This window comes from uncultured Thiohalocapsa sp. (assembly GCF_913063425.1).
Taxonomy (GTDB): domain Bacteria; phylum Pseudomonadota; class Gammaproteobacteria; order Chromatiales; family Chromatiaceae; genus Thiohalocapsa.
On the sequence record NZ_CAJXYK010000024.1, the window covers coordinates 1 to 57,671 of the forward strand.

The following is a 57,671-nucleotide window of genomic DNA, read 5'->3' on the forward strand; positions in this document are numbered from 1 at the left end:
TCCACGACCATGATCTACACCCATGTGATGAATCGCCCGGGGGTGCTGCCGGTGCGCAGCCCGGTGGATGGGTTGGGATGACGGGAGCGTTGGTCTTGGTGCGCCGGTGCCCTGATGCCAATCAGAGCAGCTCACCACGAAGACACGAAGAGCACGAAGCAGAAGACGCGGAAGGACAGCTGCTTGCCGGCAAGCTGCGCCGGGACTTCGCTCGCGCTGTGGGTCGAAGGCGCGAGTGTGCTTCGCCTGCGGAGTCCTCCTTGGTTCATCGTCGCGAAGCTCCTGCTTCGCGACGGCGGCCGGGAAGCTGTGCTTCCCGAGAACGGCCTTAGGCATCGGCGACCCCGGGAATCCGTTCCGCTCGCTTGCTCCATGGCCGCACGCGCCCCGCCACCCCTGCCTGCGCAGCACATCCGCAAGCACAGCTTCCGCGCTCGGGTCGCGAAGCTGGAGCTTCGCGACCAGGGAATCACCACGTAGCCAGGGCGACGCGGCGCAGAGCGTCCGCCCCAGCTCCGACGCTGGAACGTGGGAGCCAGCGCCCGGCCCGTGCTCGGACTCATGATCGACGCCCGGCGGCTCGGGCTGCGCTGGCGCAAGCGCGGCCCGGCACAGGCTCACAGGCTGAGCCTGTGCTGCGGTAGGCTCCGGGAAACGCACCCGGAGCCTGCCATGTCTGCTGTCCTTGACGCTTCGTCCGCCCGGCCCAGTCCCTCTGGGCTCGATCCGGCGCTGCCCGCTGGACCGGCAGTGGTCGGTGAGGGCACATCCAAGCCGCACGATGACCGCGTCCACCGCCTGCTCGGCGGCCTCAAGCGCAAGTATGCCGGGCGCATCACCGGTGAGCTGGCGATGCCGGCGCAGGCGGCGCGCTTTGCCGAGCTGCCGGAGGGGCTGCATCCGCGGCTGCGGGCGGCGCTGGCGGCGCGGGGGCTGACCCGGCTCTATGCCCACCAGCGCGCCGCCTGGGAGCGGGTGCAGGCGGGGGAGCATCTGGTGGTGGCGACGCCGACGGCGTCCGGCAAGACGCTCTGCTACAACCTGCCGGTGCTGGATGCGGTCTTGAGTCGGCAGGCGAAGGCGCTGTATCTGTTCCCCACCAAGGCGCTGGCGCAGGATCAGGTGGCGGAGCTGTCGGAGCTGAATCAGGCGTTGGTGGGCGGGGCGGGTGGTGCGGTCCGCACAGCGGAGCCTACGGGGGAAGGTGCCGGTAAAGGGGAGGGTGCTGCTGCGGCGCAGGTCCGCGCAGATGACGGCGTCGCGGCCCGCGCGCCGGACCCGGCGGGGTCCGTGCCCAGGGGCCGCTCTGCGGACCGGGGATCTGAGCGTGGCACCGGCGGCGGGTCCCTGGGCATCAAGGCCTTCACCTTCGACGGCGACACCCCGGGGGATGCCCGCAAGGCGGTGCGCACCCGCGGCGACATCGTGCTGTCCAACCCGGACATGCTGCATCAGGCCATCCTGCCGCATCACACCAAGTGGGCGCAGTTCTTCGAGTCGCTGCAATTCGTGGTGGTGGATGAGCTGCACGGCTATCGCGGCGTCTTCGGCAGCCATGTGGCCAATGTCTTCCGGCGGCTCTTGCGCATCTGCCGGTTCTACGGGGCCAGTCCGGTGTTCATCTTCGCGTCCGCCACCATCGCCAATCCGGCGGAGCTGGCGGGGCGGCTCATCGGTGCGCCCGTGCACGCGATCACCGACAGCGGTGCGCCGCGGGGGGAGCGGCAGCTTTTGCTCTGGAACCCGCCGGTCATCGACCCGGACCTCGGTATCCGGGCGTCGGCCCGCTCGCAGACCACGCGCATCGCCCGCGCGGCCACGAAGCAGGGGCTCAAGAACATCGTCTTCGCCCGCTCGCGGCTGATGGTGGAGGTCATCACCAAGTACCTGAAGGACGTCTTCGACCGCGACCCGCGCCGCCCGCCGCGGGTGCTCGCCTACCGCGGCGGCTATCTGCCGAGCGAGCGGCGCAGCGGTGAGCGGGCGCTGCGGGCGGGCCGCGTGGACTGCGTGGTAAGCACCTCGGCGCTGGAGCTCGGCGTGGACATCGGCGCCCTGGATGTCGCCGTGCTGAACGGCTACCCGGGCACCATCGCCGCCACCTGGCAGCGCCTCGGCCGCGCCGGGCGTCGCAACCGCCCTTGCCTGGGCGTGCTGGTGGCCACCAGCGACCCGCTGGATCAGTACATGGTGCGGCATCCGGAATTCTTCTTGGGCAGCTCGCCGGAGCATGCGCGCATCCATCCCGATCAGCTTCTGATCCTGATGGACCATGTGCGCTGCGCCGCCTTCGAGCTGCCCTTCCGCGACGGCGAGGGCTTCGGCGACTGCGCGGAGGACCTCGCCGAGATGCTCGCCTATCTGCGCGACGAGGGGCTGCTGCAGCGCCAGGGGCCGCAATGGTTCTGGGTGGCGGACAGCTATCCGGCCAATGCCGTGTCCCTGCGCTCGGTGGCGGAGGGCAACTTCGTGGTCATCGACACCACCGGCGGCGGGCAGACCATCATCGCCGAGGTGGACTACACCGGCGCCCCCGGCACCGTCTACGAGGGCGCCATCTACATGGTGCAGTCTCAGCCCTACCAGGTGGAGAAGCTGGACTGGACCGGCCGCAAGGCCTATGTCACCAGAACCCGGGCGGACTACTACACCGACGCCATCGATTACACCAAGCTCAAGATCCTGGCGGAATTCGACCGGGGCGGGATGGTGGCGGCGCTGCGCGGGGCGGGCGGGGTGGCTGCCGAGCGTCCTTATGCCGACAGCGACACCGATCCCGACAGCGATACCGAGACCGGCTCCGGCGCCGAGGCCACCGCGGCCGCCGCCCACGGCGAGGTGCACCTGGTGCGCCGTTATCCGGGCTACAAGAAGATCCGCTACTACAGCCACGACAACATCGGCTACGGCAACATCGACCTGCCGGACCAGGAGATGCACACCACCGCCGTCTGGTGGCAGCTGCACCCGCGGGTGCTGGCACGGGCGGTGGCGGAGACCTTCGGCAGCCGCGAGCGGCTGGTGGAGGGCTTCCTCGGCGCCGCCTACGCCCTGCACCACGTGGCGGCGCTGCGCGCCATGGCGGAGGTGCAGGACCTGGGCCGCGCCGTGGGCGACGGGCAGGGGCGCTGGTTCGCCGTGGTGGGTGCCGACGGCCGCGGCCAGCTGCGCGGGCCGGACAACCAGCCCCTGGACGCGCCGCCGCCCGGCGGCTTCGAGCCGACGCTCTTCCTGTACGACAACTACCCGGGCGGTGTCGGGCTTTCGGCGCCGCTGTTCGAGGCGGCGACGACGCTGCTCGCGGACGCCCTGGCGCTGGTGCAGGGCTGTGCCTGCACCGGCGGCTGCCCGGCCTGCATCGGGCCCATCCTGCCGGGCGACGAGCAGCGGGCGCAGCCGCCGAAGGCGCTGGCCGCCGCCGTGCTGGCGCTGCTCGGCGGGCGCTCGCCGGGAACCCTCACCGCGGGGACGTCGGGCACCGGCCAAGCCGCGGCGAAGCCCGGGCACGGCACCCGCCGGAGCGATGCATGAAGAGCCTGCGCGAGCGCCTGCGGCGGGTGCAGGGGGAGGCGGCGCCGGAGCCGACCCCGCCGGCGCCGGCGCAGCCGAGCCTTGCTGACCGCCTGAAGCGCCTGGGTGGGGCCAGAGCTGGTGCCGCCGGGGCAGCGACGCCGGCAGCCCCCGCAGCCCCCGCAGCAGCGGCGCCGCCGCCGACCCCTTCGCCCGCCCGCTCGGCTGCCCCTTCGGCGGCGGACGAGGCAGCCCTCGCCGCCCGGCTCGGTGCCGAGCAGCTCGCCCCCGGCGTGCTGCGGGTGGAGCGAAGCCGCCCCCTCGCCCTGGCGCACGGCCGCTGCACGGCGCAGCCGGACCCGGCCGCCGTGACGCTGCTGGAGCCGGATGCTCCGACGGACCCAGCCGGCTGGGTCGCCCTGGACACGGAGACCAGCGGCCTCGCCGGCGGCACCGGCACCTGGGCCTTTGTGGTGGGGCTCGCGCGCTGGCGGGCGGACCGGCTGGTGCTGACCCAGTACCTGCTGACCCGCCTGGATGCCGAAGCCGAGCTGCTGGCAATGCTGGGCGCGGACCTCGCCGACGCCGCGCTCCTGCTCAGCTACAACGGTAAGGCCTTCGATGTACCGCTGCTCGCGGCAAGGCTGCGCCTGGCGCGGCTGCCGGATGCGACGGCCGGCCTCGCGCATCTGGACCTGCTGCATCCGGTGCGCCGGGCCTTCAGCGGGGTCTGGCCCGATTGCCGCCTCGCCAGCGTCGAGGCACGCCTGCTGGGCCACAGGCGTGCGGATGACCTGCCCGGTGCCGAGGCGCCGGCGGCCTGGCTCTCCTGGCTGCGCCGGGGCGACGGCCGCCGGCTGGGTGCCGTGCTGGCGCACAACCGCGACGATCTGATCTCCGTCGCAGCCCTGCCGGCGCGGCTCGCGGCGGCGCATCACGCACCGGCGGCGCTCGGGGCCGATGTGCTGCGCATCGCCCGCTGGCGTCTCGCGGCGGGCGATCCCGCCGGCGCTCGGCGGCTGCTGGCCGCGGACGCGTCCGCCCTCGACGACGCCGCCCGGCAGCTGCTGGCCCGGCTCCACGCCCGCGCCGGCGACTGGCCGGCGGCGCTGGCCCTGTGGGAGCGCCTCGCCGCCGCCGGCGACCCGGCCGCGCTGGAGGCCCTGGCCAAGCACTACGAGCACCGCGCAAAGGACCCGGTCCAGGCCCTTGCCCACGCCCGGCGGCTGCCGCCGGGGCCGGCGACGGAGCGCCGCTGTCAGCGATTGGCGTACAAGGCGCGGGCGACCTGCCTGAGCAAGCATCTGCTGATCGAGCCGCCCGATGAGTGTCATTGACCGGGGCTCTGTGCTCGGCGATATAAGAGGCCGCCTTCTTCAGGCTCCACGGCAACCAACGGAGCGGCCCATGAGCATCAAAGTCGTCCTCGCCGACGATCACAAAATGATTCGCGAAGCCCTCGGCGCCTTGCTGTCCCGGGAGCCGGACATCCAGGTGGTGGCCTTCGCCGGCGACGGCGCCGAGGCGCTCACCCTCGCCCAGGCCTGGAAGCCGGACATCGTGCTGATGGACGTCTGCATGCCCGGCGTGGACGGCATCGAGGCCGCCATGCGCATCGTCAAGCTCCTGCCGCGCACCCGCGTCATCGCCCTGTCGGCCCAGGGCGAGCGGCCCTTCGTGTCACAGATGGTGGAGGCGGGCGTGCAGGGCTATGTGCTGAAGGACGAGTCCGTCGGCACGCTCGCGAGCGCGGTGCGGTCCGTGGCCGGCGGTCAGACCTGGCTGCCGGACAGCTCGCAGATCCTGAGCGGGCCGGAGAAACGGCTGCTGTCGCGCCGCGAGCGCCTGGTGCTGAAGGAGCTCGCCGAAGGCAAGCGGGCGCGGGAGGTGGCCGAGACCATGGGCATCAGCACCAAGACCGTGGATACCTATCGGCGGCGCATGATGTCCAAGCTCGGGCTGGAGTCCCAGGCCGAGCTGGTGAAGTACGCCGTCGCCCTGCACAGCGGCGCCGGCGAGCGCGTCCGCGGTGCGGCGGAGACGGCTTGAGGTCCGCGTTGCCCGTGCACCGGGCGCGGGATCGGGACTGATCGCCCGCACCGGGCTCGGCAGTGGCAGGGCATCGGCGCCGGTTCCGGCGCCCGAGCGCCGCAACCGGGGCCGCGTGCGCTGCTGCCGCCGACATCCATCGGCGGCCGTCTGCCGGTTTAACGCTCCACCAGCGTCCCCTGCACCGGCATGCGCAGCTGCGGGCGTGCGTCGGAGAGCCACAGCGTCAGCGCGGAATCCCCGGGCGGCCATTGGCCCTTCAGCTGGTTGTCCGGCGCGTCGCCGGTGAAGGTCAGATAGCCGTACTTGCCGTAGTGCGGCAGCTTGCGGGCGAGTCCGGGCACCGCCGCCGGCGTCTCTGCCGCGACCCAGCCGAGCGCGCGCGTCGCATCCCCGGCCGCCAGGGCCACACTCACGCCACGCTGCTCGGTGCCGGCCAGGGCCAGGCTCCGGGCAGCGGGATCGAGGTCCAGCCCGCCGGCGGTCCCGGCGAATGCGTCGAGAAAGGCGTTCTCCCAGCCGAAGAGCCAGACGGCGCCCGCGTCCGGCAGTTCATCCAGCGCCTTGTCCTCAGCGATCTCCCAGCCCGGGTGACCCCGCTGCCAGGCCTCCGCCAGGCGGCGGTAGGCGGCTTTGAGTGGCCCGGGTGCCGCCGCCGGCAGCACCATCAGCCCGGCCTCGGCGCCGAACAGGTTGCTGAGGGAGGCCGGCGATTCCTCCGGCAGCAGCCGGCGGAAGGTGTCGAACTGGGGGTCCACCGCCACGCGCACCGGCGCCGTCGCCAGCCGCGCCTCGAAGCGGGCACCGCGCTGCTTGAAGGGTGCCAGCACCCGCCGCGGCGTGCCGCGCTCGGAGTGCACCACCACCGGCACCGTCATCGGGAAGGGGGGCTCATCCTGCACCTGATAGACGCTGCCGGAGACCAGGAAACCGCCGCCCTCGGCCTGGGCCACCTCGACATTGCCGAGCTTGAGGCGGGCGGCGCCGGTACGAGTGGTCCAGGCGCTGAAGAAATCGTCCAGATCGCGGTTGCTGGCGAGCTCGAAGGCGAGCTTCAGGTCGTCGAAGTCGGCGGTGCGGAAGCGGTTCTGGCGATAGAAGGCCTTGAGCCCGCTCTTGAAAGTGTCCTCGCCCAGCATGACCCGCAGCATGTGCATGGTCATCAGCGTCTTGCCGTAACCGATGGCCTGGGAGGCGCTGCCGTGGCGACCGCGGAAGGCGGTGAGCGGGAAGTCCTCGCCGCTCTGCACGTAATCGGCGTAGGCCTTGAGCTGGTCGCGGCGGTAGTCGGCGCCGGCGCCCGCCAGGGCCTTGTTCAGATGGTCGGACAGGTAGGCCGTGAGCCCCTCGGACCAGTTGCCGCCGGCATAGTCCACGTAGACGCCGTTGCCCCACCAGTTGTGCAGGATCTCGTGGGGATAGGAGCTGTGCAGGATGAACGGCAGGCGCATCACCCGGGAGCCGAGCAGCGTGAAGGAGGGCATGCCGTAGCCCGTCTCCCAGAAATTCTCCACCAGCGCGAACTTGGCGTAGGGATAGGCGCCGATGAGCGCGCTGTAGCGGGCGAGGTAGGCGGCGGTGGCGTCCAGGTAGCGCGCGGCCAGGTCTGCGTCGGGCAGGCGCAGGTAGGCCTGGGCCTCGCCATGCGGCGTCTGCTGCCGATACAGCTTGAAGCGCGCGGCGCTGAGATAGAGCTCGTCCTGGGGCTGCTCCTCGGTCCAGCGGATCCGGGTGGCGTCGCCGTCCACCAGCTCGGGCCCCGCACCCTGGGAGACGGCGAGCCAGCCGGGCGGCAGAGTCACGGTGAGCCGCATGCGGTTCAGCGCGCCGGGACTGGTGGGATACCAGCCGGTATAGCCGGTGAGAAAGACGCCGTCCGCGGCGATGGTGCCCACCAGCTGCTGGCGCTCGCGGCCCATGCCCTCGCGCACCGTGGTCAGGGGGTGGCGGATGCGCCCGCCGTAGCCCAGCGTCAGGGTGCTGCCGGGGGCCTTGGGCGTGAGCCGGAAGCGCTCCAGATGGCCCTCACGGCCGATGCGCTCCAGCACGGCGTCGCCCGCCACCACCCGGGGGGCGAGCCCGTGGTGCAGCAGGAACACGAGCTGGCCGATGTCGGCGGGCAGTGTCAGTTTGTCCGTGGTGGTGAGGCGGCCCGCCTCCGGGTCCAGCGCCACCTCGATGTCATGACCGACGACGGGCTGCGCCAGGGCGGCCCCTGCCGGCGGTGCCGCCCACAGCAGCGCCCACAGCAGCGCCCACAGCAGCATTGGCAGCACCGCCACGGCGGGCAGCAGCGCGCGCAGTGTGAGCGCGCGGCGGGCCGGCGCCGGGCGCAGGGCAGGCGTATCGGCTCGGGGGCGAATGGGCGCGGCAAGGCTCGGCATGGGGAACTTCGGGGGTCGGCGCATGGTCGCTCCGTGGTCGGTTCGCGGCGGGCTCGCTGAGGAGCCGCGGCGGGCTGCACCGGGAGAATCCCGGGACGCGGCGCCGTCGCGCCCCCATAATGGAGATGTCCGCCAGACAATCACAGCAGGTGCCATGATCCAACGCCCCTTCACAACCCTTTCCGCCGCCGCCTGCGCCGCCGGCCTGCTCACGCAGGTCGCGGTCGCGGAGGCCACCGCCGCCGCCGCGGCCGACATGCTGCCCGGTCAGGACGAGATCCACGACACCGCCACCGCCGTGGTGGAAACGGCGAGCGTGGCCGGCATCGATGCGCTGCTGCCGCGCTTGCGCGACAAGCGCGTGGTCTTTGTCGGGGAGTCCCACGACCGCTACGAGGACCACCTGAACCAGCTGCGTATCATTCGCGGCCTGCACGAGCAGGGGCACGACCTCGCCATCGGCATGGAGTTCTTCCAGCGGCCCTTCCAGCCCGTGCTGGATGCCTTCATCGCCGGCGAGATCAGCGAGGCGGCACTGCTGCGGCAGACCGAGTACTTCACGCGCTGGCGCTTCGACTACCGGCTGTACCGGCCCATTCTGCGCTTCGCCCGCGAGCACGGCATCCCGCTGATCGCGCTGAACCTGCCGAAGGAGATCACCGACCAGGTGGGCGACGGCGGCATCGACTCCCTGAGTCCGGAGCAGGCGGCCCTGATCCCGGCGGACATCGACCGCGACGACGCCGTGTATCGGGAGCGGGTGGAGGCGGTGTTCGCCCTGCACCCGAAGGACGACGATGCCGACTTCGAGCACTTCATGGAGGTGCAGCTGCTCTGGGACGAGGGCATGGCGGAGCGCGCCGCGGACTATCTGCAAGCGCACCCGGACAAGACCCTGGTGGTGCTGGCGGGCACCGGTCACGTGGAGTACGGTCACGGCATCCCCCAGCGGGTGGCCCGGCGCATCGACGTGCCGGCGGCGACGGTGGTGAGCGGCAACATGCGGCCCTTCGACCCCGGGCTCGCGGACTACATCCTGTATCCGCAGCGGGTGGAGCTGCCGGCCACCGGGCTGCTCGGCGTCATGCTGGACACGGACTCCGAGGGCGAAGGCCTGGGTGTGCAGGGCTTCAGCGAGGACAGCGGCGCCAAGGCCGCCGGCGTGGAGGAGGGGGACCGCATCGTCAGCGTCGGCGACAGCCCCATCGACAGCTATGCCGACATCCGCATCGCACTCATGGACAGCCGCCCGGGGGAGGTGCTGCCGGTGGAGGTATTGCGGGAGAAGCTCATCGGCGGCAAGGAGCGGCTCAGCTTCGAGGTGGAGCTGCACTAGACGGCGCGGCCGCCGTCGATGTTTGCTCGGGTGACGCTGCGCTGACCCGACCTGCACGGAATTCCTGCCCGGTCCCCATGAGCGCGACCACGCCGCAAAAACCCGAGCTGCTTGCCCCCGCCGGCACGCTGAAGGGCCTCGAATACGCCCTCGCCTACGGCGCCGATGCGGTCTATGCGGGCGTGCCGCGCTACAGCCTGCGGGTGCGCAACAACGACTTCGATCTCGCCAACCTCGCCGCCGGCATCGAGCGGGCCCATGCCCGGGGCCGGCGTTTCTACCTCGCCGCCAACGTGCTGCCCCACGGCGCCAAGGTCCGCACCTTTCTGGACGACATGGCGCCGGTGGTGGCGCTGGGGCCGGATGCCCTCATCATGGCCGATCCCGGGCTCATCCTGCTGGTGCGCGAGCGCTGGCCGGACCTGCCCGTGCACCTGTCGGTGCAGGCCAATACCACCAATGCCGCGGCGGTGCGCTTCTGGCAGCAACAGGGCATCAGCCGCGTGATCCTGTCCCGGGAGCTGTCACTCGCGGAGATCGCCGACATCCGCACCGCCTGCCCGGATGTGGAGCTGGAGGTCTTTGTCCACGGCGCCGTCTGCATCGCCTATTCCGGGCGCTGCCTGCTGTCCGGCTATTTCAACCACCGCGACGCCAACCAGGGCAGCTGCACCAACGCCTGCCGCTGGGAATACCGGCTCGCGCGGCCGGCTGCGCCTGCTGGGGCAGGAGCGGCCGGCACCGACGGTACGCCGGCCGCCGCACCCGCCGCCGCCAGCGCGCGCCATCCCGCTGCGGACGAGGTCTGGCTGCTGGAGGAGGCGAAGCGGCCCGGCGAGTACATGCCGGTGCTCGAGGACGCAGCGGGCACCTACATCCTGAACGCCAAGGATCTGCGTGCCGTGCAGCACGTGGCCGCGCTTGCGGCCATGGGTATCGATTGTCTCAAGATCGAGGGCCGCACCAAGTCCCACTACTATGCCGCGCGCACCACCCGGGTCTATCGGCAGGCCATCGACGACGCCGTCGCCGGGCGCGCGTTCCGGCCGGCGCTGCTGGACGAGCTGGAGGGGCTGGCGAACCGCGGCTACACAGAGGGCTTCTACCGCCGCCATGCCCCGGAGGCGACCCAAAACTACGCCGACGGCGCCTCGCGCAACCACCGGCGCATCTTCGTCGGTGAGGTGCTGGACCTGGATCCGGGGACGGGGCTGGTGGAGGTGGCGGTGAAGAACCGCTTCGCCGTCGGTGACGAGCTGGAGCTGCTCACGCCCGCGGGCCGGAGCCTGCTGCGGGTCACGACCCTGCTCGGCCCGGACGGCCGGCCCCTGGACGCGGCACCGGGTGACGGCTGGCGGGTGCGCCTGCCCCTGCCCTGGCCCCAAGCCGGTTACGGGCTCCTGACGGCGGCAGCCTAAGAGAAACCCTGAGCGCGGCATAGGCCGATCGGCCCGCTTGTTGCAAAGGGCGGAAAAACGGCTACTGTCGTCGCTCAGTGGACGCTGCCGGCAGGGGGGCTTTGCTAATCTGGCCGCAGTTTCGGCAACCCTAGGGCACATCGGCCTCGCTGCCATGACCGTCAACCTGCTGCACGCCGCCGTGGCCGCAGCGCGCGAAGTCGCGAACCTGATCCTGCTCGGCGGTCTGTTCTTCCTGTTGTACGTGCAATTGCCGGCCATCGCCCGGCTGCGCTCCGCGCGCGCCCGGCTCGCACTGCGCAAGGCGAGCTTCGGGCGTGTCTTCCTCTGGGGCTGGCTCGGGCTCGGGGTGCTCTGGCTCACGGCCGTGTACGACCTGCTGCGGGCAGACGGGCAGCTGCCGGCCTACTCCGGCGCCGCCGCGGCGCTCGCGGCGGTATTCACCTTCATCTTCCTGATCGCCCAGTTCGGACTCTATACGCAGTCCATCATCGCCCTGGAGGAGGGCAACGCCGAGCGCGCTGCCTGGCTCAACCACCACCTGCGCTGGGTGCTGCGGGTCGCCTTCCTGCTGGCGCTGTCGGTGCTGCTGCTCCAACAGGTGGGGCCGGCGCTGATCCCACCGGAGGGCTTCTCGGTGCAGGCGCTGCTGCCGTCGCGCTGATCCCCTGGCTCCAGCCGCTCCCGGCCGCCGGGCGCGCCGCTGGCGGCTGGCTTCGCGTATCCTCTGCCGGGAGTCAGGGGAGCAACCACAATGAACCGAACGAGCCCGCCGTGGCACCCTGGTGCGGTGCTGCGCCAACTCCGTGCGCTCTGCTTGGGCGCTGTCGCACTGGTCGCCACGGCAGCGGTGGCGTCCGAGGCCGTGGACAGCGGGGAGGACGCGGCATTCGAGCTCCTGGAAGCCGACATCCCGGCCGTGCAGGCCGCTTTCGCTTCCGGCAGCCTCACCGCCGAGGCACTGACCCGCGCTTATCTGGCGCGCATCGAGGCGCTGGACCGCGCCGGACCTGGCCTGAACAGCGTCATCGCCGTCAATGAGCATGCCGTGGAGGATGCCGTTGCCCTGGACGCGGAGCGGGCGGCATCCGGCGCCCGCGGGCCCCTGCATGGCATCCCCGTCATCGTACGGGATGATCTGGACACCCTGGAGCTTCCCACCACCGCCGGGTCCGCAACCCTGCGCGGCCACGAGCCGCTGCGCGATGCCTTCGTGGTGGCGCGCCTGCGCGCCGCGGGCGCCGTGGTGCTGGCCAAGGCGAACCTGAGCGAGCTGGGCTTCGCCGCCGGGCGCCCCGGCTACAGCTCCGCCGGCGGGCAGACACGCAATCCGTACAATCCGCGGCGGGGGCCGTCCAGCGCCGGGGACGGCGCTGCCGTGGCCGCGAACCTGGCCATGCTGGCGGTGGGGACGGACACCGTCGGCGGGCTGCGGGGACCGGCCGCGGTGACGGCGCTGGCGGGCCTCAGACCCACGCTCGGCCTCACCAGCCGCGCCGGCATCGTGCCCACGGCGCTCAGCCTGGAGGTCACCGGCCCGCTCGCGCGCAGCGTCCGTGATCTGGCGCTGACGCTGGATGTCATTGCGGCGGAGGACCCGGCGGACCCGCGCACCGCGGACCCGCCGGCGCGGCCGGACAGCTACTCCGCCGCCCTGGCGGAGGCAACGCTCGATGGCGCCCGGCTCGGTGTCGCCGTGGACTACCGCGGCGGCAACGCCGAGGTGGATACTGCCTTTGCGGCGGCGCTGGCCCTGCTGCGCGCCCAGGGCGCGAAGCTGGTGGAGCTGTCCCTGCCCGACAGCGTTCTGGACGGTCGCGCGGTGATCCTGGACCGGCTCATCGACACCGAATTCCGCGACCAGCTCAATGCCTACCTGCTGCACACCGAGCAGGGCATGCCGCATTCGCTGGCGGAGCTGCTGCGCATGAGCCGCTCGCCCCTGATCGCAGGCTCGCCGACACCGGTGCATCCGGGGCGCATCGGCGCACTGACCCGGGCACTGCAAAGCCCCGGGCTCGCGGACCTGCACTACCTGCACGTCCTCTCGCGGCGGCTGCCGGCGGCCCGTGCCGCCGTCGCCGAGCTGTTCGAGGCGCACGCGCTCACCGCCCTGGTGCTGCCCACCATGCTGTGTCCCGCCGCATCGCTGCTGGATGACTACGACACAAGCTACGACTGCGATGCGCACGACCCGCAGCAGCCGTCTTACCTCGCCTCCATCGCCGCCCTGCCGGAGCTGACGCTGCCCATGGGCTGGACCGAGGCGGGTCTGCCGCTCGGCCTGTCCTTGGTCGGTCCCGCCTTTTCCGAGGCACGGCTGCTGGCGCTGGGCCATGCCTTCGAGGCCGCCGCCGGCGCCCGGGAGCCGCCGCCGCTGCCGGAGGTCTCCCTCGGCCAGCCGCGCGTGCCGGCCGACTAGTGCTCCAATGCGGAGGTGGTGCGGCCGCCACGGGTCCGCCCACTTCAGTCGGCACCCCTGGGCAGGCGGACGTCAGTCCGCCGCTGGCGAGTCATCGCGCGGCACCGGATTGCTCACGGCGCTGTACGCGCATGCCCGACCATCAGCAAGCATTCGGGAGAGGCCCGCTCATGACCTCCGGGGGCCGTCCACGGTATGATCGCCCGTTGCGGTGGTCGTGCTCCCGGGCCTCGGCTTCTACCCCATAGCGGGCCGGGCGTCGGCGCCCTCGGCTGACCGGTGCCCGGCATCCGCGCAGTCGCCGCAAGGCCGCAGCCGCAGGCCCCGCGATACCGCTCCGCCACCACGCGACCTCCTGCCGGACATGGCGTCAGAACGCCGCAGCAGCGACGACTTGCAGGCCACACCAGCCGCGGCGGGCCGGGTGCTGGCGCGCGGCGACTGTGCCGCGCTGGACTGGCTGCAAGCGCCGGTCTGGGTGTTCGACACCGAGCACCGGCGCATGTGGTGGGCCAATCAGGCGGCCCTCGCGCTGTGGAGCGCAGGAAACCTCGAGGAGCTTCTGGCGCGGGACTTCGCCGCCGACATGTCGGCGGTGACGGCGGCCCGGCTGAAGGACTATCTGCGCCGCTTCCGCGCCGGCGAGACGGTGCTGGAGCAATGGACCTTCTACCCCCGCGGGCGGCCGGTGACCGTGCACTGCACCTGCTCGGGCGTGCGCATCGACGACGGCCGCCTGGCCATGCTGGTGGAGGGGCGTCCGCCGCCGGAAGCTGCCACGGGCGACGCGCTGCGGGGTGTGGAGGCGGTGCGCTACGCCCCCGTGCCCATCGCGCTGTTCGACACCACCGGCCGGGTGCTCTTCCACAACCCGGCCGCCACCGAAGCCTTCGGACCCGTGGCAAAGGGCGCCGCAGGCGGCTTCGTCGAGCGCTTTCGCGAGCCGCTGGTGGGTGAGCGCATCTGGCGGCAGGTGCAGGCCGGCGTGGAGGTGAGCGACGAGGTGGTCGTGCTCACCCGCAGCGGCGAGCGCCGCCACCGCCTGCGCTGTCGCCTCACGGAGGATCCGGCCACCGGCGCCCCGGCCGTTCTCGCCGTGCACGAGGACGTGACGGAGATCAAGCGCACCCAGGCCTCGCTGGAGAAGCTCTCCCGGGCCGTGGAGCACAGCGGCAGCGCCGTGATGATCACCGACGCGGCGGCGCGCATCGAGTATGTGAATCCGCAGTTCACGCGCCTGACGGGCTATACGGCGGCGGAGGTCACCGGCCGCACGCCGGCCATGCTGCGCACCGCCGAGACGCCGCCGGCGGTCTACACTCACCTGTGGTCCACCATCGGCGCCGGTGAGGTCTGGCGCGGCGAGCTGCACAACCGCAGGAAGGACGGCTCGCTTTACTGGAATCTGCTCACCATCGCGCCGATCCTGGACCCGGGCGGGCGCATCCGTCACTTCGTGGGCGTGAGCGAGGATGTCACGGCACTCAAGGAAGCGCATGCGCGGGCCGAGCAGCTGTCGCGCTACGGCGGCCTCACCGGGCTCGCCAACCGCCGGCTGTTCACCGAGCAGCTGGCGGACCAGGTTGCGGCGGCGCGGCGGGGCGGCTCAACCGCGGCGCTGCTGTTTCTGGACCTGGACGGGTTCAAGGAGATCAACGACACATTGGGCCATCAATTGGGCGACCGCCTGCTGTGCGAGGTCGCCCAGAGGCTGCGCGCCACCGCAGGCGATGGCGACACCGTCGCGCGCCTGGGCGGCGATGAATTCGCACTGCTGCTGCCGGGCTGTGCCGAGGCGGAGACCGCCGCCGCGATGGCGCAGCGCATCCTGGCGGCGCTGCGACGCCCGCTCGACCTGCCCGGCCTGCAGCGCCCGGTGGCATCGAGCATCGGCATCACCCTGCTGCCCCGGGACGGCGCCGATGCAGACGCGCTGCTGCGCAACGCAGACCTCGCCATGTACAGCGCCAAGCAGGCCGGGCGCGGGCGCTGGGCCTTCTTTCGCCCGGACATGAATGCCGCCATCACGGCACGGGTGCAGCTGGAGCGGGAGCTGCGCGAGGCGCTGCGCACCGACGCGTTGATGCTGTGCTACCAGCCGGTGCTGCGGCTCGCGGATATGGCCGTCGTCGGCGCGGAGGCGCTGGTGCGCTGGCAGCACCCGCGCCACGGCCTGATGCTGCCGGCGTCCTTCCTGCGTGTCGCCGAGGACACGGGGCTCATTGTCGAGCTCGGCGAGCGGGTGCTGGCGCTGGCGTGCGCGGATCTGCACGCCAGTCTGGCGGACACGGGCCTTGCATGGATCAGCGTCAACGTTTCCGCGCGCCAGCTCGGCGCGCCCGGCTTCGAGTCGCACCTGCGGCGTGTGCTCGCGCAGCACTGGACGGGGCCGCTGCGGCTCAAGCTGGAGCTCACCGAAACCACGTTGATGCAGCACGGCGGTCCCGACGATGCCCTGCTGTCGCGCCTGCGCGATTTGGGCATCGGCCTCGCCGTGGACGATTTCGGCTCCGGTTGCGCGTCCATGGCGGCGCTGAAGCAACTGCCGGTGGACAGCCTGAAGGCGGATCGCGCCTTCATCCGCGCGCTGCCGCAGGATGCCGGCGAGCGCGCCATCATCACCGCCGTGCTGACCTTGGCCCGGGGGCTCGGCATCGGCGTCGTGGCCGAGGGCATCGACAGTCGGGCGCAGCTCGACTTCCTGCGCAGCGTCGGCTGCGACTTTGGTCAGGGCTTCCTGCTCGGGCGGCCCATGCCGGCGCCGGTGCTGAGGGCCTGGCTTGAGGCGCGCTCCGCAGACCCTGGGAGATGATGGCAAAACCCTTCATTTCGGCGCCGCAACCGTGCGATGCTCGCCGTCGCACTGCACGATGGCCACCACGGGCGCCGCGTCGGCGCTCGGCGCCGCCGCAGCTGCGCCACCCAGGGTACAAGACCATGACAGTCCCGCCCCAGCGCGATCAGCGCGTCGATGACTGGCTGGCCGGGCTCGGCCTGGCGGAGCTCGCCGATGTGCTCGCCCGCGAGCGCATCGACTGGGAGCTGCTGCCGGAGCTGGGCGCGGCGGACCTGCGCGAGCTCGGCATCCCCCTGGGCCTGCGCAAACGCCTGCTGCAGGGCCTGGAGACCCTGCGCGCGACACCGTCACCGGTCCGCTCGCCGCCGGCGGAGGACGGCGCCGAGCGCCGCCTGCTGACGGTGCTGTTCTGCGATCTGGTGGGCTACACGGCGCTTGGTCAGCACCTGGACGCCGAAGACCTGCAGGACGTGCTGGATGCCTACCGCCGCTGCTGCGGCGCCGCCATCGAGCGCTTCGGCGGTCATGTCGCCAACTATCTCGGCGACGGCATCATGGTCTACTTCGGCTATCCCCGGGCCAGCGAGCAGGATGCCGAGCGCGCCGTGCACACGGCGCTGGACCTGATGCAGCGCCTGGCGGCCGAGCCCCCCGTGCACGGTATCCGCATCCAGGCGCGGGTGGGCATCGCCACCGGCCCGGTGGTGGTGGGCCGGCTCATCGGCCTCGGCACCGCCCGCGAGCGCTCCGTGGTGGGGGAGACGCCGAGCCTCGCGGCACGCCTGCAATCCCTGGCCGGCCCGGACGGCATCGCCGTCGCGGAGAGCACCCACAGGCTCACCGGCGGCTTGTTCGAGTGGCAGGACCTGGGCACGCATCCGCTCAAGGGGTTCGCGGCCCCGGTGCAGGCCTGGCAGCCGCTTGCGGTGCGCCAGGTGGAAAGCCGCTTCGAGGCCGTGCGCCAGACCGGACAGGGCGGCGCGGCGGACGGCCCGCCCATGGTGGGGCGGGAAGCGCCGCTGCGTGAGCTGCTGTCCCTGTGGCAGACCTGCGAGGCGGGCCGCGGCGCCCTGGTGCTGCTGCGCGGGGAAGCGGGCATCGGCAAGTCCCGGCTCACCCAGGCCCTGCGCGCCGCCGTGGCCCAGCGCACGCACCGGGCGCTGCGCATGTACGCCTCGCCCTATTTCAGCAACACCGCGCTCTACCCGCTGATTGCGCAGCTGGAGCGCTCCGCCGGCTTCCACCGCGACGACAACACCGACACCCGGCTCGACAAGCTGGAGCGTCTGCTCGCCGAGACCGAGCAGAACCGCCCGGAGGTGCTGCCGCTGTTCGCCGACGTGCTGTCCCTGCCCACCGATCGCTGGCCGAGCCGCAACCTGACGCCGCAACTGCGCCGCGCCGAGACCCTGCGCGTGCTGCTGGAGCGCCTGCGGCGGGTGGCGGCGGATGCCCCGGTGCTGCTGGTGCTGGAGGACCTGCACTGGGTGGACCCCACCACCCTGGAGCTGCTCGCCAAGGCCGCGGACATGCTGGCGGAGCTGCCCATCCTGGTGGTGCTGACGGCGCGCCCGGAATTCAGTCATCCCCTGTTCGACGCGGACACCGCCCACCCCGCCGCCCGGGTGCTGACCCTGGAACGGCTCGCACCCGGCGACACCGCCCGCGTCATGGTGGCCCTGGCCGGCAAGCCCCTGGCGCCGCGACTCTACGAGCGCATCCATGCCAAGGCGGACGGCGTGCCCCTGTTCGTCGAGGAGCTCACCAAGAACCTGCTGGAGAGCGACGCCCTGGAGGAGCGCGACGGCGAGCTGCGGGCCGCGGGCGGCGACGACGCCCTGGCCATCCCGGACACCCTGCAGGACTCGCTCATGGCGCGCCTGGACCGCCTGGAGGATGCGCGGGAGCTGGCGCAGGTGGGGGCGGTCATCGGCCGGCAATTCAGCGCGGCGCTGCTGGCACGGGTGCTGGAGCGCGAGCCGGCGGCGCTGGCGGCGGGCCTCGGCCGTCTTGCGGACGCGGAGCTGGTGTTCACCAGCGGCAGCGACGCCCACCGCCAGTACAGCTTCAAGCACGCGCTGGTGCAGGACGCGGCCTACAACAGCCTGCTGCGCCGTCGCCGCCGGGGCCTGCACGGCCGGGTGGCGGATGTGCTGGAGGCGGAGTTTCCGGAAGTTGTCGCGGGCGAGCCCGAGCTGCTCGCCCACCACCATGCCGGGGCGGACCACCCGGACCGCGCCGCGGGCTATTGGCAGCGCGCCGGCGAGCGGGCCCTGCAGCGCTCCGCCAACGAGGAGGCCATCGCCTACCTGGACCGCGCGCTGCCCATGGTGGAGCGGCTGCCGGCATCGGTGGCGCGCAATCAGCTGGAGCTGGGGCTCTACGCCAGTCTGGGGCCGGCGCTGATGATGGCCCGCGGCTACACCGCACAGGAGGTGCAGCGGGCCTATGCCCGCGCCGGCGAGCTCTGCTCCCAGGTGGGGGAGACGCCGTTGCTGGTGCCGGCGCTGTTCGGGCTCTGGATCCACTACGCCGCGCGCTTCGAGCTGGCCGAGTGCCGCCGCATGGGTGAGCAGCTGTTCGCCGTCGGTGCCGCGTCGGGAGATCCGGACCTGATCCTGGAGACCCACGTGGTGCTGGGTGCGACGACTTTCCACATGGCCGAGCTGGACAAGGCCGCCTCGCACCTGCGCCACGTGGTGGCGCATTACGACCCGGTGCGCCACGGCGAGCACGCCTACACCTACGGGCAGGACCCCGGGGTGGCGGCCGGGGTGTATCTGGCCAATGCGCTGTGGTGCGCGGGCGCCCGGGAGGATGCCCTGGCCAGCCTGGATCAGGCCCTGCGCCTGGCCCGGGACCTGGGCCATCCCTACAGCCTGGCGCTGGGACTGGTGTTCGCGGCGCGGGTGCAGCAGAAGGAGCGCGATGCGGCAGCCACGGAGCGGCTGGCGCAGGAGGCCGTGAGCCTGGCGCAGCGCCAGGGCTTCCCGGCGGTGCTGTGCATGGCCCAGGGGCTGCTCGGCTGGGCGCTCGCGGCCCGCGGCGAGCATGCGGCGGGCCTGGAGGTGCAGCGCCAGGGGCTCGACTTCGGCCAAGCCATCGGCCACGGCGTCTCCCGCGCCTGGTTTCTGGCGCTGCTGGCGGACTCGGCGCTGGACGCAGGCGACCTGGATGCCGCCGGGGCGGCGCTGACGGAGGCCACCGCCAACATCGCCCGCATCGGCGCCCAGGCGGAGGAGGCGGAGGTCTACCGGGTGATGGCGCGCCTGCACGCCCACCGCGGCGAGGACGCGGCGGCCCAGGAGTGGCTGCACCGGGCGCGGGAGCGTGCGCAGGCCCAAGGGGCGCTCGGCTGGCACCGGCATCTGGATGCCCTTGCCGCAGAGACCGCGACCGGCTGAGCGCGGGGCGGGGGCTGCTGGTGGCTCAGATCTCGATGCTCTCGCCGATGCCCGCCGGCAGCAGATAGTCGCGGGCGCGCTGCTCGCCCTGGCTGCGCGCGCGGATGGCCGCGCCGATGGCGTCCAGGCGCCCGCGCAGCTCGCCCACCAGCTGCCACACCGCCGGCAGGTCCGCGAAGGACGAGAAGCCGTAGGTGCCGAGGGGCTCGTCGCTCGGCTCGCTCAGCAGATGCACCATGAGGATCTGCTGGGCCGAGGCCCCGAAGCCCGGCAGGGCACGCATCAGGTCGTCCTCGCTGGCGCTGCACTTGTTGGTGGGCGCCGGCGCATACAGGGCGCCGGGCACATTGGGCACATAGCCGAACATGTCGTACTGGCCGTTGTTCACGGCGGCGTGTCCGGCGCTGGCGGTGTAGACGATCTGAGTCACCAGGTCGGCGAGCAGGGCACGGTCGCCGATGCCGCCGGCGCCCGGGAAGCCGCGGATGCGCCCGCCTGCGTCGGCGGCAAGCTCCTGCGCCCAGGCCTGGAGCTCAGTGTCGGCGACGACGCTGGCATCGTCCGGGTAGAAGAGCGCCAGATAGCCGCTGACGAAGGCGTGCAGCGCGGCCCAGAGCGCCTGCACGTCCTCGCGGTAGTCGTAGCGGGGCAGGGCGTCCGCGTCCATGACGCCGCGGCGCTTCAGGTCTTCGATGGGGTGCATGTCGGCATAGGACCACTCGGCCCAGGCCCGGCCGAGCAGCTCCAGGCTGCCGGCGGCGCCTGCGGCCAGGGTCTTGTCGATGGGGCCGCCCGGCGCCAGCAGCTTGCGCCGCGCGGCGTCGTTGATGGCCATGGTGTAGCGGAAGTGCGGTGTGAGCAGGGCGCTCAGCGGGTGGTCCGGGTGCAGCTGCCGGGCGCTGGCGACGGCGAAGACCTCCATGACCAGATGCGTGTGCAGCAGGTGCACGACGATCTCGTGCATGTGCGCATCGGCGCTCTGTAGGAAGCGGGTCACGGTGAGCCAGAGCCAGGCCGGGTCCTTGGGCGTGAAGATGGGGTTGTGCGGGCCTGGCACCTGGCGCAGCTGGGCCGCGATGGGCAGAAGACGGCCGAGCCGGTCCACATAGAGCAGGCAGATGGGCGCGGTGAGATAGCCGTTCTTGGTGCTGATGGTCTCCAGCAGCGGATAGTCCAGCAGGTAGAGCCGCCGCGCCGCCATGGCCGAGGCCAGGGTCTCGCCCGGGTCCAGCAGCCCCTCGACCAGCGCGTCGGTCACCGGGAGCTTCTCCGGTAGGGCGTCGCAGCGCCGCAGCATCAGGGGATTGATGCCGGCCAGCCGCTGCCGGGCGTATTCGGCATCTTCTGTCCAGCGCCGCGCCGTCAGGGGCTTCTGGCGCACGGAATAGAAGACCTCGTAGCGCCGGATGCCCTTGAGGCTGCCGAAGGTCCAGCGGGGCCAGGCGAGCAGCAGGTCCAGTACTGTCACCGCGAGGTCGCTGTTCATGCGCCAGCGCTTCTGCAGGTCGAAGGCCTCCCGCGCCGGCAGCGTTGCCACGTGCGGCGGGGCGTGCTCGGGGTGCGCCCAGCGGTAGGTACTGCGCGTCAGCGCCAGCTGCTCGTCACGCCGGCGACGACCGTCGGCGTTCTCGTCCTGCGGCAGGCGCAGGGCCTGCGGGCGGGTGTTGGGCTCCGGCACCTCGCGGGCGTCGGGGATGGCCCCGGGCATGCCGAACAGGCGGTAAGACAGCAGCCGCGCGCGCTTGGTCCAGATATCCAGCCGACGCAGATGGTTGAGCGACGCCGGGTCATGGATGGAGCGGGCCTTGGGCACGCTCATGCACTTGGGCAGGTTCGCGATGTGGAACCACATGCGCTGGCCGGCGCGATAGTCCAGGGCGCGGTCCAGCGACACCTCCGCCAGCGGCAGCCAGGGGTGGGTGTCTTCGTTCCAGGGCTGCACGCAGTTGAGGATGGCGCGATCGTCGTCCGGGCGGCGGCGATGCAGCTGCAGCTCCAGGTGGTAGCGGATGGGGCCGCGGGCGATGCGGGCGGCCAGATCGTCCTTGAGGTAGTTGCGCGAGCGGGTCTCGCCGGGGCGGATCAGCTGCCGCCACAGGCATTCGAGCTCCGCCTCGGTGGCGCGGCCGTGGCCCTGCTCGCGGTCCTCCGGCAGCAGCCGGAACTTGATGTAGTAGTCCACGCCGTCCGCGTCGCGAAAGCCGAGCGGGGTCTTGGAATGGTAGCGCAGCCGGGTGTAGCTCTCGGGGTAGCGCAGGGCGCCGCGGATGCCCGCGATCTCCTCCGGATAGCGCTTGAGGTAGGGGACGATGTAGGGGTCGCGACCGCGGATGGTGGCCCACATGAACTGCAGGAAGGTGTAGGCGTCTTCGAAAGGGCCGGCATCCCCGCTGTTCATCATCAGGTCCAGCGGGCTGTCGTAGGGCGCATCGGCGAGCTTGAGCGACGCCGCCCGGGCCACCAGCCGCGCATCGTCCATGTAGGAGACGCTCGCGTGCCGCAGCCGGCACGGGAACACCCGCCCGGGGGTGAAGAAGTCGTTCCGCGGAAAGGCAGGGTTGTCCACGATACGCACCCGGCCGGCCAGCGCCATGCCGTTCTCGTGCGACATCCGCACGCGCTTGAACAGGGAGTTCAGCGTGATCAGCAGCAGGATCAGGAAGCTCACCAGCGCCAGCAGCAGCCGGTCGTACAGAAACTGGAAGAACGCCTTCACGGTGCAGCCTCGGCCGGAAACCAAGCCCGGACTGTACCGCAAAGGCCGAGCGCTGAATGCGCATTATTCACCTTTACGCCAGCGATTCGGCTCGGTAATGAGTCAGGCGCGATCGACGACCCCGAGGAAGCGCTGGAGCCCGCGCCCTGGCGCCCGCGCTGAAGCACGGGCGCCAGCGGGCCGAAGACGCGTGTCGCGTCCCACGGACGCGGCGCTCGCCGGAGGGCTCAGTGCGGCCCACTCTGCAAGTGCTGGATCGGACTGCCGTCAACGGCGGTCGCCCGGGACGCCTCCAGTGTCTTGGCGTCCTCCGGCGTGAGCTGCGGGCGGTCGACCGTGATGGTCAGCTTGTTGAGCTGGGCGGTGAGCGGGAACGGCGGCTTGTAGTCGGCGTCGTTGACCCCGGTCAGGGTATCCGAGCCGATGTCGAAGCTCTCGTCCCACTGCAGGATGATGGGCAGCGTGTGCTTGAGCTTCTGCGTCTGCACAACCTCGCCATCCACCTTGAGGACGCCGGTGCCGGACTGTCCGATGCCGCTCATGTTGTTGTAGGCGAGGGTGCCATCGCCAAGGCCGTCGTACTGGAAGTCGAACTCGATGGTGTGCTGTCCGGGGGAGAGCGCCTCTGGACCTTCCCACTTGACGCGCTTGAGGTTGATCAGGTTCCACAGGAAGACCGGCTTCCCATCGAGCAGGTAGAAACCGTAGCCGGCAAAGCGCCCGCCCGAGGTGAGGATCATGCCCTCGGCGCCACCCGCCGGCACGGTGATGTCGGCCGTGATGGTGTAGGAGCTGTTGAGCAGAGACGGCGAGTCACCCTGGGGCAGACCGACCATCGGGCGCGTGTAGACGAACGCGGTGCGCCCGGCGGTGATGTTCGGGCGCGGTGCGGCCATGCGTGCCGCCACCGATGCATTGAGTGGAAACACCTGGTACTTCCTGGCTTCCGCGATGAACTTCTCCTTCAGCTCCGCCACCTTCTCCGGATGGTCGGCAGCGATGTCGTTGGACTGGGTGAAGTCTTTGGTCAGGTCGTAGAGCTGGAAGGTTTGGTTGTTGAGCGGGTCGGGATTGGCCGCGCCGAAGGCTTGCCAGGGCGCCCGATTGACCTTGGTGCTCAGCAGCCAGCCGTCGTCGTACAGCGCCCACTGCCCCATCATCTCGAAGTACTGGGTCTGGTGGCGCGCCGGTGCGTCGGCGTTTTCGGCGTCGAAGGTGTAGGCGAAGCTGGTGCCCTCGATGGGTGCCTGCTCGATGCCGTCAACCTCCTCGGGTGCCGCGATGCCGGTGACCTCGAGGATAGTCGGCACGACATCGATGACATGGATGAACTGCTCGCGCAAAGCACCCTTGTCTTTGATGCGCGCCGGCCAGGCGACGACCATATTCTGGTTGATGGCGCCGAGCCGGGAGGCGTTCTGCTTGAACCAGTCGAAGGGCGTGTCGAAGGCCCAGGACCAGCCCGCGGACATGTGGTTGTAGGTCTCCTCGGTGCCCCAGACGTCGTACCACTGCATCTGGGTCTCCACCGGCATCTCATTGACGCCGTTGAAGAAGGCCACCTCGTTGGGGGTGCCGAGCGGGCCGCCCTCGGCGCTGGTGCCGTTGTCGCCGTTGATGTAGATGATCAGCGTGTTGTCGAGCCGACCCACGTCCTCGAAGGCCTGGACCACACGGCCGATCTCGTGGTCGGTGTAAGCGGCGTAGGCGGCAAAGACCTCCACCTGACGGATGAAGAGCTTCTTCTCGTCATCGGTGAGCTGGTCCCAGGGCTTCAGCAGCTCATCCGGCCAGGGCGTGAGCTGCGAATCCTCCGGAATCACGCCGAGCCGTTTCTGGTTCTCGAAGATCGTCTGGCGCAGCGCCTCGTAGCCGTCATCGAACAGGTTCATGGCCTGGATCTTCTCGACCCATGCCTGCGTGGGGTGGTGCGGCGCGTGCGTGGCACCCGGCGCATACTTGATGAACAGCGGCTTGGACGGATCGGTCTGATGCACCCGGTAGATGTAATCGATGGCGTCATCGGCCATGCCGGTGATCAGGTTCCAGGTCCCCTCCTTGCCGTCGAAGGGATAGATCTGTGTGGTGTTGCGGAACAGGTTCGGCTGCCATTGGTTGGCGTCGCCGCCGACGAAGCCGTAGAAGTACTCGAAGCCCATGCCCGTGGGCCACTTGTCGAAGGGACCCGCCTGGCTGGCGGCGAAGGCCGGCGTGTTGTGGTCCTTGCCGAACCAGGCCGTGGCGTAGCCGTTCTCCAGCAGGATGCGACCGATGGTGGCCTTGTCCTCGGCAATGATGCTGTTGTAGCCGGGATAGCCGGTGGACTGTTCCGAGATCACGCCGAAGCCGGCGGAATGGTGATTGCGGCCGGTGATCAGCGCCGCCCGCGTCGGCGAGCACAGGGCGGTGGAGAAGACGCGGTTGTAGCGCAGCCCCGCGTTGGCGATCTGGTCCATGGTCGGCGTCGGGATGACGCCGCCGAAGGTGCTCGGCACGCCGAAGCCGGCGTCATCGGTGATGATCAGCAGGATGTTCGGTGCCTCCTTGGGCGGCGCGATGCGCGGCGCCCACCAAGGCGTCGAGCTGAGCGCATCGTCCTTGATCACGCCGCCGAAGGGCGGTGCGGGTGCCGGGAGCTGCTCGCCGCTGATGGTCGCCGTGGCGTCGGGTGCGCCCATCGTGCCGGCGATCACCTCATAGCCCGCGGCATCCGCACTCGCGGCGCCCGCTGCTGCCGGCATACCCTGTCCCGGGATCGCGAGCTGCTGGCCCACGTCGATGACGTCAGTGCTCAGGTCGTTCTTTGCCTTCAACGCTGCGAGTGACACACCGAAGCGCGCGGCGATATCGGACAGGTCGTCGCCTGCTGCGACCTCGTAGGTGGACGTGTCAGGGTTGTAGGCGCCTTGCGCATGGGGACGGGCGCCTTGGTCCTCGGCCGCCGCGGCGGTGGCGAACAGCAGCACCAGGCCCAGCGCGGCGGCGGTGAATCCACCTCGCCCCGGGCCGACGGCGAGCATCGGATCGAACATCATGGAGTCTCCTCGTTTGGCTCAGTGGGACGGTCAATCGAGACAAGGGGCACGCCGGGTGCTCCGCTGATCGGTGCGGTGCGGCCGCGAAAACCCATGGCATCGATCAGGGTTGGTTGGGGATGTAGGCATACGCCTTGGGTACGTCCATGCCCTTGATGGTGAACGCCTGATCGCTCCAGAAGCTGCCGAGCTTGACGGTCTCGCCGGCCGGATACTCGCCGACGCGGCCATCGCCGCTGCTCATGACTTCGTAGCTGCCTTCTCCCGGCGGCATCTTCAGGTAGACGGTGCAGGGGCTGGAGTTGCAGGTGCCGGTGTCGCCCGGCGCGAGCGTGATCTCGTCGAAGCCCGAAATATCCTTGTCGCCGGCCTGAAGCGTCGCAGCACTGCCGATCAGCAAGCAGAGCAGCGCGCCCGTGAGCACGCCCGGCAGCATGCGGTTGCCAATGGCATTGATGTGGACATCATGCTGGTTGTGCTTCTTCATCGGGTGTCCTCCGTCAGGGTGGTGATCGAGCGCTTGACGACTCAGTGCGAAATGCAATCCAGGTGCTCCAACAGCTTGATCGTCCAGGGGCCGGGCTGATCGCGCCGCGGTGGCCGCTGCACCCAGGGGGGCCGGTGCGCGGCCGATTGTCGGATCCAGGTGCCGCAGGCGCTCACCAGCGGAAGCCGATGCCAAGGCCCGGCCCGTGCAGCGTCAGATCCATGTCATTCGTGTCGAGCTCATAGCCGATGGCGCGGTAGGCGAGGGTCACCTCGCCCCAGTCGAACCGGTAGCCGAGCCCGAGCATGGCCTGCCAGGTCCAGTTGGAGCCGGCGGTGCCGATGTCTGCGTAGTAGGGGACGTACCAGTCGGAGCCGGGAAACAGGATATGCCCGCGTGCGCCGATGATCCCGTCCCAGAGGTCCTGGTCCAGCGAAACCTTAGGCTGGCGGAGAAAGCGTCCGTCCTCGCCCAGCAGGGTGAGCTCCAGGTCGCTGGTGATGCTCAGGTAACGGAACCCCGCCATCAGGTCGAGATCGAAGGTCGGCCGCTCCACGACCCGGTAGCCCGCGGCGAGTGTCCATGCGGTGGTGCTGAGATCCGTTCTGGCCTTACGGGAGATGTCGGCATCCAGATTGCCGCGCGGTCCGGAGACGCGACGCAGCGTCGTCTGCGACTGCGCGAAGCTCGTATAGAGCACGTCGGTGTAGACCGACCATGGCCCCTTGCGGGCCTCGCCCATGGCCATGACGGCCATGTTCAGGTTCTCAAGGTAATCCCTCGGGCCGAGGTCGGTGCTGATGCTGACGGGGCCGAGCTCGTCACCGTTGGCATTGCGCAGGCTCCGCACGCTGATCTGCGCACTGGCATCCACGGCGGGGAGCCAGAGGTAGGGCGTCGCCTGGAACTGCCAGTCGGTGGCGCCCGTGTCCGCCGCCGCGAGATGGACCCCTGCGCCCATGCAGAGCGCCGCCAGGGCGGGCAGTACCGGGGTGCGCAACGGCAAGGAGATCTTGAGCATACCTGTCTCACTGGGGCGGTCTCGCGACGCGCTGCGGCACAGCATCGCTGCGGTGCCGACGCCGGGCGGGCGAGCACAAAAGGAGCCGAGAGTCGCTCCAGGGGTATTCCCCGAACGGCCTAACGGGATGCTAGTCCAGCGATCCGGGTCGGGATTGATCTTTCGCGACAGAATCGCGTGCACACCCTGAAATCGGCATCAGGGCAGGTCGCGGCGTTCGATGGCAGCGGGGTCGGGGCGGGCCGGGTGGATCAGGCGGCACCATGGCGTGAACGCCAGCGGATGGCAGTGGTGCCGGACCAGCGTCGGAAGGCGTGGCCGAACGCGGCAGCACTGCCGTAGCCGAGGGCCAGGGCGATGTCGTTGGCCGGCAGACGGGTGTCGCGCAGCAGCTGGCGTGCAATGGCATAGCGTGTTGCCTCCAGCACGGCCTTGAAGCTGGTGCCCTCGGCGCGCAGGCGGCGGTTCAGGGTACGCGGATGCAGTGCGAAGAGCCGCGCGATGCCCGCCAGATCCGTCGCCTCCACCTCGCCGCTCATGAAGAGCCGGTACAGCACCCGCTGGACCTGGTCCGCCAGTCGGGCGTCTGCGCGTGTCTCCAAGGCCGCCAGCTGACGCAGGGCCGCGGCGTAGGCCAGGGGATCGGCCTCTGGACACGGTCGCTTCAGGTCCGCCGCCGGAAACACGACGGCGGCCTGCTGCGCCCCGAAGCGCAGCGGCGCACGGTACAGCTGCCGGTATGGCGTCAGCAGGGCCGGCGCAGTGCGGAACAGGCGCACCTCGGTGGCGCGCCAACCGGGCCCCGCCAGCTCCCGCAGGATGTTCTGCATCACCGCGAGCGCGCAGTCGTAGATGTGCTGCGTCCCCAAGACGTCCGCGCAGTCGATGCTGTAACCGAACAGGGCATGCGGCCCGGCCTCCCACAGCGCCGGCACCGCGCCGCGGTCGTGCAGGTGCAGATGCAGGATCAGTGCGCGCAGGGCCGAGCCCACGTCCGGCGCCAAACGCACCGCCCGCCCGAGGAGCCCGAGCACGTCCAGCCCATGGTGGCGGCAGAGCGTCAGGCCAAGGCAGGGATTGCCGGTGTCGGCGGCCGCCTGCGTCAGCAGCCGGCCCACGGTGGTGAAGCCGATGCTGTTCTCCGGGTCAGTGAAGCGCGCCGGGTCCACGCCGGCCGCGCGGATGGTCACATGCGGGTCGCGGCCGTGGCCGGCGAGCAGTTGCGGCAAGCCCAAGAGCGGGGCCATGCGCACCTCGCCCGCTGCGATAAGGCCCGCCCCTGCGTGGCAGGGCAGGCAGCCGGTGGGCCTGTCCATTACGCATCTCCGCCGCCGCGGGCTGCGTGCGCCTGTCGTTCTGCGTCGGCCGCGTTTCCACCCGTGGCGTTCCGGTCCCTGGCGTTCTGCTCAGCGGCAGCATTAGGGCCTGGCGGCACCGGCTGCACGCGCCCGTCCAGCATGGTGCCCCAGACGGGGATGTCCTTGATCCAGGTGGCGGGCACGTCCAGCGGGCTCGCCGCCAGAATGGTCAGGTTGGCGCGCTTGCCCACGGCGATGGAGCCGATGCTGTCCTCCTGGCGGAGGGCATGCGCCGCGCCCAGGGTCACCGCCCGCAGCGCCGCTGCCCGCGGCAGCTGGTGCGCCGGCCCCGGAATGCGGCCCTCGGCGGTGAGCCGGTTCACAGCGGCCCAGACCAGCAGCAGCGGCTGCGCCGGCGCCATGGGCATATCGGAGCCGAACGACAGCGGGACGGCGTGCTCCAGCACCGTCGCCAGCGGCACCATGGCCGCTGCGCGCTCGGGGTCCATGCCGCCGGGGCTGCCGGGCCTGGTGCGGCGGCCGGCCAGCATGGAGAGCGCATGCGGATTGGCGCCGATGCTGCCGCCGAGGGCCGCCCATCTTTCCACCTGATCAGGCGCCGCGAACACCAAGGACGTGAGCCGGGTGCGGTGGTCCTCGCGGGGGGCACGTGCCATGGCCTGCTCCAGGCTCGTGAGGGCCAGCGCCACGGCGGCCTCGCCGTGGGCCTGGACGTGGATCTGCCAGCCGGCATCCCAATAGCTCTGGAAGGCGGCGTCGAAGGCGGCGGGCTCCATCGCCCAGGCACCTGCCCGCTCGCTGCGGTCGCCCTGTTGCATTTGCCCGCTCAGGGGATCGCCGTCGGTGGCGAGCCATACCTGCTGGGGCAGATGGCGGAGGCGGCGGTCCGCCCTGGTGGTGAGCGTGCGGGTGGTGTCGACGAGGGCGGCGGCGGCCGCCGGTGTGGTCGGGGGATGGCGGGCGGCAATCGCCGTGCCGTCGCGGATGAAGCAGTGCTCGAAGGGGGTCGCCGAGTCGGCGTAGACGGCTGCCATGGCCTTGCGCAAGGGCGCGGATGCGAGGCCGCCCGGTGCGCAGACCGTGGTGATGCCGTGGCGGTGGTAGTAGGTCTCCGTGAGCTCCAGGCCCAGCTGCTGCTGCGCCGGCGTCGCGAGCAGGGGCGCCAGCCGGTCCAGGATGGCGAGGGCGCCCTGGCTTCGGAAGTGGCCCGCGTCGAGGTCGATGCCGTCCTGGGCCTCGGCGCCGAGCCCTGCCACCAGCGCCGCGTCGATGCCGGTGCGCTCAAGCGCCGCGCTGTTCAGATGAAAGGCGCGGCCGGCGCGATGCCAGATGATCACCGGGGCCGAAGACATCAGCCCGTCCAGCAGGCGCCGGGACATGGGCCCGTGGAAGTCCTGGTGGTAGCCAAAGCTCAGAAAGGCACCGCTGCCCCCGCGGTGATGGTCCGCCAGTGCGTGCAACAGCCGCTCCTGGTAGGCCTCCGGGTCTCGCACCGCTGGGGAGAAGCCCGACGCGGTGGTCCAGTCGTCGATGGCGATGATGGTGCTGGCGAGCGCGAGCGCCGCAGCCAGTGGGTGCACCTGGGGGGCGATGAAGCCCGGCAGCAGCACCTTCCCGGCGAAGGTCTCGTCCAGCCGCGCATCCGGCCCGGCCGCGGCGGTCACCGCCTCCCGGCTGCCGACGGCGATGAAGCGCCCCTCGCGCACGGCGACGGCCTCCGCCTGTGGCTGCTCGGGGTCCATGGTGATGATGTCCCGCGCGACATAGACGGTTGCCTGCGCCGGCGCTTCGGCGAGGGCGGACAGCGCCTGCAGGGTCACGGCCTGGGCCGGTGCCGCGGCGGCAGCCGGGGGACCGCTCAGAAACAGGGCCGCGAGCGCGAGCCGCACAGCGCTCCGAGCGCGGGCAGGGTGCGAGTGTCTCGGGCGCATGGGCAGCTCCCCCGGCAGCGGCGGGATTCGCAGGTCGAGTCCGGAGTATAGGCCCCCGGTGCAATGCATCCAGGCGGCGGCTGCGCCGGTCATCGACCGCTGGTAACGCACGCTCGGTCGCAGCCGGGCGCAGCTGCCGACCCTGATCATCCGTGCATGCGGGCGGCGCCCGGCTCAATCGTGCTCGAAGGCCGCGGCGATGCGCCCGCCCACGTCCGGGTCGATCCTGCGCCAATACTCGAAGGCGCGCTCCAGCACCGGCTGGGTAACGCCGTCCTTCAGGTGGCCGACCACATTGCTCACCAGGCGCTCGCGGGCGGCGTCGTCCATCACGTGGCGCACCAGGTTGCCCGCCTGCACGAAGTCGTCATCCTCCCGGTGCGGCGTCTGCGCGGTGTGCATGAATTCGCCGCTCGCCGCCCAGCCCGCCTGGTAGGGCCAGCGCTCCGGGTCCGCGGCGGGTCCGCCCTTGGAGTTGGGTGCGTACACCGGGTCCTCGGACTTGATCACCCGCATGGCGCCCTCCTTGCTGTAGGCATGCACCGGCGCCTGCGGGCGATTCACCGGGATCTGCTTGTAATTGACGCCCATGCGGGCGCGGTGGGCATCCGCGTAGGAGAACACCCGCGCGAGCAGCATCCGGTCCGGGCTGAAGCCGATGCCGGGGACGATGTTGTTGGGCTCGAAGGCGGCCTGCTCGATCTCGGTGTGATAGTCCGTCGGATTGCGGTCGAGCGTCATGCGGCCGACCTCCATCAGCGGGTAGTCGCCGTGGGGCCAGACCTTGGTGAGGTCGAAGGGGTTGAAGCGGTAGTCCGCGGCGTCCTCGAAGGGCATGATCTGCACTTTGAGTGTCCAGCTCGGATACTCGCCGCGCTTGATGGCCTCGTAGAGGTCGCGGGTGTGGTAGTCCGCGTCGGCGCCGGCCAGGCGGTCGGCCTCCTCCTGGGTCAGGTAATCGATGCCCTGGTCCGTCTTGAAGTGGTATTTCACCCAGAAGCGCTCGCCCTCGGCGTTCACCCACAGGTAGGTGTGGCTGGAGTAGCCGTTCATGTGGCGCCAGGTCTTGGGGATGCCGCGGTCGCCCATGAGCCAGGTCACCTGGTGGGCCGTCTCCGGTGACAGCGTCCAGAAGTCCCACTGCATGTCATGGTCGCGCAGGTTGACGTCCGCGCGGCGCTTCTGAGAGCGGATGAAGGGTTGGAACTTCATCGGATCGCGGACGAAGAAGATGGGCGTGTTGTTGCCCACCATGTCGTAGTTGCCCTCGGGCGTGTAGAACTTCAGTGCGAAGCCGCGGGGGTCGCGCCAGGTGTCGGGGCTGCCCCGCTCGCCGGCGACGGTGGAGAAGCGCGCGAGCATTTCGGTGGTCGCGCCGGGCTGGAACAGCGCTGCCCTGGTGTAGGCACTGACGTCGTTGGTGACCTCGAAGCGTCCGTGGGCGCCGCCACCCTTGGCATGGGGCTGACGCTCCGGGATGCGCTCGCGGTTGAAATTCGCCATTTGCTCCAGTAGGTAATGATCCTGGAGCAGGATGGGACCATCCGGCCCGACGGTAAGCGAGTATTCGTCACTCGGCACCGGAATGCCGGCGTCGGTGGTGGTGGGCTTGCGGCCGTCGTTGCTCATGTTGGGGCTCCGTCAGTGGTTGATTCTGGCGTCCTGCAAGGCGCCAGCGCAGTCTGATCTTGGGTGAGGATTGGGCGCGCTCGCTCGCGCTGCCGGCGAAAAGGCCAATTGCGTTCGCAATAGGCGGCTCAGCCCGCCAGTGCGGCGATGAGCGTGCGGCAGAAGGCCGGCAGGTCACCTGGGTGGCGGCTTGAGATCAACGGGCCGTCCTGCACCACCTCGCTGTCCTCCCATTCGGCGCCGGCATTCACCAGATCGTCGCGGATGGAGGGCGCGGAGGTGACCCGCCGTCCGCGCACGATGCCGGCGGAGATGGGCACCCAGCCTGCGTGGCAGATGAAGGCCACCGGGCGGTCCTGCTGGGCCATGTCGCGCACCAGCGCCAGCAGATGCTCGTCCCGGCGCATGTAGTCCGGGGCATAGCCGCCGGGGATGATCAGGGCGTCAAGGTGCTTTGCGGATGCCGAGCTGACGGGGCCGTCCGCCATGGCCGTCAGGCCGTGCTTGCCGTGGTACATGCTTGCGCCGGTGCCGAGCAGGGCAACGGCGGCGCCAGCCTCGCGCATGCGGATCACCGGGTACCACAGCTCGAGGTCCTCGAACTGGTCTTCGACGAGAACGGCGATGCTGCGGTCTGGGATCTCCTGAGTCATGGATGTCCTCCAATGGGCAGATGGACGTTGCGGCCCGCGGGCGTGGTGCAGCGGGGAGCAGCAGAAGTGATGCCAATCGTCCGACTGGGCTCGGGGCGGCGCAGCGGCGTGGCTCGACCTGTCGGGCCGTACCGGTGCGGTGTCCGAAGAACGGGTCATTTCCCCTTCGAGCGGGGCAAATGCCCCGCTTTCGGGGCGGACGTCAGTCTGCGGCGGCGTTTGCCGTTTCCGGTGTCACGTCCGGTGGCTGATCGGGGGGCCGCAGCTGCTCCATGGGCTCGTCCCCGTGCCTGTTGCGGACGAGGTCCTGGAGTGAGCGAAAGCCCTCTTCCAGGTTGGATGCCATGGTCACCAGGCGTCCCTGGCTCACCATGATCCGGGCGAGCTGCGGCATACGCGAGGCCGCCTCGGCCTCCAGGAAAATGCCCTGGATGTAGATCACGACGCCGCCCACGGGGACCACCAGCATGCGCCCGCGCAGGACGTTGGAGCCCTCCTGGCTCCACAGCGTCAGCTCCTGGGTGATGGCCGCGTCCTGGCGAATGAAGGCATTCACCTGTGCCGGACCGTACACCAGGCTGCCCTTGGGGAAGTGGTAGACCACCAGGCGCCCATAGTTGTCGTCGTCGCTGCCCATGACTGCCAGCGCGCGCATGTTGCGCTGCCCGAGCGGGGTGAGCGGGGCGAACAGGCTGAACTCGAACTGATCTTCGTTAATGAGGTTCAGCATCACGTAGTAGGACTCGATGTGATGGATCTCGTCACCCCAATGGACGGTGGGCAGCTCCCACGCATCCTCCTGGTTGTAGAAGGTCTCCGGGTCGCGCTGGTGGTAGCGTGCATAGACGTCCAACTGCACGTTGAACATGCTCTGCGGATAGCGCACATGCGCCTTGAGTGCCTCCGGCATGGCATCGAAGGGCTCGAACAGGCCCGGATAGAGAAAGTCATAGGCCGCGGCGATGGGATCATCCGGATCTGTGAGGTAGTAGCTCACGCTGCCGTCATAGGCGTCCACGACGACCTTCACCGACTGGCGGATGTAATTGAAGCGCCGCTCGAACTGCTCCACCCGCCCCAACCGCGGAGCTGTGTAGGGCCGGGAGTAGGGATACCAGTCGGCGGCGGTCAGCGCGTCCTGGATCCAGTACAGGCGGCCGTCGGCCAGCGCCAGGTAGGGATTCGGGTCCAGAATGAGAAACGGCGTCAGCTTGCGGATGCGCTCGTGGAGGTCGCGGCGGAAGAGCAGCCGGCTTGCGTCCGTGGTCTGTGTGGTGTAGAGAATGTTCGGCTCACCGAAGTAGAGCGCAAACAGGAGCTTGCGGAAGAGTGAGCTCACCGGTACGCCGCCTTTGCCGGCATAGTCGGTGACATTCACCTCGTCCGCGGATGCATAGTCGAACTCGTGGCTCGCATTGGGCGCGATCACCGGCTGGTGCTTGCCGGGGCCGTAGTAGATGGCGGGCTGATCCACGGGGACTCCCGGCGCCGACTTGGGCGGGATACCCTGGATGTACCAGTCCATGGGCTTGTCCGCTGCCTGTGCCGCCGGCGTCATGACGATGCCGTAGCCGTGCGTGTACTTGAGCCACTGGTTCACCCAGGTCTGCTGGGATTCCCGCAGTGCGCCGAGGTCCAGGCGCCGCGCGGCGAGGAAGACTTGCTGGTAGACCCCATCCACCTCGTAACGGCCGATATCCACGTCGTCGAAGGTGTAGTAGGGCCTGATCTCCTGCAGCTCCTGATAGACCGGCAGGAGGTTTTCATCGTCCCAGATTGGCACGTTCTGGAGGCCGATCTCCACCTCCGGTGGAACCTCGTCGCGCGCCGGCTCGCGCAGTGGATACTCGCGTGTCTCCACGTCTTGCAGGTCATAGGCCGCCAGCGTCGCCTGAATGTTGTTCGCAATGAAAGGCGCCTGGCGTGTCAGCTCGTTGGGCTTGACCACGAAGCGGTGCACGGCGTCGATCATGAAGGGCGTGTGCCGCAGACCCACCACCGCCACCAGCAGCACCGTCATTGCGGCCAGCGTCCAGACGCCGCGACCGCTGTTCAAGAGCCGGATCACCACGGCACCGATGACCAGCACCAGCAGCAGGGCAATGCCGATGAGCGGCAGCGTGACCCACATCTCCTCGTAGCCCGGACCGTAGAACAGCGGCAGATGGGTGTCCGTGTAGAGCAGCAGCAGGGCGTCGCCGGCCAGCCAGCCGGCGGCCAGGATGAAGATGAGCCCGATCACCACGCTCAGGTGCAGGCGTGCGCCGCGGCGCATCTGCCCGCGATCCCGCGGCATGGCCCGGTGCTCCAGCCAATACAGCAGGGCCAGCCCCAGCAGCAGCACCAGCAGCGCGGCCGAGAGCTCGCCATACAGCAGCGCCAGCACAGGCAGCGTGAACAGGTAGAAGCTCACATCCAGCCCGTAGACGGGATCATCGATGCCCGCATCCGGCCCCAGGAGAAAGAGCGACTGCTCCCACTTCAGGAACATGGGCAGTGCCACCAGCACCGCGAGCATCAACGCAAGCGGCAGGTAGACCAGCAGCGAGCGCGTCTGAAAGCGCTGGTAGATCTGACGCAGTGGGGTGTCGGTCTCGGCATGGGCGCGTCCGGGCGCGCCCAGAAACTTGGCCCCGATCCAGAAATTGCCGAAGAACAGCAGGAAGAACAGGACCACGGCGGCGCCGAATACGAGCCAGCGGTACAGGAGCCGCTGCCAGAAGTAGAGCCCGTAGCCGAGGTTGTCGAACCACCAGAGGTCGATGAGGAAGTCCCGCAGCAGCACGCCGGTCCCGACCAGGGCGGCGGTCACCACCAGCAGCAGGCCGACGAGGGTCAGGGAGACGGATTTCCAGGCAGACATGGCTTCTCCGGACGACGACGGGTAGCTGCCCGCGGACAGCCATGTGGCGCATCCGGTTGCAGCGTCTGGGTGTTATCCGCCAGCAAGGGGCATGCCGCGCCTCCCAGGGCGCTGTGCCCCGGTCGCGCGACAGTTGACGCCCGGCGCCGCCGTCAAGGCCGGCGCGCCCATGCCGCGCCGCCGCAGCCGCTGACCCGGCACAGCGCGTGCCGCCCGCTGAGCCCGGACCGCCGGGTGGACTGAGCCGCCATCGGTGCAAAAGCCCCAACCCGGGGAGGTCCTCGCCACCTTCGGCGCCGACCCTGGGCACCCCACTCGTCGTCGCTGCGCCGGTTCGCCTGGCTGGCACCGGTGCTGCTAAGCAGTGGATATGCGCAACCAAAACGCTCCATCGAGGCCGGACCGGCGGCGACGCATGCCCGTTGCGGCGCACCTCTCTGTGGCGCGCGGCGTCAGCGTCCTGCTCGTGATCCTGATGCTGGTCGCGCCGCCGCTCGCCCCGCAGGACACGGACCTGCCCTTCGGCAAACGCATGGTGCGGGACTGGGTGCTGGACCGGCTCGGCGACATGGCCGGCCGCGAGCTCAGTATCGAGGGCGACATCGACGTGGATTTGGGCTGGACGCCCAAGGTGCGCGTCGGGCAGGTGCGGGTCGCCAACGCCGCGTGGGGGCGTGCCCGCCACCTGCTGGAGCTGGAGGCGCTCGAGGTTAGGGTGGACATGCAGCAGCTGCTCGGCGGCCGGGTGCGGCTGCCGCAGCTGACCCTGATCCGGCCCACGCTGTTCCTGGAGGTCTCCCCGGCCGGCGAGGCGAACTGGATCCTCGGCGGCTCAGAGCAGACCATCGTCGAGTCCGCGGCGGCGCCGGGGGGCGAGCTTGGCAACCTGCCGCAGATCGATCGCCTGCGAGTGATCGGCGGCGACCTGCGCTACCTGAGCCACGGCGGCGACGCGGACGGCGGCGATGGGCAATGGGTCGAGGGCCACATCGACGCTGCCGGCGGCAGCCTCACCGGCGAGGGTGTGGACCTGGCCGCGAGCGGCAGCCTGGGCGGGGATGCGTTCAACATCCTGCTGCGCAGCGCTGCCCTGGATGAGCTCCGCGGCGGCGATCATCCGAGCCCCGTGTTTCTGTCGGCCACAGCCGGCAGCAGCCGCCTGCGGGTGGAGGGCACCGCGGTGCGGCTCTTCGCGCTGCGGGGTATCGATCTGGAACTCACCGCGGCTGGCCCTGGCTTCCACCGCCTGCCGCTGCTGACGGGGCTGCCCGAGAGTCCGCCATTCGAGCTGCGCGGACGGCTGCTGGGGGATGCCGGTGACTGGCGCCTGGAGGCGCTTCAGACCACCATCGGCCGGAGCAGTCTGCGCGGTTCCGCGGGCTTCCAGCGCGGCGGCGAGCGACCGCGCATCACCGCGGACCTGACCGCCCAGACCCTCGCCCTCGACGAGCTGCTGTCCATCGCCCCCGAGCCCACGGCGGACGCCGCCGCCGCCGCGGCAGACCGCGTGACATTGCCCGACGGCGCCATCGACCTGTCCGTACTCACCACCCTGGATGCCGACCTGGCCTTCACCGCGGAGCGGCTGATCTACGAGCGGCTTCGCTTGCAGCGCGTGCGTGCCGAGCTGCATCTGGACGACGGCGTGCTGCGGCTCGAGCCCTTGTCCGCGGCCGCCGGCAGCGGGCGCATCAGCACCCGCGTGAAGCTCGGCACTGAGCCGCTCCAGGCGAGCGCACGGGTGCGCTTGCGGGACGTGGCGCTGGCGTCGCTGCTTCACGCTGGCGGCAGCACGGACCGTGGGCTCGGTGTGCTGGAGGGCACGCTGGCCTTGCGACTGCCGCCGCGGCAGTCGGCGGGCGCCGGCGCGCTGGTGCTCCAGCCGGCCGTGGCCCTGGAGCGTCTGCATGTGACCCGTGGGCGGCTCGGCTACAGGGAGCCGGCCCGGAGCACGGATGTGCTGCTGACGCTCGCGGCCGGTCCGGATCAGCCGGGTCCGAGACTGCATGTGCAGGGTCGGCTCCGCGGCATGCCGCTCGACGGCAGCGTCAGCGCGGACCCGCTGCCCCGGCTGCTCTCGCAGACCGACTATGGCCTGGAGGGCCGCCTCGAGGTCGGTGACAGCGATCTGTCCGGTGAGCTGGTTCTGGACACCGCCGGGGTGGATCCAACGGTGGACGCGGACCTCAGCTCTGCAACCCTGGACGTCGCCGCCCTGTCGGGGCTGATGCCCGCCGCCGAAGGCGCCGGCCGCACGCCCGCCTTCCACACGGACCTCAACGTCCGGCTGGACTATACCGCCGGGCGCATCCTCCTCGACGGCTCAAGCATCACCGACCTGGACATCGAGACGCGCCTCGCCGACAGGCGGCTGCGGCTCGGCCCGCTGCGGCTCAGCTGGCAAATGCCGGCACAGGACACGCTCCTTGAGCTCGCGCTCGACGCGCCGGAGGACGGCCATGTGCGTGGCCGCCTGAAGGGGCGGCTGCGTGGGCACCCGGTTGCGGCCACCGTCGGCGCCGATGCCTGGCTCCAGCTCCGTGACGGCGGACCACCCGGGAACTGGTGGCTGCGGCTGACGCCGGCCGATACCCGGATCGAGCTCAGCGGCAGCCTGCGGGACCTGCTCTCGCCCGGGACGCTGGACCTGGATCTCCGCGCCGAGGGCGACGACACCGGGCCCTTATCCCGCCTGCTCGGGGTGTCTTTGCCGACGCTGCCGCCCTATGCACTGTCGGCGCAGGTGCATCGGGACGGACCGCAGGTGGTCTTGCGGGATCTCGATGCCAGTGTCGGCGCAAGCGACCTCTCCGGGAAGGTGACGCTGGACCTCGCCGCCGAGCCGCCGGCTGTGCGCGCCGAGCTGCGCTCGGACCGCCTCGACTACGACGACCTGACCGCGTTCCTGAGCGATCCGCAACCGGAGCCGCCGGGGGGCCTTTTTCCCACCGCGCCGCTGCGCCTGGACCGGCTGGCGGGTGCGGTGCAGGGCCGTCTCGATTATCGCGCGCGGCGAATCATCGCCGCCGAGGTGCCCTTGGACGCTCTGCGGCTGGCGGCGAGACTCCGCGACGGCCGGCTGGGGCTCGCGCCGCTGCGCTTTGGGGTGGGCGGCGGTCGCGTCACGCTGGATCTGGACATGGCCATCGCGCGGCGACCACCACGGGCGGAGCTCTCCGGCGAGATCGCACGGGTGGACCTGCGCCGGGTGCTGAATCCCTTCGGCCTCACCGACGAGAGCCTGGGCATCGTCGGCGGGCGCTGTCAGCTGTGGATGCGGGGCGACAGCATCGCCGAGCTGCTGGGCTCCGCGGACGGCGGGCTCTTCCTGCTCATGACCGGCGGCGTGCTGGAGCAGCTCCTGATCGAGCTGGCGGGCCTCGATCTCGGCGAGGCCATGCTTGCCCTGGTGGACGAGGACCGAGTGCCCATCGACTGCGCCTACCTGAGTCTGCGCAGTCGTGGTGGTCAGGTGACCGTCGAGAACCTCAGCGTGGACACCCGCGATACGCTGTTCGTCGGCGGCGGTGGCCTGGATCTACAGGCCGAGCGGTTGGACGTGGTGATCGAGGCGCGGCCCAAGGACGCGAGCCTGCCGGCCTTCAGCTCCCCGCTGCGCCTGGAGGGGCCGCTTACGGACCCGCGGCTCGATCTGGTGAGCGGCGAGCTGCTCGCGCGGGGCGCGCTCGCCATCGGCCTTGCTGCGGCCCAGCCCGTCGCCGCCCTGCTCCCCCTCATCGAGGTGGGCGGCGATGCCGACAGCCCGTACTGCAATGGGCTCATGCAGGCGCTGGAGCAGGCCGTGGAGGAGACACGGCCATGACATGCGACCCGAGCCCCCGGCGCCGGCCGGTCCGATGCCGCCTGCGGCGCATTGTGCTGATGCTCGCACCGGCACTGGTGCTTGCGCTCAGTGGCTGCGCGACGCCCACCGCCGTGCAGCAGGAGCCGCCTGCGCAGTCCCGGCTGGAGAGCCGTGTCAAGGTGGCCCTGGTGGAAGACCCGGAACTGGAGGCTGCTGCCATTTTCGTGGAAGCCAGGGGGCGCCGCATCCGGCTCAGCGGCTTCGTCGACACCGCGGCGCAGCGCGAGCGTGCCGCGACGGTGGCGGCGGGCGTGGCGGGCGTCCGCGGGGTGGAGAGCCGCATTCGCATCCGCTGACGCATCCGCAGGACCACTGCCAGCGCGAGCATGGCTTTGCGCACACGCGACCCTGTGTGCAGACGGTGGTGCACGGCCGCGACGACAACCGCAGCGACCCTGACCGGGCTGCGCGGGCTCAGGCCACCCCCAGATCGTCCTCCACCAGTACCGGGTCCTGTTTGCCCTTGTGTCCGCGTTGCTTCTTGGGCTTCGGCGGCGGCTCGAAAGTGCGCTTGCCGGCGATGAGGTGACGCGGGATGCCGGTGACGATGACGGCGCGGATAGGGATCTCGCGGGCGGCGAGGGCCGTGGCGGCGGCCTTGAGGTCGGCGCGGCGGGTGTGGCCGCTGCGGGCCACCAGGAGCACGTTGCCGACGGCGGCGGCGGCCTCGATGACCGCCTCCATGGCGTTGATGGGCGGGAGATCATAGAGGACGTGCTCGCCCTCGCGCCTGACGCGCCGGGTGAGGTCCTTGAAGCCGCGGCTGCCGAGCAGCAGCAGGCCGCGGTCGTCCTCGTAGTCGCCGGCGCTCAGGATGCGCACATAGGGGTTGGTGGTGGGCTCGTAGGCGTCTTCCGGGGCGGCGGCGCCGGCGAGCACATCGGTGATCTCCGCCGGCGGGTGCAGGGCCTCGACGCCGAACAGGCTCTCGGGTCTGGGGCCGGCGTCGGCGCGCACATCGGCGTCCACCAGCAGGGTCAGCTCGTCCTTCAGCGCCAGCGCCGAGGCCAGATTCACCGCCACCAGTGAGCGCCCGGAGGCGGGCTCGGCGCTGGTGATGGCGAGGCTGCGCCAGTCCCTGGGCGCCAGCGCCGTGCGCAGGTCGTTGATCATGGTGCGGAACAGCGTGGACACGGGCGCCGTCGGCACCACGTGGTCGATGACGGCATCGTCCCCGTGCGGGGCCTGCTGGAACTCGAGCACCAGCTCGCAGCCGGTGAGGCCCTTCGCATCGCGCGCGGTGCGGATGATCGGGTCCAGGAATTCCAGCACCAGGGCCACGAAGAGCCCGAGCCCGCCGCCCAGGATGACGCCCGCGGCGGCGACGAGCTTGCGCAGCGAGGGCTCGGGCCAGATGGGCGGTGTGGCGCGCTCCAGGATGCTGAAGCCCGGGTTGTTGCGCAGCAGTGCCACGCGCACCTCGGCCTGCCGGGCGGCGAGCTTGTCCACCAGCTGCTCGGCCTCGCGCAGCTCGGCGGTGAGCTCCTGGTAGCCGGTGCGCGCCACGGTGAGGGCGTTCAGCGAGCTGCGCGCCTCGTCCAGGGTCTGCTTCACGGCCGCGGCTTGGGCCTCCGCCACCTTGATGTCGTCTTCCAGCGTCTGGGCGCGCAGCGAGAGCTCCTCGCGCTTGGGGTTCAGGCGGTATTCGTTCTCCGGCGCCACCTCGTCGTTGCTCTCTTCGATGAGCTGCTCCAGGGTGGCGATGCGCTTTTGGATGCGCTGGATCTTCGGGTTCTCTTCGGTGTAGCGGGTGCGCGCCTCGCGCAGCTCCCATTGGTACTCGGACAGACGCTGCTTGAAGGGGCTGTAGTAGCGGGAGATGGCGACGACCATCTCCGGCTCCTCCGCCAGCTGCTGCTGCACGCGCTTGAGCGCCGCGCGCATGGCGCCGGCCTCGGCGGTCAGGGTGCGATACTCGGCATCCAGCTCCGAGACCTGGCCCACCAGCACCATGAGCTGGTCCTTGAGGCTCGCGATCCGGTGCGCTTCCTCGAAGGCCAGCACCGCCGCGTTGGCCTGCTCCAGGGCCGAGCGGGCCTCGCGCAGCTGGCTGCTGTAGTCGTTGAAGGTCGCCTCGATGTCCCGGCGGCGGATGGCGGCGGCGTTCTCCAGGAACAGCTCGGCGACGGTGTTGGCGATGCGCGTGGCGGTGCTCGGGTCCTCCCAGACAACGCTGATGGTGAACACCTTGGACTCCCGGCCGACGCCGACGGAGATGGCCCCCGCCATGGTCATGCGCAGCACCGAGATGCCCACGCGCTCCATGGTCTCGTCGAGCGAGCTTGGCAGCTTGATGGTGTCGATGAAGGTCTGCAGGTCGTAGTCCTGCGGCCGGAACGGCGGCACATCGCTGACCTGGAAGGGGTCCTGGTGAGTGTCGGCGATGAGGGTCACCGTCGAGCGCCACTCCCGCGGCAGGGACAGCGCCAGCAGCAGGAACAGCAGAGTGACGACGGTGGCGATGGCGCCCACCAGCCACTTGCGCTGCCAGACGCCGCGCACGAAGCGCATGATGTCGATGTCGGGGCCGGCGGGGGCCTGATCTTCGTCATCGCCGAAGCCGGGCAGCGGCGGGAAGGCCGGTGCCGGCGGCGGGCCGGGGTCGTCCTCGTCGTCGTCGTCGGTGGTGGCGAGGCCGGTGGGCCTGTGCGCCGGGGGCGGGGCGCGGCTTGGTCCGATGTGCCCGGACTGGATGCCGGCGCCGGGGATAGGCTCGGGCGGGCGACTCTCGGGCTGCTGCGGACCGGCCGGGGCGCCGTCGGTGCCCGGCCGGGCCGCGTCCGCGGCCGGGTCCGGCAGATTCCAGGCGGCCTCGCCCGGGCTCTCATCGTCGCCGGGCGCCGCGTCGGCGTCTGCGCGCTGTCGCCGACGCAGGCTGGCGTCGATGTCGAGCTGCCTGCTCACGGCGGGTCCGGCGGTGCCAGCCCGTCGTCCAGCAGGTCGCCGTCGGCCTGCTCCATGGCGAGTGCGCCGTGGCGGCGCAGGTCTGCTACCACCACGTGCAGGGCGGCGGCGTCGAGCCGGCTGCCGTGGTGGCTCACCACGTGCTCCAGCGCGAGCTTGCAGAGGCGGTTGATCTCGCGCGGGATGCCGCGGCTCGCCCGGTGCAGCAGGGTCACGGCCGCGGGGTCCACGGGCGGCTCGCCCACCAGGCCGGCGGCCTTGAGCCGGTGGCGCACATAGTCGCCGGTTTCGGTCTCGGTGAGGGCGCCCAGATGGAAGCGCAGGCTGACGCGCTGCTCCACCTGCGGCAGGCGGGCCAGGCGCTCGCGCAGCTCCGGCTGGCCGATGAGGATGAGGGTCAGGAAGTTCTGCCGCTCGGAGGCGATGTTGGTGAGCGCCTTCAGCTGCTCCAGGGTGTCGAGGCCGAGCTGCTGGGCCTCGTCCACCAGCACGATCAGGTGCTTGTCCTGGGCCGCCACCTGCTCCGCCAGGGTGCGCTTGAAGGCGGCGAGGCGGCTTTAGCGGTCCGGCAGGTCGGCGCTGTGCACCCGCGCGCCGCGCATCTGGCTCAGCACCTCCAGCAGCAGGCCGTCGAAGTCCAGCAGGCTGTTCTCGATGTTGACGCGGATGTGATCGGCGCAAGACAGCTGCGCGTACAGCAGGGTGCGCAGCAGGGTCTTGCCGGCGCCGATCTCCCCGGTGAGCAGGCCGATGCCCATGTTGCGGTCCTGGGCCAGGAACAGGAGCCGCGACAGGGCCTCGCGGTGTGCGGCGGAGGGGAAGTAGAAGCGCGTGTCCCGCGTGTTCTCGAAGGCCGGGCGCGGCGGGTTGCGCGGGCCGAGCCGGCCGGCGTCGGCGGGCTCCGGGTCGGCGGTCGGGGCGTGCTCGGACACGGGGCGGGCGGCGCTGCGGGGTTCTGTGGGCATGCTGGGGGCGCGGTCTGCGTGCCCTCAGTATAGGCCAGACGAGGGTCGGAATCGGTGGAAAGCTGATCAGGCGATCAGGGCCTGTCGGCGGACGGCGCAGGCCGTCAGCCGCGCCGGCGATGGGGCACCGCCAGCGCGAAGGGCACAGTCCGGGGCCTGCGGCGTCGGTGCCGCTCCGGACCCCGCGCAGAACCCGGCCCGGGCCCGGGTTTGGATAATCGGCTCAGCGGGCGCCGCCCACCGGTGTGCGGTCCTGCGGGAGCTCAGTGCTCGCGCTCTCCGGCGCCGGGTTGTTCATGAAAAAGGACACCCGCGCCGGCAGCGGTGGGATCTGGATGAGCCTTTCCTGCTGCGCCTGCCCGGGGTAGAGGGGGACGGCCACCAGGCTGATGGCCCGGTCGTCACTGCTGAAGCCGATGGGATGGCGCAGCGGGCTGTAGCCGATGAAGCGCCCGTTCAGGTAGATGGCGGCGGCGGTGGGCCGGCTGTCGATGTGGACCCGGCGCCGGCTTTCACCGGCGGTCGCTTCCACGCGCGCTGTGCGCCTCGCACCGGTGCAGCCCGGGTCGAAGGCCGAGCAGCCCCGCGCAGGCTCGCGCATGGGCCATGCTCCGCCGCAGCCGGCAGTCAGTATGGCGGCGGCGAGGGCGGCGGCGAGGGCGGCGGCGAGGCCTGCAGTGCTGCGATGCCGCGGGAGCCCGGCCGGAGCCGGACCGCGTACGGCGACAGCGCTGCCGGTGCTGCGTATCCGTGTCACGGCGGCTTGGTCCGCGCCAGGCCGTCGAGCTCCGCCCAGGTCGCCGCCGCGGCACGGTCCCAGGTGAAGTCGGCGGCGCGATGTCGGCCGCGCTCGATCAATCGTTGCCGCAGCCCGCGGTCGTCACCGTGCTCGTCCAGCAGCCGGCCCAGGGTGTTGGCGATGGCGGCGGTGTCCGTCGGATCGAACAGGAGCCCGGCGTCGCCGACGACTTCCGGGATGCTGGAGGTGTCCGCCGCGCACACGGGCGTGCCGGACGCCATGGCCTCCAGCACCGGGATGCCGAAGCCTTCGAACAGGGACGGGAAGACGAAGACATCCGCCGCGGCATAGAGCGGCGGCAGCAGCTCATCGGGCACGAAGCCCGGAAAGGTCACGGCATGCTCAAGCCCGAGCTCGGCGACCTTGGCATCGATGGCCTCGGCACCGCTCCAGCGCCCGCCCGCGAGCACCAGCCGGTGGGGCAGGTCCGCATGTCTGCGCCGCAGCTGCGCGAACGCCTCCAGCAGTCGCACGTGATTCTTGCCCGGATGCTCCAGGCGGGCGGTGTAGAGCAGATACGGACCGTCGATGCCGAGCTGCCCGCGCATGGCGGCCACGGCGCCCGCCGGCTGCTGCGGTGTGAAGCGGCTGAGATCGGCGCCGTTGTGGATGACGCGGATGCGCTCGGGCGGCACCCGGGCGAAGGCTTCCAGGTCCCGCCGCGTGGACTCGCTGACGGCGATGACCCGGTCCAGGCGGCGCATCATGGCCGGGAGCACGCGCATGATATAGGCCATGCGCAGTGCATCGTATTTCTGCGGCACATGCAGCTGGGAGAAATCGTGCACGGTGCCGAGGCTCGGCACGCCATAGGACCAGGCCAGCCGGCGGTTGCCGGCGGGCATGAACACCAGATCGCAGCCCTGGGCGCGCAGCGCCGCCGGCAGGCGCAGCAAATGCCAGCCGATGCTCGCGATGGGGTGGGCGGTCCAGTTGGGGTAGGCGACCACCGCAAGCCGCGGGTGCCAGGACTGCACCCAGTCCCGGTCACCCTGGCCGACGAAGGCGATGAAGTCGTGCTGCGGCGCCAGCTCGATCATCCGGCCGACGATGTTGGCCATGTACTGGCTGATGCCGGACTTGCCGCCGTCGCCCGCGAAGGCGGAGATGCCGATGCGCATGGTGGATTCCGGCTCTTGCTGTGCGTGTCGTTGTCGGTCGCGCTGGTCGCGGTGTTTCAACGCAAGGGCGCAATGCCGCGAGGAGCGCGAGGGTTTTGGTTGTGTTGTTGCGTGCACCCAGCCCTGCCAGACGGACACGAGGGGGCGCAACGCGCGCTAGCCGAAATCCGCCACCGTTTCCCGCAGCACCCTGGTGAGCTGGTCCAGGCAGGCGTCTGGGCTGTAGCGCTCGCGCACGCGGGCGGCGGCGCGCCTGCCGAGCAGGGCCGCGAGCTCCGGGTCCGCCAGGAGCCGCGCCAGATTGTCGGCCAGGGCGTCGGTGTCCGCTTCCCGCGCCAGCAGGCCTGTGGTCCCGTGGTCCAGCCAGTCCGGGATACCGCCGACGGCGAAGCCCACCACCGGCCGGCCCCGGGCCATGGCCTCGATGCCCACCATGCCGAAGGGCTCCGGCCAGCGCGACGGCACGGCGCTCACCGAAGCGCGGGCGTAGTAAGCGTCCAGCGCGGCATGGTCCACCCAGCCGGTGAAGGTGATGCGGTGGGCGATGTCAAGCTTGATGGCCAGCGCCTTGCAGGCGTCCAGATGGTTGCCCGTGCCGACGACGGTGGCATGCCACTCCCCCGGCACCTGCGCCAGGGCCTTCAGCAGCAGGTCCACGCCCTTGCCGCGGATCACCTGGCCGACGTAGAGCACCTCGGGTGAGCTTGACGGCGGCTGTTGCTCGCAGCGGGCGAGCGAGCGCGGCACCGGCGGCACGATGCGGATGCGCGCCGGCGGCAGGCCGTTGGCGCGCAGCTCGTCGCGCATCCAGCGGCTGCCGACGATCAAGCGGCGGACGTTGACATGGGCGGCCAGGGCGGCGCGGACCTCCCGCGTGCCCTTGAGCTTGATGGGCAGGGGGCCGCCTTGGGCCCGCTGCACGAAGCAGAGGTGTGTCCAGCAGGCCGCCCCGGCAGGGCGGTCACAGACGCGCTTGCTGAGCGGGAAATACTTGTGACGGCGCGGGCACACCAGGTCATGGTCGTGCACCATGCGGGCGGTGGGGAAGCGGGCGGCGAGGTCGGCGACGCGACCCGGGTCCTGAAGCTTGTGCAGCAGCAGCACGTCCGGCTGGAAGCGCTCCAGCACCGCCTTCTCCGTGCCGCTGTCCGCGAAGACGCCGAGATAGTCTGACCGCGGTCGCGGGTCCGCGTGCAACAGGCCCTGGGGCAGCCCGCGGTCGGCGAGCCCGGCGGCGATGTCGTGCAGGATCTGCTCGACACCGCCGTAGAAGCCCGCCCGCTCGTGGACATGCAGGACGCGCATTCAGTGCACCAGCCCGAGTCGGCTCACGAGGTTGCCGATGTGGTCCACCAGCCGGCGCTCCTGGTAGTAGCGCACATAGACCTCCCGCGCCTTGTCCGCGATGCGCCGGCGCTCGTCCTCGTGGTCCAGGTACCAGCGGCATTGCTCCAGCATGTCCGACATGTCCCACTTGAGCGGCACATAGGTCTCGCCGGGGAAGCACACATCCGGCTCGGTTTTGATGTGCTCCAGCGAGGGCTTCAGCAGCAGGGCGCCGAAGTACATGGCCTCGTAGTCCTTCGGCGTGTATTCGCACCAGCCGGACGGCGAGACGAAAATTCGCGCCTGGGCCATTTCCCGATAATATTCGGAGAAGGAGACTTTGGCGGTGGAGGAAACCACCTTGTACTCGTCCGCGAGACGATTGAGCTCGGCAATGGTGGATTCCCGGTGCTTGCGCGTCCAGCCGGCGTACAGCGTGGCGCGGCAGTAGGCGTCGATGCTCTTGCCCCGTCCGCGCAGCCTGTCCAGCGCGGCGCGCGCCTTGGCGGCGGCGAAGCGGTGCGGCTTGTCCTTGCCCAGCAGCACCAGATCCGGCTTCCCCTCTGCGAGGTAGATCATGCGCTTCCACAGGCCGACGTTCCAGCCGAGTGCGAGCTTGTGCGCGTGCTCCGCAGGCAGCTCGGACTGGAACAGCTCCGTCCACACCTCGGACAGGATACTGTCCTCCGCCATGCCGATGTCGACCAGGTACTCGATGAACCTGGAGCCACCCAGGAAGCGCCGGGAATAATCGTCCCAATCGGTGTTGAGATACTGCTTCAGGTACAGGTCCACCTGCGGCAGGATGCCGAAGTGCGGCGATTGATTGCCGTCGCCGTAGTCGAAGTGGACGAGCTTCTGGTCCGGGCAGGCTCTGCGCAGCTCACGGTAGAAGTCCAGCAGCTTGCAGCGGTCCGTGTCCCAGGGGACGGAGAGGACGATGAGCTCGCCGGTGAAGGCCCGGGCGTCCAGGAGCTTCTGCTGCAGGCTGTCGGAGACGATCTCCCGGCTGGTGAGCCCGAAGCGGGATTGCAGATCGTCCTTGTAATGAATGAACGGATACAAAGACCCATGGCCGAAACCGGTGTTGGACAGAATCAGGGCCTGCATCGCGTCCTCCAGGGTGGTCTTGTGCTGTCATTGTCTTGGCTGATAGGGGACAGGCGCTCAAATCCCTGCCGCGACCATGGTAACCAATGTGCCAGGTCCGTGCCATGCCGCCGACCCGGCGCCGCATCCGGGGGCCTGCTTGAGCCCGGACGCTGGCCAGTGCCCTCGCGGCGGGCCATAGAGCTGGGCCACTGATCAATTACGCCGACCTCAGCAATGCCCCTGCCGCCGGAAATCTTCCCCGAGCCCATCAGCCTGAAGCAGCTCGTCTTCGTGGTGGCGACCCTCGGCTTCCTGGCCATGGCCATCCCGGCGGCCATCAGGTTTCCATGGATGGAGCGGGTCTGCATCGGCGGCATCCTGTTCATGGCCATCAACCCGGTGGACGTGACCTTCTTCAGCTACACCAACTACCGCGGCGACATCCGCGGCATCGAGTTCGGGATCACCGACTGGTTTACGATCGTCCTGATCGTGACCATGCAGTTCGCGCCGCGCTGGAAGCGCCGCCGGCTGCATTACCAAAGCCCGAATCAGATGCTGATGTGGACCTACCTGGCCTGGGCCACGGCGTCCATTGCCTGGGCCATGATCCCGCAGTTCGCGTTCTTCGGCGTCACCCGGCTCATCCGCGCCTTCGCGCTCTTCTGGGTGGCCTACAACTACGTCCGCGACGAAGACGATCTGCGCTTCGTCATCAATTGCGTGGTGGCACTCAGCTTCTACAGCTTCTTCCAGGTGCTGCTGGACAAGTACCAGCGCGGAGTCTTTCCGCCGCGGGGCTCCTTCGATCACCAGCACACCCTGGTGACCTTCCAGAACGTGATGAACTTCATCGTCTTCGCGGCGCTGCTGGGCGACACGGATAAGGTCTTCGACAAGCGCAGCCTGGTGTACTGGGCGGCCCTCGGCGCGGGCTCGCTTACCAGTGTCGCCACCCTCTCCCGCGGCGGCATGGTGACCATGGTCATGGGCTACGCCATGATGACGCCTATCCTGCTGTGGCTGAAGCAGCCCGGGCGCAAGCTCGGCAAGAAATTCATTGCCCTCGGCATCATGGTTCTGGCGAGCCTGCCGGCGCCGGCGGTGGTGCTGCCGCCCATCATCGACCGCTTCCAGAACGCCCCGGAGGAGTCCGCCGAAGCGCGCGACCTGTTCAACGAGGTGGCCAAGGACATGGGCGACACGCATTTCCTTGGCATCGGCCTCAACAACTATTCCTACGGGACGGCCTATGTCGACCAATACCGGGATCATCTCCCGCCCATCGACCACGGCGGGCTCGCGCATCACATCTACTGGCTGCACTATGCGGAGCTCGGCGTCGTCGGCCGCACCCTGTTCATTCTGCTGATGCTGGGCTTCATGGTCGTGATGCTGCGCTTCATCCTGCGCCGCCGCGACAGTCTGGAGCGTGTCTTCACCGTGGGCGTGCTGGCGGGCTTCATCATTGCCATGCTCATCGGGCTTCTGGAATGGAACTGGCGCCAGTCGCAGATGACGCTCACCTACATGATGCTCGCGGGCATCGTCTGCGCCCTGCCGCGGGTGGAGCGCGAGCGCGGGCTCGCAGAGCGGCGGCGGCGACAGCAGCTGCTCGCGCTGGCCGCCTATGCGCAGCAGCAGCAGGCCGGCGGCGGCCGGCGTGCGGCGCTCAGCGCCCGCCGGCACGGGGTCGGGCCGCGACCAGCTCCGCATACAGGTCGCGCAGCCGGGCGCTGATGGCGCGCCAGTCGTAGTCGCGGCGGGCCTTGCTGCGGCCGGCGTCCGCGAGCCGGCCGGCGAGTGCGGGGTCGTCCAGTACGCGGCCGAGCTGGGCAGCCAGGTCGCCGGCATCGCCCGGTGCCGCGTGCAGCACGTCCTTGCCGTCCGCGGTGAAGGACGGGATGCCGCCGATGCGTGAGGCCACCACCGGCAGCCCCGCCGCCCAGGCCTCCAGGATCACAATACCGAAGGGCTCGTGCAGTGACGGCAGGCAGAACACCTCCGCCGCGTGAAAGGCCCCCACCAGCAGCGGGTCGTCGGACCTGAGGCCCGGAATCAGGGTCAGGCTCGCGGCCACGCCGAGCGCCCGGACCCGGGCGTCCAGCTTCTCGCGGTAGCTCGCGACGGTCACCGGCCCCAGCAGCACCAGATGCAGGTCCGGATGGTCCGGCAGCGGCTGTGCCAGGGCCTCCACCAGGGCGATCTGGTTCTTCTGGTAGTCGATGCGGCTGACACAGAGCATGATCCGGCGCTCGGGTGGGATGCCGTGGGCCTGTCGAAAGGCAGCGCCGTCACCGCTGGCGAAGGCCGCACAGTCCACGCCGTTCGGCATCAGCTCCACGCGCTGCCCCGGCAGGCGCTCGCGGGCGGCGGCGAGCTCGTCGCCGCCGACGCAGAGCACCGCATCGGCGTCCTCCAGCACCCGGCGCGAGCCCATGGCCATGCCGAACAGCCGGCCCCACTCCAGCCGACCCTGAATGGGTGCCAGCATCTGGCTCATTTCGCCCTGGGGCACGACGAAATGGCCACCGTGCAGCGTGATGACATAGGGGATGCCGCGGAGCTTCGCCGCCGTGCGCACGGCCGCACCCAGGCGCTTGCCGCTGTGGGCATGCAGCAGGTCCACCCCGGGCTCCCGCAGCAGGGCCCAGAGGAGCGACAGCGACAGCAGATTGCCGCCCTTCTTGTCCATGTCGCGCCGCGCCGCTTTGTCCAGCCCCAGGAAGGGATAGCTGTACTGGAAGCGGCGCACGGGCACGCCGCGGATGGTCTCCGCCTGGGTGTCCGACAGCGCCAGGCTGGTGAAGATGCTGACCTCGTCGCCGTCGGCCAGCAGCGCCCGGCTGGTCTCGAGGATGGTGGTCTCGGTGCCGCCCCACTCATCGGCCACGAAGCGCCTTGGAACTTGAATGATCTTCACCCGTGTCACCGCTTCCTGTGCCGGCTCATGCGTTGGGCTGGGCCGCCGCCGGACGACGCGTCAGCTTTGCGGCAATGAAAAGCCGCTCCTCGGCCCGCAGCGAGGTCAGATAGTAGGTCATGTAATAGACCAGTGCCGCGGTGGCGCCCTGCAGAAAGACCCACTGGAAGCCGTCAACGGCCGGCTGCAGATAATCGAGTCCGTAGGCGGCGGCCAGTGACGGCACCAGCGGCGGCAGCACCGGCCACAGCGCCTCGCGGAAGAAGCGCCAAAGCGAAACGCCCCGGGACCAGCAGGCACGGGGCACGATGACCAGCACCTCCACGGTGAAGGCGGAGATCAGCGTTGCCAGTGCGACACCGTTCAGGCCGTGCTCCTGAATCAGGATCACCGACAGCACGAGGTTCAACAGCGCCGAGACGCCCATGGCCAGGGCGATGAACCGATGCTGCCCGTTCATCGCCAACACATTCGCCGCGTTGAGCTGTACCGCGGTGGACAAAATGGCCCCGAGCAGCAGCTGCAGCACCGGCACGGCACCGGCGAAATCTTCCCCCATCCACAGCAGGATGATGGCCTCGGTGTAGAAGAACAGCAGAGCGACGAAGGGCAGCGCGATGGCCATGCCGAAGCGGGTCCCGTCCAGCAGCACGCGGTCGATGGTGGCGTCGTCGCCGCCGCCCCGGGACTGTGCCACCAGCGGCATCAGGGCGTTGGAGAACTGCTTGTTGAGGTAATAGCTGTACTCGGCGATCTTCGCACCGATGGCATAGACGGCAACGGCGGAGAGCGGCAGGAAGGCCTTGATCACCACCGGGTCGATGCGCAGGATGATCAGCACGGCGATGTTCGCAATGAAAAAATAGAACGAGAAGCCGAGCAGCTCCGGCACCCGCGACCGCGAGAACAACCGCGGCGCGACGGACAGGCGCGGCGTCAGCACGAAGGCCAGCACCATGGCCAGGAGCGGTCCCAAGAGCATGGTCAGGCTGGTCGAGTAGATGAGCGCGCGGATGCCGTAATCCGCATTCAGCAGGGTCACGATGAGCGCGGCGTTGATGAGCTGCATCGCCATGTCGATGCCGTTCACCAGTGCCATGCGCCCGCTGCCGTTCAGTACCGCCTTGAACAGGTTGAGGGGCAGGTTGATGGCCACCACGCCGCCGAGCAGCCACAGGGCGAGCTGGAACCAGTGCCGCATCTCCGGCTCCAGATGGAACCAGGCACCGGCGAAGGTGGAGATCACGGCCACCAAGGCGATGCACAGCAGGCCGAGCAGCAGGTAGACGCCGAGCAGTGTCGCGAGCACCTCATTGCGTCCCGCATGGTCGCCGCTGCCGTGGAACTCCCCCATGTACTTGTTCGCCGCGGTGGCGAAGCCGAGATCCATCAGCCCGAACATGGCCACCACGGAGAAGATCAGTGACCAGAGCCCGAACTGGTCCACGCCGATCTTGCTGACGATGAAGGGCGTCAGGAAGAACACCAGCACCATCAGCACGACGAAGCGCAGATAGCTGGTGGCGATGTTGATGATCCAGCGCATGCTCAGTGGCGAGTGGCGAGTGGCGAGTGGCGAGTGGCGAGTGGCGAGTGGCGAGGAGTGGCGAGGGGCTGGTAGGCGTTCGCAGCGGGGCGGTGGATCAGCGCCGCTTGAACGGCCGTGCTGTGCGGTGATGTCGCCCGCGCAGCAAGCCTTGTCGCGGCATGTATCAGCCGCGTGGCGACGCGGTCAGCCGCGGAGGCCGGCCTCGGCCTGCATGACGTGGAACACGTCGGTGATGGCCTGCGGGTCGCCGGGCGGCGGTACGTTGCTGAGCAGGCAGGCGTCGGAGTCCGGGTCGTCCGGGTGGTAGCCGTGCATGCCGGTGATGGGCTTCAGACCCATGTGGCAGGGCACGATGATGACGCCGGGATTGGTGAGGAAATTCAGCTCGCCGTACTGATGGCCGTCGAAGTCGCAGCCGAGGGCGCGCAATTCGGCCTCCGACAGGATGCGCCCGTTCGGCTCCTGCTCCAGTGCGGCGATAATGCGCTCGCGGGCTTGCGGGTGCTTGAACCAGAACCGGCCCATGGTGGAGTCATAGGTCGCGACATAGTCCGTGTCGAAGGCGAGCCCCAGGGCCTCGATGCGTGCCATGAGATCGATGTGGGTGTGCACGGTGGCCATGCCGTGGTCGGAGCAGACGAAGAGCCTCACCTCGTCGTAGTGACGCTCGGCGACTTCCAGCAGCGCCGTCAGCTCGCGCTCGTACCAGGCCATCTTCTTGTCCACCTCCGGGCTTTCCTTGCCCACCTGGTGCAGCAGCGCGTCCATGGCGGCCATGTACAGGAACGCGAAGCGGATCTCGCCCTGCGCGATGTCCGCCTTCACTGCCGCGAGGTTGGCGTCCTCCGGCTCGCGCCAGTTGGAGACGTGGTAGGGCACGCGCTCGCGCTCCAGCAGGTCGAAGATGTTCTCGCCGCGGTTCAGCCCGCCCGGCTTGAACAGGTCCTTCTTCTCGCAGTAGTCGAACAGACCGATCTGACTGAAGGGCAGGCTGTAGAGCTGGAAATAGCCGGTAAAACCGTAGGCGCGCTTCACCAGCTTGCTGATCTGGTTGCGCACCCGCCCGCGGTCCACGATGCTGCGCGGCAGGAGCCCGAGCGGCTTCAGCGGCTTGAACGGAGAATGTTGCGGGTCGTAGTAGAAAAACGACCAATGCCCGTGCTCGCGCGGCGTGAGGCCGGACAGAATCGACGGCACGCAGGCGGACGAAAACCCGAAAGTGGAGCGCAGCCTGCGCCGGTGCGGCAGGCGCTCCTCCAGGAACCGGCGCCCGCGCAGCACCTCCCAGCCCAGGGCGTCGATGAAGCAGACGATGGCAAGGCGCTTGTTCGTGCTCGTGGACATACCGTCCTCCGTCAGTCTGTCATGGATGGCGCGGGCGGGCGGCCCCGGTCAGCCGAAGGCGCGCACCGCCGCTGCCTCGTCATCGAAGATCTGGAACACCGTGTGCAGGCGGGTCAGCTCGAACAGGGCGCGGATGGTGTCGCTCATCTGTGCCAGGTACAGGTCGCCGTCCATTTTCCGTGCTGCCTGCAGGCCGGCCACCACGACGGCGAGGCCGCTGGAGTCCATGAACGTCGTCTCACCCAGGTTCACCACCACCCGCCCGGAGCCGGATTGGATGATGTCCTTCAGCTGGGCACGGGCATCGCCGGCATTGGCCATGACCAGGCGCTCCGGCAGTGTGACCACGTCGATGCCGTTCTCTTGTCTGTGATTCAGGCTCATGGGTTGCTCCAATCGGCTTGAGGTTGGGCGCGGCGCACGACTCTGCCGGCGGCGGGTGCCGGTCAGGCGGTGGGTACCGGCCGGCTCAGGGTCAGCAGGTTCAGGCCCTCGCGCCGCTCGTAGTGCACGTCCGGAAATCCGGCGCGAATGATCTGCCAGCCGCGACCGCCGGCGGCATCCGTCGCCGCCGGCTCGCCGCTCGGCAGCGGCAGCGGCATGGGCCGGCCCTGGTCGCGCAGCTGGTAGCGCAGGGCGTCGGCGCAACACTCGCCGCTGATGGCAATGGGCAGACCAGGCTCGAGTGCATAGGCATGCTCGATGATGTTGTTGACCGCCTCCACCAGCGCGAGCTGAAGGCCGAAGACTTCCAGGTCGCCGAGCCCCGCCGCCTGCGCCAGCGGCATCAGGCGGGTCTCGATCAGGCCGTGCCAGGCCATGTCGTCCGGATCGCTGTTGAAGTCGATGTCCACGCGCTGCATGGCTTTCACTCAGAAAGGCGACGGGCGCCGTGGTATCCCGCCGACCGATCTGACGGGATGGTCGGCGGGTCCACGCGCCGGCGGACTGACCGGGCATGGGCTCACGGTGCCGGGCGCTCGATGATCAGCAGCGACACGTCGTCCTCCAGCTCGGCCTCGCCACGCCAGGCCAGGACGGCATCGCGCAGCAGAGCCGCGAGCGCACTGCTGCCCGCGTTGCGGTGCGCGCGCAGCAGATCGCACAGGTGCTCAAGGTCGAAGGCGCGGCCGTCGGCGTCGAAGCAATCGGTGATGCCGTCGCTGTAGGTGACGATGCGCTCGCCTGGGGCCAGGTGGAACCGGTGCGCGCTGTACTCGGCGGTGTCGAACATGCCCACGGGCAGACCCCCTTTGGACGCGAGCTCCACGCTGCCGTCGGCGCGCAGCAGCAGCGGCTGCGGGTGGCCGGCGCTGGCGAGGCGGCCCTCGCCCGTGTGCGGGTCGAGCACGCCGTAGACCACGGTGGCATAGCTGGTGACCTCGCCGTCGGGGCTGCACAGCTGCGCGTTCAGCGCCTCCAGGAAGCCCGCGGGGTTCAGGTACTCGCCGCTGTCCAGGTTGGGCGCCAGGATGCCCGTCTGCGGCACGAGCGAGCGGCTCAGGCTGGTGGACAACAGCGCCGCCGGGATACCGTGGCCGGCGACGTCCAGGTGGTAGAAGCCCATTTCGCTCGCCGACACCGGAAAGAAATGGAAGCTGTCGCCGGAGATCTTCGCCGCCGGCAGGAACAGCCAGCCGGCACTGAGCGGTGCGATGCCGGCGTCGGACACCGGCAGCAGCTCGCGCTGGATGCGGGCGGCGGCGGCGAGGTCGTTCTGGATCTGCCCGTAGGCGCGGTCCAGGGCATCGTGGCTCTGCTTGAGCCGGCGGTTCTGCTCCGCAAGCCGCTCCTCCAGGCCGAGGATGCGCACTCCAACCTGAAGGCGTGCCCGCAGCACCTGCACGTCGAAGGGCTTGCCGACGAAGTCGTCCGCGCCGGCGTCGAGGCCATACACGAGGTCTGTGTCCTCGGTGCGGCCGGTGAGCAGCATGACGTACACGTAGTGCGGAAAATCTTCGCGGCGGATGGCGGCGCAGACCTCGGGGCCGCTCATGCCGTCCATCATCCAGTCGCAGATCACCAGCCGTATGTCGCCGCCGCGCAGGCGCTGAAGCCCATCTGCGCCGTTGCTCGCCACCACCGGGTCGAAGCCCCACTTGCGCAGCAGCGCGCGCACGTAGGCGCGTACATCGGGTGCGTCGTCGATCACGAGCACTTTGAGCGGTGCCGTTGCACAGGTCTGCTCGGCCGGTTGCGGCTCGGCCGTGCCGGACACCGGCTGCGGGTCACTCATCTACGCCTGCAAGCTGCTCATGGGCGGTTCTCGGGCTCCTGTTGCGGTGTCCGTGTGGGACCGCTCGTCGTCTTTGCCGTCGCGCGCCGCGCGCCGTTGCGGTGGCGATGATGGCGGGCTCGTACCCATCCAGCGTCCGACGACGCATTGCATTTCGCGTGGGCAGGTCGCTCACGTTGCATTCTGCAAGTCCGGCTCATGCCGACCTTCGTGACTGTCGCGCAGGCCGTCGGGCAGTACCGCTGTGCTGAGGTTGGCACAGCATGGCAATCCCGGCAATGGACTTCGGCTGTCACTGTCATCCCTCCGCCTGGCCCGGCGGCTCGCAGGCAGGTCCCGGCCATCTTTGCTCCGGGCGGCGGTGGCAGCGCTCGGCCTGCTGCTCCTGTCGGGTCAGGCGGCGGCGGTCAGCGACATGTCCGCCAGCATCTACTCTGTGGATCTGGACCCTGAAGAGCTGAACGAGATCCAGGCGCTGCTGCCGGAGCGGAAGGTCAACAGCGCCTTCGTCAACAGCGCAGTGGACCCGAATCTGCGCCTGCTGGAGGCGGCCGAGGTGTCGCTGACCTTCATCGACGAGGGCGCCGGCTACAAGAACAGCTTCGGGTACTTCCTGTTCGACGACGAGCAGAACATCCTGGACGAGCGGACCATCTTCGCGAACGCCAGCAAAGAGACCGACAAGAAAGGCGGCGGCGCGGCGGCCAACAAGAAGTTCGGCGGTCTGGAAGCCGGCGATACCGTGGACCTAGGCGTCTTCGATGCCGGCACCAACATCGGCTTCTGGCTGCAAGGCAACGGCTACGCCGACCCGAACGGCCACACCTACTACACGCTGGATCATCTCAATCCGGACGGTCTGCGCCACGTGGCCATGATCAACGACGTCATGAACGAGCAGGTCGTGCTCGGGGTGGAAGACCTGTTCAACCTGGGCGACCAGGACTACAACGACATCATCTTCACCGTCACCGCCTCGCCGTTCTCCGCACTCGACGTCAGCAGCCTGCCCACCGGGGCGCCGGAGGCGGGACCCATCGCCACGGCGGTCATCTGCGCCTCGCTGCTCGGCGCTTACGCGCGTCGGCGCGGCGGCCTGCAACGGCGCCGTGGCTAGGGCGGACAGGGTTGCCGACGCGCCGGTGTCTCAGCCGCAGGGGCTCGGGCGCACCAAGCTCATCGCCGCTGTGGTGGCGGTACTCAGCATCGTCTGCCTGCTGGCGCTGGTGATCATCGTCGCCCGTGAGCAGATGATGGGGCACGCCATGGCGGTGGCGGACGCCCGCAGCGGCGGCGCAGGTGATCAGCGTGCGGCGCTGGAGGCGGTGCTGGACCGCGATCCCCACGACGACACCGCCATCGCCGAGCTTGCGATGCTGGCCACCGACGAGCTTCGCTGGCGCGACGCCGCCGGGCACTGGGGTCAGCTCGCCAAGCTGGACCCGCTGCATACCGATGCCCGCTTCGAGCAGGCCCGCGCGCTGCTGGCGCTGGGGGATGCGGCTGCTGCCGCGTCTGTGCTCACCCAGGATGGGCGCACACCCAGCGCCCGGGAGCAGGTCCTGCTCGCACGCGCCGCCCTGCTCCGGGGTGATCTGGACGCCGCGCGCACCCATGCCGGGGTTGCGGCGGACGCGGCGGCAGACCTGCCTGCGGTGGCGCTGCTTAAGGCCGATCTCGCCTTTCTCGCCGCCGACGACGCCCGCGCCGCCGCCCTCTACGAGCCCCTGCTCAACGACCCGGACGCCGCCGCGGCGGCCGGGCTGGGCCTTCCACAGATCGCAGTGCGTGCCGGCGAGACGGATGCCGCGCTGGACCGGCTTGCGGCCCTGCCCGCCGACGCGGGCTATCAGGTGCTGCGCGCACGGGCCTCGCTGTACCGCCAGCTCGGGCGGGATGCCGCGGCGGCGGCGGATCTCACCGCGCTCATGGACCGCTATGGCCCGGTGGCGGACCTGGTGGTGCCCCTGGCCGAGCTGCGCGCCGCCGCCGAAGACAGCGCCGGGGTGCGCGCACTGCGCGAGTCCCTGGTGGGCACCGGTGCCGCGGAGCTCGCCGCCCGGCATTATCTGTAGGCCATCGAGGCCTACCTCGCCGGCGCGCTTGCCGATGCGCGGGACTTCCTCGGCTGGTCTGCGGACTTCTTCGCCGGCCGCGACCTGTACCGCTGGCTGCAGCTGGATATCGGTGCGCAGCTCGGCGACGCGGCCCTGGTGGGCGCGGCGGTGGCGGCGATGCAGGAGGGCGTCCAGAGTCCGGTGCGCCTGGCGCGGGTTACCACGCTGCTGGTGGCCGAGGCGCGGGATTTCGCCGCTGCCGGCGATGCCGCCACCGCCGCGGCGCTGGCGGACGCCGCGCTGGCGCTGGTGCCGGAGCTGCCGGCGGCGCAGCTGGTGGCGGCGCGGGCAGCATTGCTGGCCGGAGAAGAAGAGCGGGTCGTCGCGTACGCCAGGCCGCTCCTGGATGATCCGGATCACCGCAGCGCAGCACTGGAGGTGCTCGGCCGCGCGGCGCTGCGTACCGCGGACACCACCCGCGCAGCGGACTATTTCGCGGAGCTTGCCGCGGCGGCA

General features: G+C 70.2%; 37 protein-coding genes and 1 pseudogene (1 of these 38 running past the window's edge). 15 read left to right on the top strand and 23 right to left on the bottom strand.

Annotated elements, in window-relative coordinates; genetic code table 11:
- The first annotated feature begins 672 nt into the window (after positions 1–672).
- The 3 genes from QZ607_RS13985 (at position 673) to QZ607_RS13995 (ending at position 5,559) form a co-directional block, all read left to right on the top strand.
- Positions 673–3,531 carry a DEAD/DEAH box helicase gene (locus QZ607_RS13985; RefSeq protein WP_295883706.1) on the top strand — a complete coding sequence of 953 codons (2,859 nt, stop codon included), beginning with the start codon at positions 673–675 and terminating at the stop codon, positions 3,529–3,531.
- Positions 3,528–4,847, top strand: a complete 1,320-nt coding sequence (locus QZ607_RS13990) for a ribonuclease H-like domain-containing protein (RefSeq protein ID WP_295883709.1) — start codon at positions 3,528–3,530, stop codon at positions 4,845–4,847. The genes QZ607_RS13985 and QZ607_RS13990 overlap by 4 nt, the downstream gene beginning before the upstream one ends.
- Before the next feature lie 70 nt (positions 4,848–4,917).
- Complete coding sequence (locus QZ607_RS13995; RefSeq protein WP_295883711.1) at positions 4,918–5,559, top strand: response regulator transcription factor; 642 nt, start codon at positions 4,918–4,920, stop codon at positions 5,557–5,559.
- A 158-nt stretch (positions 5,560–5,717) separates the two neighbouring features.
- Here the strand turns inward: QZ607_RS13995 and QZ607_RS14000 are convergent, their stop codons facing one another.
- Positions 5,718–7,967, bottom strand: a complete 2,250-nt coding sequence (locus tag QZ607_RS14000) for a M1 family metallopeptidase (protein ID WP_295883714.1) — start codon at positions 7,965–7,967, stop codon at positions 5,718–5,720.
- A gap of 130 nt (positions 7,968–8,097) precedes the next feature.
- Between QZ607_RS14000 and QZ607_RS14005 the strand changes: the two genes are divergently transcribed.
- The 6 genes from QZ607_RS14005 to QZ607_RS14030 all read left to right on the top strand — a co-directional run bounded on the left by QZ607_RS14005 (position 8,098) and on the right by QZ607_RS14030 (position 19,320).
- The gene (locus QZ607_RS14005; RefSeq protein WP_295883716.1) at positions 8,098–9,279 is read left to right on the top strand and encodes a ChaN family lipoprotein; all 1,182 of its coding nucleotides are present in this window, start codon (positions 8,098–8,100) and stop codon (positions 9,277–9,279) included.
- A gap of 77 nt (positions 9,280–9,356) precedes the next feature.
- Complete coding sequence (gene yegQ, locus QZ607_RS14010) at positions 9,357–10,697, top strand: tRNA 5-hydroxyuridine modification protein YegQ (RefSeq protein WP_295883720.1); 1,341 nt, start codon at positions 9,357–9,359, stop codon at positions 10,695–10,697.
- A 154-nt stretch (positions 10,698–10,851) separates the two neighbouring features.
- Complete coding sequence (locus tag QZ607_RS14015) at positions 10,852–11,361, top strand: hypothetical protein (protein WP_295883722.1); 510 nt, start codon at positions 10,852–10,854, stop codon at positions 11,359–11,361.
- A 90-nt stretch (positions 11,362–11,451) separates the two neighbouring features.
- Positions 11,452–13,119 carry an amidase family protein gene (locus QZ607_RS14020; protein ID WP_295883725.1) on the top strand — a complete coding sequence of 556 codons (1,668 nt, stop codon included), beginning with the start codon at positions 11,452–11,454 and terminating at the stop codon, positions 13,117–13,119.
- Between the two features lie 364 nt (positions 13,120–13,483).
- Complete coding sequence (locus QZ607_RS14025) at positions 13,484–15,931, top strand: EAL domain-containing protein (RefSeq protein WP_295883728.1); 2,448 nt, start codon at positions 13,484–13,486, stop codon at positions 15,929–15,931.
- 125 nt (positions 15,932–16,056) lie between these two features.
- A complete protein-coding gene (locus tag QZ607_RS14030) occupies positions 16,057–19,320 on the top strand; it encodes an AAA family ATPase (RefSeq protein WP_295883730.1) in 3,264 nt (1,087 codons plus the stop codon).
- Between the two features lie 25 nt (positions 19,321–19,345).
- Here QZ607_RS14030 and QZ607_RS14035 read toward each other — a convergent pair whose 3' ends face one another.
- From QZ607_RS14035 to QZ607_RS14075, 9 genes are all read right to left on the bottom strand, one after another.
- Positions 19,346–22,036, bottom strand: coding sequence for a lipoxygenase family protein (locus tag QZ607_RS14035; protein WP_295883733.1), 2,691 nt, complete (start codon positions 22,034–22,036; stop codon positions 19,346–19,348).
- Between the two features lie 227 nt (positions 22,037–22,263).
- Complete coding sequence (locus tag QZ607_RS14040) at positions 22,264–25,071, bottom strand: sulfatase-like hydrolase/transferase (protein WP_295883736.1); 2,808 nt, start codon at positions 25,069–25,071, stop codon at positions 22,264–22,266.
- Between the two features lie 103 nt (positions 25,072–25,174).
- Positions 25,175–25,558, bottom strand: a complete 384-nt coding sequence (locus tag QZ607_RS14045; RefSeq protein ID WP_295883737.1) for a hypothetical protein — start codon at positions 25,556–25,558, stop codon at positions 25,175–25,177.
- 172 nt (positions 25,559–25,730) lie between these two features.
- The gene (locus QZ607_RS14050) at positions 25,731–26,579 is read right to left on the bottom strand and encodes a hypothetical protein (RefSeq protein WP_295883739.1); all 849 of its coding nucleotides are present in this window, start codon (positions 26,577–26,579) and stop codon (positions 25,731–25,733) included.
- Between the two features lie 251 nt (positions 26,580–26,830).
- Complete coding sequence (locus QZ607_RS14055; RefSeq protein ID WP_295883741.1) at positions 26,831–27,895, bottom strand: AraC family transcriptional regulator; 1,065 nt, start codon at positions 27,893–27,895, stop codon at positions 26,831–26,833.
- Positions 27,895–29,829: an amidohydrolase gene (locus QZ607_RS14060; RefSeq protein WP_295883742.1), complete on the bottom strand. Its 1,935-nt coding sequence runs from the start codon at positions 29,827–29,829 to the stop codon at positions 27,895–27,897. Before QZ607_RS14060 ends, QZ607_RS14055 begins: the two co-directional genes overlap by 1 nt.
- Positions 29,830–30,003: 174 nt before the next feature.
- Positions 30,004–31,458 (bottom strand): catalase, encoded by a 1,455-nt coding sequence (locus tag QZ607_RS14065; RefSeq protein WP_295883744.1) that lies wholly within the window; start codon positions 31,456–31,458, stop codon positions 30,004–30,006.
- Positions 31,459–31,586: 128 nt separating this feature from the next.
- Positions 31,587–32,111, bottom strand: a complete 525-nt coding sequence (locus tag QZ607_RS14070) for a type 1 glutamine amidotransferase domain-containing protein (protein ID WP_295883745.1) — start codon at positions 32,109–32,111, stop codon at positions 31,587–31,589.
- A gap of 202 nt (positions 32,112–32,313) precedes the next feature.
- The gene (locus QZ607_RS14075) at positions 32,314–34,974 is read right to left on the bottom strand and encodes a UPF0182 family protein (RefSeq protein WP_295883747.1); all 2,661 of its coding nucleotides are present in this window, start codon (positions 34,972–34,974) and stop codon (positions 32,314–32,316) included.
- Between the two features lie 415 nt (positions 34,975–35,389).
- Between QZ607_RS14075 and QZ607_RS14080 the strand changes: the two genes are divergently transcribed.
- Both QZ607_RS14080 and QZ607_RS14085 read left to right on the top strand, forming a co-directional pair.
- Positions 35,390–38,797: an AsmA family protein gene (locus QZ607_RS14080; RefSeq protein WP_295883749.1), complete on the top strand. Its 3,408-nt coding sequence runs from the start codon at positions 35,390–35,392 to the stop codon at positions 38,795–38,797.
- Positions 38,794–39,135: a BON domain-containing protein gene (locus QZ607_RS14085; RefSeq protein ID WP_295883751.1), complete on the top strand. Its 342-nt coding sequence runs from the start codon at positions 38,794–38,796 to the stop codon at positions 39,133–39,135. Before QZ607_RS14080 ends, QZ607_RS14085 begins: the two co-directional genes overlap by 4 nt.
- Before the next feature lie 118 nt (positions 39,136–39,253).
- Here the strand turns inward: QZ607_RS14085 and QZ607_RS14090 are convergent, their stop codons facing one another.
- From QZ607_RS14090 to QZ607_RS14120, 7 genes and pseudogenes are all read right to left on the bottom strand, one after another.
- Positions 39,254–41,743, bottom strand: coding sequence for a Wzz/FepE/Etk N-terminal domain-containing protein (locus tag QZ607_RS14090; RefSeq protein ID WP_295883754.1), 2,490 nt, complete (start codon positions 41,741–41,743; stop codon positions 39,254–39,256).
- A pseudogene (locus QZ607_RS14095) lies at positions 41,740–42,276 on the bottom strand (ExeA family protein); the annotation flags it as partial. The gene QZ607_RS14090 and the pseudogene QZ607_RS14095, both read right to left, overlap by 4 nt.
- A 24-nt stretch (positions 42,277–42,300) precedes the next feature.
- A complete protein-coding gene (locus QZ607_RS14100; RefSeq protein ID WP_295883756.1) occupies positions 42,301–42,708 on the bottom strand; it encodes a hypothetical protein in 408 nt (135 codons plus the stop codon).
- 223 nt (positions 42,709–42,931) lie between these two features.
- Positions 42,932–43,309 (bottom strand): hypothetical protein, encoded by a 378-nt coding sequence (locus tag QZ607_RS14105; protein WP_295883758.1) that lies wholly within the window; start codon positions 43,307–43,309, stop codon positions 42,932–42,934.
- 152 nt (positions 43,310–43,461) lie between these two features.
- Positions 43,462–44,628: a glycosyltransferase family 1 protein gene (locus QZ607_RS14110; protein ID WP_295883761.1), complete on the bottom strand. Its 1,167-nt coding sequence runs from the start codon at positions 44,626–44,628 to the stop codon at positions 43,462–43,464.
- A 156-nt stretch (positions 44,629–44,784) separates the two neighbouring features.
- Entirely contained in the window at positions 44,785–45,933 is a 1,149-nt protein-coding gene (locus tag QZ607_RS14115) for a glycosyltransferase family 4 protein (RefSeq protein ID WP_295883764.1), read from the bottom strand.
- Positions 45,934–47,064 (bottom strand): glycosyltransferase, encoded by a 1,131-nt coding sequence (locus QZ607_RS14120; RefSeq protein WP_295883767.1) that lies wholly within the window; start codon positions 47,062–47,064, stop codon positions 45,934–45,936. It lies immediately after the preceding gene.
- A gap of 216 nt (positions 47,065–47,280) precedes the next feature.
- Here QZ607_RS14120 and QZ607_RS14125 point away from each other — a divergent pair, with 216 nt between their 5' ends.
- Positions 47,281–48,786, top strand: coding sequence for an O-antigen ligase (locus QZ607_RS14125; protein ID WP_295883769.1), 1,506 nt, complete (start codon positions 47,281–47,283; stop codon positions 48,784–48,786).
- On the opposite strand, the gene QZ607_RS14130 is transcribed toward QZ607_RS14125, so the two are convergent.
- The 6 genes from QZ607_RS14130 to QZ607_RS14155 all read right to left on the bottom strand — a co-directional run bounded on the left by QZ607_RS14130 (position 48,719) and on the right by QZ607_RS14155 (position 55,098).
- On the bottom strand, positions 48,719–49,969 hold the full coding sequence (locus QZ607_RS14130) for a glycosyltransferase family 4 protein (RefSeq protein WP_295883770.1): 1,251 nt from the start codon (positions 49,967–49,969) through the stop codon (positions 48,719–48,721). The two genes, QZ607_RS14125 and QZ607_RS14130, sit on opposite strands and share 68 nt — an antisense overlap.
- Before the next feature lie 25 nt (positions 49,970–49,994).
- Positions 49,995–51,515 (bottom strand): MATE family efflux transporter, encoded by a 1,521-nt coding sequence (locus QZ607_RS14135; protein WP_295883772.1) that lies wholly within the window; start codon positions 51,513–51,515, stop codon positions 49,995–49,997.
- A 186-nt stretch (positions 51,516–51,701) separates the two neighbouring features.
- Positions 51,702–52,862: an alkaline phosphatase family protein gene (locus QZ607_RS14140; protein WP_295883774.1), complete on the bottom strand. Its 1,161-nt coding sequence runs from the start codon at positions 52,860–52,862 to the stop codon at positions 51,702–51,704.
- A 48-nt stretch (positions 52,863–52,910) separates the two neighbouring features.
- Positions 52,911–53,246, bottom strand: coding sequence for an STAS domain-containing protein (locus QZ607_RS14145; protein WP_295883776.1), 336 nt, complete (start codon positions 53,244–53,246; stop codon positions 52,911–52,913).
- A 62-nt stretch (positions 53,247–53,308) separates the two neighbouring features.
- Positions 53,309–53,725 (bottom strand): ATP-binding protein, encoded by a 417-nt coding sequence (locus QZ607_RS14150; protein ID WP_295883781.1) that lies wholly within the window; start codon positions 53,723–53,725, stop codon positions 53,309–53,311.
- Positions 53,726–53,826: 101 nt separating this feature from the next.
- On the bottom strand, positions 53,827–55,098 hold the full coding sequence (locus QZ607_RS14155; RefSeq protein ID WP_295883783.1) for a SpoIIE family protein phosphatase: 1,272 nt from the start codon (positions 55,096–55,098) through the stop codon (positions 53,827–53,829).
- A gap of 415 nt (positions 55,099–55,513) precedes the next feature.
- Here QZ607_RS14155 and QZ607_RS14160 point away from each other — a divergent pair, with 415 nt between their 5' ends.
- The 3 genes from QZ607_RS14160 to QZ607_RS14170 all read left to right on the top strand — a co-directional run.
- Positions 55,514–56,215 carry a DUF4114 domain-containing protein gene (locus QZ607_RS14160; RefSeq protein WP_295883787.1) on the top strand — a complete coding sequence of 234 codons (702 nt, stop codon included), beginning with the start codon at positions 55,514–55,516 and terminating at the stop codon, positions 56,213–56,215.
- 25 nt (positions 56,216–56,240) lie between these two features.
- Positions 56,241–57,173, top strand: a complete 933-nt coding sequence (locus QZ607_RS14165) for a hypothetical protein (protein WP_295883788.1) — start codon at positions 56,241–56,243, stop codon at positions 57,171–57,173.
- A 159-nt stretch (positions 57,174–57,332) separates the two neighbouring features.
- Positions 57,333–57,671, top strand: the beginning of a protein-coding gene (locus QZ607_RS14170; protein ID WP_295883791.1) for a tetratricopeptide repeat protein. 777 nt of this gene lie beyond the right edge of the window; 339 of the gene's 1,116 nt are visible here — the first part of the coding sequence; the start codon lies at positions 57,333–57,335; the stop codon falls past the right edge of the window.

Coding starts and splice junctions, on each gene's coding strand:
- QZ607_RS14015 (WP_295883722.1), top strand. CDS start 10,852: ATGACCGTCAACCTGCTGCACGCCGCCGTGGCCGCAGCGCGCGAAGTC.
- QZ607_RS14150 (WP_295883781.1), bottom strand. CDS start 53,725: ATGCAGCGCGTGGACATCGACTTCAACAGCGATCCGGACGACATGGCC.
- QZ607_RS13995 (WP_295883711.1), top strand. CDS start 4,918: ATGAGCATCAAAGTCGTCCTCGCCGACGATCACAAAATGATTCGCGAA.
- QZ607_RS14110 (WP_295883761.1), bottom strand. CDS start 44,628: ATGCGCATCGGCATCTCCGCCTTCGCGGGCGACGGCGGCAAGTCCGGC.
- QZ607_RS14030 (WP_295883730.1), top strand. CDS start 16,057: ATGACAGTCCCGCCCCAGCGCGATCAGCGCGTCGATGACTGGCTGGCC.
- QZ607_RS14115 (WP_295883764.1), bottom strand. CDS start 45,933: ATGCGCGTCCTGCATGTCCACGAGCGGGCGGGCTTCTACGGCGGTGTC.
- QZ607_RS14075 (WP_295883747.1), bottom strand. CDS start 34,974: ATGTCTGCCTGGAAATCCGTCTCCCTGACCCTCGTCGGCCTGCTGCTG.
- QZ607_RS14160 (WP_295883787.1), top strand. CDS start 55,514: ATGTCCGCCAGCATCTACTCTGTGGATCTGGACCCTGAAGAGCTGAAC.
- QZ607_RS14085 (WP_295883751.1), top strand. CDS start 38,794: ATGACATGCGACCCGAGCCCCCGGCGCCGGCCGGTCCGATGCCGCCTG.
- QZ607_RS13990 (WP_295883709.1), top strand. CDS start 3,528: ATGAAGAGCCTGCGCGAGCGCCTGCGGCGGGTGCAGGGGGAGGCGGCG.
- QZ607_RS14145 (WP_295883776.1), bottom strand. CDS start 53,246: ATGAGCCTGAATCACAGACAAGAGAACGGCATCGACGTGGTCACACTG.
- QZ607_RS14080 (WP_295883749.1), top strand. CDS start 35,390: ATGCCCGTTGCGGCGCACCTCTCTGTGGCGCGCGGCGTCAGCGTCCTG.
- QZ607_RS14025 (WP_295883728.1), top strand. CDS start 13,484: ATGGCGTCAGAACGCCGCAGCAGCGACGACTTGCAGGCCACACCAGCC.
- QZ607_RS14125 (WP_295883769.1), top strand. CDS start 47,281: ATGCCCCTGCCGCCGGAAATCTTCCCCGAGCCCATCAGCCTGAAGCAG.
- QZ607_RS14070 (WP_295883745.1), bottom strand. CDS start 32,111: ATGACTCAGGAGATCCCAGACCGCAGCATCGCCGTTCTCGTCGAAGAC.
- QZ607_RS14045 (WP_295883737.1), bottom strand. CDS start 25,558: ATGAAGAAGCACAACCAGCATGATGTCCACATCAATGCCATTGGCAAC.
- QZ607_RS14020 (WP_295883725.1), top strand. CDS start 11,452: ATGAACCGAACGAGCCCGCCGTGGCACCCTGGTGCGGTGCTGCGCCAA.
- QZ607_RS14140 (WP_295883774.1), bottom strand. CDS start 52,862: ATGTCCACGAGCACGAACAAGCGCCTTGCCATCGTCTGCTTCATCGAC.
- QZ607_RS14155 (WP_295883783.1), bottom strand. CDS start 55,098: ATGAGTGACCCGCAGCCGGTGTCCGGCACGGCCGAGCCGCAACCGGCC.
- QZ607_RS14105 (WP_295883758.1), bottom strand. CDS start 43,309: ATGCGCGAGCCTGCGCGGGGCTGCTCGGCCTTCGACCCGGGCTGCACC.
- QZ607_RS14060 (WP_295883742.1), bottom strand. CDS start 29,829: ATGCGCCCGAGACACTCGCACCCTGCCCGCGCTCGGAGCGCTGTGCGG.
- QZ607_RS14120 (WP_295883767.1), bottom strand. CDS start 47,064: ATGCAGGCCCTGATTCTGTCCAACACCGGTTTCGGCCATGGGTCTTTG.
- QZ607_RS14005 (WP_295883716.1), top strand. CDS start 8,098: ATGATCCAACGCCCCTTCACAACCCTTTCCGCCGCCGCCTGCGCCGCC.
- QZ607_RS14065 (WP_295883744.1), bottom strand. CDS start 31,458: ATGAGCAACGACGGCCGCAAGCCCACCACCACCGACGCCGGCATTCCG.
- QZ607_RS14135 (WP_295883772.1), bottom strand. CDS start 51,515: ATGCGCTGGATCATCAACATCGCCACCAGCTATCTGCGCTTCGTCGTG.
- QZ607_RS14040 (WP_295883736.1), bottom strand. CDS start 25,071: ATGATGTTCGATCCGATGCTCGCCGTCGGCCCGGGGCGAGGTGGATTC.
- yegQ (WP_295883720.1), top strand. CDS start 9,357: ATGAGCGCGACCACGCCGCAAAAACCCGAGCTGCTTGCCCCCGCCGGC.
- QZ607_RS14100 (WP_295883756.1), bottom strand. CDS start 42,708: ATGCCCACAGAACCCCGCAGCGCCGCCCGCCCCGTGTCCGAGCACGCC.
- QZ607_RS14055 (WP_295883741.1), bottom strand. CDS start 27,895: ATGGACAGGCCCACCGGCTGCCTGCCCTGCCACGCAGGGGCGGGCCTT.
- QZ607_RS14050 (WP_295883739.1), bottom strand. CDS start 26,579: ATGCTCAAGATCTCCTTGCCGTTGCGCACCCCGGTACTGCCCGCCCTG.
- QZ607_RS14000 (WP_295883714.1), bottom strand. CDS start 7,967: ATGCGCCGACCCCCGAAGTTCCCCATGCCGAGCCTTGCCGCGCCCATT.
- QZ607_RS13985 (WP_295883706.1), top strand. CDS start 673: ATGTCTGCTGTCCTTGACGCTTCGTCCGCCCGGCCCAGTCCCTCTGGG.